54 protein-coding genes and 2 pseudogenes (1 of these 56 running past the window's edge) are annotated in these 57,671 nt (G+C 33.7%); 52 read left to right on the top strand and 4 right to left on the bottom strand.

The genetic code is table 11. The features are described from left to right. The 42 genes and pseudogenes from BP92_RS0115010 to ilvA form a co-directional block, all read left to right on the top strand. Positions 1–151 carry the 3' portion of a hypothetical protein gene (locus BP92_RS0115010; RefSeq protein ID WP_026726777.1) on the top strand. Its footprint begins 659 nt before the window's first position, so 151 of the gene's 810 nt are visible here — the last part of the coding sequence; the start codon falls outside the window, past its left edge; its stop codon occupies positions 149–151. A gap of 7 nt (positions 152–158) precedes the next feature. Beyond that, the gene (locus BP92_RS0115005) at positions 159–812 is read left to right on the top strand and encodes a class I SAM-dependent methyltransferase (protein ID WP_026726776.1); all 654 of its coding nucleotides are present in this window, start codon (positions 159–161) and stop codon (positions 810–812) included. Between the two features lie 19 nt (positions 813–831). After that, positions 832–1,557: a DUF3347 domain-containing protein gene (locus BP92_RS0115000; protein WP_084329804.1), complete on the top strand. Its 726-nt coding sequence runs from the start codon at positions 832–834 to the stop codon at positions 1,555–1,557. Between the two features lies 1 nt (position 1,558). Continuing rightward, positions 1,559–2,032, top strand: a complete 474-nt coding sequence (locus BP92_RS0114995; protein ID WP_026726774.1) for a heme-binding domain-containing protein — start codon at positions 1,559–1,561, stop codon at positions 2,030–2,032. A 92-nt stretch (positions 2,033–2,124) separates the two neighbouring features. Further along, positions 2,125–5,352: pseudogene (locus BP92_RS17510) on the top strand (efflux RND transporter permease subunit). After that, positions 5,339–6,592 carry a TolC family protein gene (locus BP92_RS0114980; RefSeq protein ID WP_026704796.1) on the top strand — a complete coding sequence of 418 codons (1,254 nt, stop codon included), beginning with the start codon at positions 5,339–5,341 and terminating at the stop codon, positions 6,590–6,592. The pseudogene BP92_RS17510 and the gene BP92_RS0114980 overlap by 14 nt, the downstream one beginning before the upstream one ends. Positions 6,593–6,594: 2 nt before the next feature. Continuing rightward, on the top strand, positions 6,595–7,842 hold the full coding sequence (locus BP92_RS0114975; RefSeq protein WP_026704795.1) for an HlyD family efflux transporter periplasmic adaptor subunit: 1,248 nt from the start codon (positions 6,595–6,597) through the stop codon (positions 7,840–7,842). A 2-nt stretch (positions 7,843–7,844) separates the two neighbouring features. Then, positions 7,845–9,092, top strand: coding sequence for an efflux RND transporter periplasmic adaptor subunit (locus BP92_RS0114970; protein WP_026726773.1), 1,248 nt, complete (start codon positions 7,845–7,847; stop codon positions 9,090–9,092). Between the two features lie 14 nt (positions 9,093–9,106). Continuing rightward, positions 9,107–10,351, top strand: a complete 1,245-nt coding sequence (locus BP92_RS0114965; protein ID WP_026726772.1) for a hypothetical protein — start codon at positions 9,107–9,109, stop codon at positions 10,349–10,351. Between the two features lie 10 nt (positions 10,352–10,361). Next, positions 10,362–10,922 (top strand): helix-turn-helix domain-containing protein, encoded by a 561-nt coding sequence (locus BP92_RS0114960; protein WP_026726771.1) that lies wholly within the window; start codon positions 10,362–10,364, stop codon positions 10,920–10,922. A gap of 78 nt (positions 10,923–11,000) precedes the next feature. Beyond that, positions 11,001–13,538: a heavy metal translocating P-type ATPase gene (locus BP92_RS0114955; protein ID WP_026726770.1), complete on the top strand. Its 2,538-nt coding sequence runs from the start codon at positions 11,001–11,003 to the stop codon at positions 13,536–13,538. A gap of 18 nt (positions 13,539–13,556) precedes the next feature. Continuing rightward, a pseudogene (locus tag BP92_RS17405) lies at positions 13,557–13,895 on the top strand (MerC domain-containing protein); the annotation flags it as partial. Between the two features lie 51 nt (positions 13,896–13,946). Next, the gene (locus BP92_RS17400; protein ID WP_026726769.1) at positions 13,947–14,165 is read left to right on the top strand and encodes a GDCCVxC domain-containing (seleno)protein; all 219 of its coding nucleotides are present in this window, start codon (positions 13,947–13,949) and stop codon (positions 14,163–14,165) included. A gap of 17 nt (positions 14,166–14,182) precedes the next feature. Further along, positions 14,183–16,423, top strand: coding sequence for a multicopper oxidase domain-containing protein (locus BP92_RS0114945; protein ID WP_026726768.1), 2,241 nt, complete (start codon positions 14,183–14,185; stop codon positions 16,421–16,423). 223 nt (positions 16,424–16,646) lie between these two features. Then, entirely contained in the window at positions 16,647–17,486 is an 840-nt protein-coding gene (locus BP92_RS0114940) for an RteC domain-containing protein (protein ID WP_026726767.1), read from the top strand. 116 nt (positions 17,487–17,602) lie between these two features. After that, positions 17,603–17,917, top strand: a complete 315-nt coding sequence (locus BP92_RS0114930; RefSeq protein ID WP_051604505.1) for a helix-turn-helix domain-containing protein — start codon at positions 17,603–17,605, stop codon at positions 17,915–17,917. A gap of 172 nt (positions 17,918–18,089) precedes the next feature. Continuing rightward, complete coding sequence (locus BP92_RS0114925) at positions 18,090–19,010, top strand: hypothetical protein (RefSeq protein ID WP_026726765.1); 921 nt, start codon at positions 18,090–18,092, stop codon at positions 19,008–19,010. Continuing rightward, positions 18,994–19,653, top strand: coding sequence for a hypothetical protein (locus BP92_RS0114920; RefSeq protein WP_026726764.1), 660 nt, complete (start codon positions 18,994–18,996; stop codon positions 19,651–19,653). Before BP92_RS0114925 ends, BP92_RS0114920 begins: the two co-directional genes overlap by 17 nt. 200 nt (positions 19,654–19,853) lie before the next feature. After that, a complete protein-coding gene (locus BP92_RS0114915) occupies positions 19,854–20,516 on the top strand; it encodes a hypothetical protein (RefSeq protein ID WP_026726763.1) in 663 nt (220 codons plus the stop codon). 157 nt (positions 20,517–20,673) lie between these two features. After that, positions 20,674–21,270 carry a TetR/AcrR family transcriptional regulator gene (locus BP92_RS0114910; protein WP_026726762.1) on the top strand — a complete coding sequence of 199 codons (597 nt, stop codon included), beginning with the start codon at positions 20,674–20,676 and terminating at the stop codon, positions 21,268–21,270. Continuing rightward, a complete protein-coding gene (locus BP92_RS0114905; RefSeq protein ID WP_245598389.1) occupies positions 21,267–22,523 on the top strand; it encodes a TolC family protein in 1,257 nt (418 codons plus the stop codon). Before BP92_RS0114910 ends, BP92_RS0114905 begins: the two co-directional genes overlap by 4 nt. A 10-nt stretch (positions 22,524–22,533) precedes the next feature. Continuing rightward, a complete protein-coding gene (locus tag BP92_RS0114900) occupies positions 22,534–23,409 on the top strand; it encodes an HlyD family secretion protein (RefSeq protein WP_026726760.1) in 876 nt (291 codons plus the stop codon). 24 nt (positions 23,410–23,433) lie between these two features. Next, complete coding sequence (locus tag BP92_RS16520) at positions 23,434–23,898, top strand: hypothetical protein (RefSeq protein ID WP_051604503.1); 465 nt, start codon at positions 23,434–23,436, stop codon at positions 23,896–23,898. Then, positions 23,895–24,182, top strand: coding sequence for a cupin domain-containing protein (locus tag BP92_RS0114890; RefSeq protein ID WP_026726759.1), 288 nt, complete (start codon positions 23,895–23,897; stop codon positions 24,180–24,182). The genes BP92_RS16520 and BP92_RS0114890 overlap by 4 nt, the downstream gene beginning before the upstream one ends. Before the next feature lie 38 nt (positions 24,183–24,220). Then, entirely contained in the window at positions 24,221–25,117 is an 897-nt protein-coding gene (locus tag BP92_RS0114885; RefSeq protein ID WP_026726758.1) for an ABC transporter ATP-binding protein, read from the top strand. Between the two features lie 12 nt (positions 25,118–25,129). Then, on the top strand, positions 25,130–25,870 hold the full coding sequence (locus BP92_RS0114880; protein ID WP_026726757.1) for an ABC transporter ATP-binding protein: 741 nt from the start codon (positions 25,130–25,132) through the stop codon (positions 25,868–25,870). 31 nt (positions 25,871–25,901) lie between these two features. Then, the gene (locus tag BP92_RS0114875; protein ID WP_026726756.1) at positions 25,902–27,005 is read left to right on the top strand and encodes an ABC transporter permease; all 1,104 of its coding nucleotides are present in this window, start codon (positions 25,902–25,904) and stop codon (positions 27,003–27,005) included. 11 nt (positions 27,006–27,016) lie between these two features. Next, positions 27,017–28,138, top strand: a complete 1,122-nt coding sequence (locus tag BP92_RS0114870) for an ABC transporter permease (RefSeq protein WP_026726755.1) — start codon at positions 27,017–27,019, stop codon at positions 28,136–28,138. Positions 28,139–28,524: 386 nt separating this feature from the next. Continuing rightward, positions 28,525–30,084, top strand: a complete 1,560-nt coding sequence (locus tag BP92_RS0114860) for a type I restriction-modification system subunit M (protein WP_035693610.1) — start codon at positions 28,525–28,527, stop codon at positions 30,082–30,084. Between the two features lie 3 nt (positions 30,085–30,087). After that, positions 30,088–31,131, top strand: a complete 1,044-nt coding sequence (locus tag BP92_RS0114855; protein WP_026726752.1) for a virulence RhuM family protein — start codon at positions 30,088–30,090, stop codon at positions 31,129–31,131. Continuing rightward, the gene (locus BP92_RS0114850; RefSeq protein ID WP_026726751.1) at positions 31,124–32,239 is read left to right on the top strand and encodes a restriction endonuclease subunit S; all 1,116 of its coding nucleotides are present in this window, start codon (positions 31,124–31,126) and stop codon (positions 32,237–32,239) included. Before BP92_RS0114855 ends, BP92_RS0114850 begins: the two co-directional genes overlap by 8 nt. A gap of 107 nt (positions 32,240–32,346) precedes the next feature. Next, a complete protein-coding gene (locus BP92_RS0114845) occupies positions 32,347–33,195 on the top strand; it encodes a BRO-N domain-containing protein (RefSeq protein ID WP_026726750.1) in 849 nt (282 codons plus the stop codon). A 129-nt stretch (positions 33,196–33,324) separates the two neighbouring features. After that, positions 33,325–33,717 (top strand): GIY-YIG nuclease family protein, encoded by a 393-nt coding sequence (locus BP92_RS16515; RefSeq protein WP_084329800.1) that lies wholly within the window; start codon positions 33,325–33,327, stop codon positions 33,715–33,717. Positions 33,718–34,095: 378 nt separating this feature from the next. Then, on the top strand, positions 34,096–37,260 hold the full coding sequence (locus tag BP92_RS0114835; protein ID WP_026726749.1) for a type I restriction endonuclease subunit R: 3,165 nt from the start codon (positions 34,096–34,098) through the stop codon (positions 37,258–37,260). Between the two features lie 196 nt (positions 37,261–37,456). Beyond that, positions 37,457–37,756, top strand: a complete 300-nt coding sequence (locus BP92_RS0114830; RefSeq protein ID WP_026726748.1) for an IS3 family transposase — start codon at positions 37,457–37,459, stop codon at positions 37,754–37,756. Continuing rightward, the gene (locus tag BP92_RS16510) at positions 37,753–38,145 is read left to right on the top strand and encodes an IS3 family transposase (RefSeq protein WP_084329798.1); all 393 of its coding nucleotides are present in this window, start codon (positions 37,753–37,755) and stop codon (positions 38,143–38,145) included. Before BP92_RS0114830 ends, BP92_RS16510 begins: the two co-directional genes overlap by 4 nt. A gap of 640 nt (positions 38,146–38,785) precedes the next feature. After that, a complete protein-coding gene (locus BP92_RS0114815) occupies positions 38,786–39,673 on the top strand; it encodes a branched-chain amino acid transaminase (RefSeq protein WP_026726746.1) in 888 nt (295 codons plus the stop codon). 2 nt (positions 39,674–39,675) lie between these two features. Next, positions 39,676–41,352, top strand: a complete 1,677-nt coding sequence (ilvD, locus tag BP92_RS0114810) for a dihydroxy-acid dehydratase (protein ID WP_026726745.1) — start codon at positions 39,676–39,678, stop codon at positions 41,350–41,352. Positions 41,353–41,359: 7 nt separating this feature from the next. After that, positions 41,360–43,054, top strand: a complete 1,695-nt coding sequence (ilvB, locus tag BP92_RS0114805; RefSeq protein WP_026726744.1) for a biosynthetic-type acetolactate synthase large subunit — start codon at positions 41,360–41,362, stop codon at positions 43,052–43,054. An 11-nt stretch (positions 43,055–43,065) separates the two neighbouring features. Beyond that, a complete protein-coding gene (ilvN, locus tag BP92_RS0114800) occupies positions 43,066–43,590 on the top strand; it encodes an acetolactate synthase small subunit (protein WP_026726743.1) in 525 nt (174 codons plus the stop codon). A 19-nt stretch (positions 43,591–43,609) separates the two neighbouring features. Then, complete coding sequence (gene ilvC / locus BP92_RS0114795) at positions 43,610–44,653, top strand: ketol-acid reductoisomerase (protein ID WP_026726742.1); 1,044 nt, start codon at positions 43,610–43,612, stop codon at positions 44,651–44,653. Next, positions 44,653–45,897 (top strand): threonine ammonia-lyase IlvA, encoded by a 1,245-nt coding sequence (ilvA, locus tag BP92_RS0114790; RefSeq protein WP_026726741.1) that lies wholly within the window; start codon positions 44,653–44,655, stop codon positions 45,895–45,897. Before ilvC ends, ilvA begins: the two co-directional genes overlap by 1 nt. Positions 45,898–45,984: 87 nt before the next feature. On the opposite strand, the gene BP92_RS17240 is transcribed toward ilvA, so the two are convergent. From BP92_RS17240 to BP92_RS0114770, 4 genes are read right to left on the bottom strand one after another with little or no spacing between them, the layout of a single operon-like run. Next, positions 45,985–46,158 (bottom strand): hypothetical protein, encoded by a 174-nt coding sequence (locus BP92_RS17240; protein ID WP_162833742.1) that lies wholly within the window; start codon positions 46,156–46,158, stop codon positions 45,985–45,987. A gap of 1 nt (position 46,159) precedes the next feature. Further along, complete coding sequence (locus BP92_RS0114780; protein WP_026726740.1) at positions 46,160–46,408, bottom strand: hypothetical protein; 249 nt, start codon at positions 46,406–46,408, stop codon at positions 46,160–46,162. Between the two features lie 11 nt (positions 46,409–46,419). Then, complete coding sequence (locus BP92_RS0114775) at positions 46,420–46,815, bottom strand: DUF5675 family protein (protein ID WP_026726739.1); 396 nt, start codon at positions 46,813–46,815, stop codon at positions 46,420–46,422. 32 nt (positions 46,816–46,847) lie between these two features. Continuing rightward, complete coding sequence (locus tag BP92_RS0114770) at positions 46,848–47,606, bottom strand: hypothetical protein (protein WP_026726738.1); 759 nt, start codon at positions 47,604–47,606, stop codon at positions 46,848–46,850. Between the two features lie 287 nt (positions 47,607–47,893). On the opposite strand from BP92_RS0114770, the gene BP92_RS0114765 reads away from it, so the two are divergent. From BP92_RS0114765 to BP92_RS0114725, 10 genes are all read left to right on the top strand, one after another. Continuing rightward, positions 47,894–48,112, top strand: coding sequence for a type II toxin-antitoxin system Y4mF family antitoxin (locus BP92_RS0114765; protein ID WP_026726737.1), 219 nt, complete (start codon positions 47,894–47,896; stop codon positions 48,110–48,112). Positions 48,113–48,211: 99 nt separating this feature from the next. Then, the gene (locus BP92_RS16970) at positions 48,212–48,415 is read left to right on the top strand and encodes a hypothetical protein (RefSeq protein WP_084329796.1); all 204 of its coding nucleotides are present in this window, start codon (positions 48,212–48,214) and stop codon (positions 48,413–48,415) included. Positions 48,416–49,141: 726 nt separating this feature from the next. Beyond that, positions 49,142–49,405 carry a helix-turn-helix domain-containing protein gene (locus tag BP92_RS16505; RefSeq protein WP_035693605.1) on the top strand — a complete coding sequence of 88 codons (264 nt, stop codon included), beginning with the start codon at positions 49,142–49,144 and terminating at the stop codon, positions 49,403–49,405. Positions 49,406–50,023: 618 nt separating this feature from the next. Beyond that, positions 50,024–50,665, top strand: coding sequence for a DUF6266 family protein (locus BP92_RS0114755; protein ID WP_026726736.1), 642 nt, complete (start codon positions 50,024–50,026; stop codon positions 50,663–50,665). A gap of 415 nt (positions 50,666–51,080) precedes the next feature. Further along, complete coding sequence (locus BP92_RS0114750) at positions 51,081–51,467, top strand: (deoxy)nucleoside triphosphate pyrophosphohydrolase (RefSeq protein ID WP_026726735.1); 387 nt, start codon at positions 51,081–51,083, stop codon at positions 51,465–51,467. Beyond that, entirely contained in the window at positions 51,464–54,610 is a 3,147-nt protein-coding gene (locus tag BP92_RS0114745; protein WP_026726734.1) for a DUF3427 domain-containing protein, read from the top strand. Before BP92_RS0114750 ends, BP92_RS0114745 begins: the two co-directional genes overlap by 4 nt. Before the next feature lie 110 nt (positions 54,611–54,720). Beyond that, complete coding sequence (locus BP92_RS16500) at positions 54,721–55,317, top strand: nuclease-related domain-containing protein (RefSeq protein ID WP_160169133.1); 597 nt, start codon at positions 54,721–54,723, stop codon at positions 55,315–55,317. A gap of 226 nt (positions 55,318–55,543) precedes the next feature. Continuing rightward, positions 55,544–56,137 (top strand): hypothetical protein, encoded by a 594-nt coding sequence (locus tag BP92_RS0114735; protein ID WP_026726733.1) that lies wholly within the window; start codon positions 55,544–55,546, stop codon positions 56,135–56,137. Between the two features lie 98 nt (positions 56,138–56,235). Next, positions 56,236–56,655 carry a hypothetical protein gene (locus tag BP92_RS16845; RefSeq protein WP_051604502.1) on the top strand — a complete coding sequence of 140 codons (420 nt, stop codon included), beginning with the start codon at positions 56,236–56,238 and terminating at the stop codon, positions 56,653–56,655. A 169-nt stretch (positions 56,656–56,824) separates the two neighbouring features. After that, positions 56,825–57,556 (top strand): hypothetical protein, encoded by a 732-nt coding sequence (locus BP92_RS0114725; RefSeq protein ID WP_026726732.1) that lies wholly within the window; start codon positions 56,825–56,827, stop codon positions 57,554–57,556. The last annotated feature ends 115 nt before the right edge of the window (positions 57,557–57,671 follow it).

Raw genomic sequence — 57,671 nt, 5'->3', positions numbered from 1 at the left:
GGATGTGATGCCTGCTGTGCAATTTATTTTTAATAGTCAAGCACGTTTGGACTTTGCATATCGTCAAGAATTGGTAAGTTCAATGGTACGCTCAGCTCCAAATGGATTTTATTTCAATCTGTACTATACTTTTTTCGATTTAACAAAATAAAACCAAGATGAGTACAACAAAATTTATTCCGGCATTAGGTTATGATTTTTTAAGCGATTACTACGATTTAGCAATCAAATTAACTATGCCTGAGAAGAAATTCAGAAACAAGCTAGTAGATTTGGTCAATCCACAAAAGAATGAAAAAATACTTGAGTTTGGTTTTGGAACCGCGCAAAATATCATTATTCTAAAACAGCGCTTTCCTGATTGTAACATACAAGGAATTGACATCGACCCCAAGATTAAAACCATTGCTGAATACAAATTAAATAAGGCAGGAATTGAAGCGTCACTTTTTTTATATGATGGAGATAAGTTACCCTTTGAAGACAACTCATTTGACAAGATTTATAGTTCTCTTGTTTTTCATCAGTTAGATAGGATTACAAAATTAAAATGCTTGCTTGAGATCAATAGGATACTAAAATCAAATGGAGAATTAATCATTGGAGATTGGGGTAAAGCAAAAACAAAATGGATGCGGTTTTCTTTTTACTTAGTTCAATTATTAGACGGTTTCAAAACTACTACTGATAATGTAAATGGATTAATGATAAAATACATTACTGATGCAGGATTCAAAAACGTTCAAGAAGTAGACTATATCAATACATCAATAGGCACTTATTCTTACTATAAAGCAGAAAAAATTAATTAATAACTAAAAATAATATATTATGAAAACACTTTTTTTAACAGCTTTTTTAGCGATAACAATAGTATCATGTAACAACAAGGCTAAAGAAACAGAAACCAACTCAACAGAGAACAAAGAAAGTTCTAATGAATTATTCGCCTGTCCAATGCATCCGGAAGTAACAGGAAAAAAAGGAGAAAAATGCTCCAAGTGTGGTATGGAATTAACAGAACCTGTCGCTCAATCTAAACCTGATAAAAATACCCAAGAACCAAGTCAGAATAATCCATCGGAAAAAGTCGGAGTCCTTGACACTGATTCTCCGGTGGCTACATCAGATTATGTTAATGATATTATTATTAGTTATATAAACCTAAAAAACAAACTGGTAAGCGATGATTCTAAAGGTGCTGCAGATAAAGGAAAAGCATTATTGGTATCATTCAACCAATTCGACACCAATACGCTTACTGCAAATCAGAAAAAAGAGTACTTAGACATTGCTGATGATGCTAAAGAACACGCAGAGCATATTGGCGACAATGCAGGTAAAATTGACCATCAAAGAGAACATTTTGCCATACTAAGTAAGGACATCAATGATTTAATAAAACTTTTGGGTTCAAATAAAAAATTATATCAGGACCATTGTCCAATGTATGACGACGGTAAAGGCGCTATTTGGATCAGCGAATCCAAAGAAATCAAAAATCCATATTATGGCTCTAAGATGCTTACTTGTGGTAGTTTGAAAAAAACGTTATAAAATGAAAAGAAGATTAAAGAAAGTAGGTATAGTACTTTTTTTGGTATTGATAGCAATACAATTCTATCAGCCTGCCCTGAATCAAAATCCAGGGCAGGATTATACAAATGATTTTCTGGTCACGACCGATGCACCAACAAATATTTCAAAACTAATAAAGACATCTTGTTACGATTGCCATAGTAATAACACCCAGTATCTCTGGTATGATTACATTCAACCAGCTAGAATGTTTGTAGAAACACATATTACTGATGGGAAAAAAGAGTTAAATTTTAATGAGTTTGGCAGTTATTCAAATCGAAAGCAGCAAAGTGAGTTAGAAGCAATAAGCAAACAAATTAAATCGGGTGATATGCCTTTAAGTTCCTACACGCTATTACATCATGATGCAATACTTAATGAGGCGCAAAAACAGGAAATAATTACCTGGATTAATTCAATAAATGAAAACAACAGTTTGTCGGAAAATTAAGTGCTCTCCTATATTTTGAATATGTGATATATATCATAATGTAAAAGGACTCAATTGATTAATTTTATTTAAAAGGAAGAAAAAAGACAAAAATGGTAGAAAAACTAATTACATTCTCACTTAGAAACAGAGCAATTGTGCTACTGGTTTCGGCTTGTTTATTTGTGTGGGGAATCTATAGCGTGAAACAAAATCCTATAGATGCTATCCCTGATTTATCAGAAAATCAGGTTATTGTATTTACCGAGTGGATGGGTAGAAGCCCACAGGTAATCGAAGCGCAAGTAACTTATCCTTTGGTTTCTAATCTTCAAGGGATACCAAAAGTTAAAAATATACGGGGAGCCTCCATGTTTGGGATGAGCTTTGTCTATATCATTTTTGAAGACAATGTAGATACCTACTGGGCAAGAACCCGTGTGTTGGAACGATTAAATTATGCCCAACGTTTACTTCCACAAAATGTTGTTCCAACCTTAGGTCCTGATGGTACAGGAGTAGGCCACATTTTTTGGTATCATTTAGAAGCCAATGGAATGGACTTGGGAGAGCAAAGAGCCTTACAGGACTGGTATGTGAAATTTGCACTGCAAACAGTTCCCGGTGTAGCCGAAGTAGCTTCTTTTGGAGGTTTTGAAAAACAATACCAGCTAGTGTTAGATCCACTAAAAATGCAGTATTATAATGTCAGTATGATGGAAGTAATGAATGCTGTTAAGGCTAATAACAATGATGTAGGCGGCCGAAAGTTTGAAATGAGTAATATGTCTTATATCATTAGAGGTTTAGGCTACATAAAGAACAGTAAAGATGTCGAGGATATTTCGATTAAAAATTACAATTCTATCCCTGTGAAGGTAAAAGACATAGGTTCAGTACAAATGGGTGGAGATTTACGCCTTGGAATTTTTGACCAAAACGGAACTGGGGAAGTCGTAGGCGGTATAGTGGTAATGCGTTACGGCGAAAATGCTGATAAAGTCATCAAAGCGGTTAAAGCAAAGATGAAAGAAGTTGAAAAAGGATTGCCCGAAGGAGTGAAATTTAAAACTTCCTATGACAGAAGCGAGTTAATCGAAAAAGCTATTGAATCTGTCAAGGGAACACTTATAGAAGAAATGATAGCAGTTTCACTCGTTATCTTAATTTTTCTGTTCCATTGGAGAAGCGCCCTTATAATCTTAATTCAACTTCCTATATCCGTAGCAATTGGCTTCATATTGCTTGAAGCATTTGGTATTTCATCTAATATTATGTCATTAACCGGTATTGCACTCGCTATTGGAGTTGTTGTGGATGATGGAATTGTAATGGTTGAAAACGCCTACAGGACAATCTCAGAGAAACAAGAAGAAATGATTGATAACAAGTAAATTGGTATGATGATAGAAAAAATTAAAAATTTATTTAAAAAGGAACACGACCCTTTATCCTCTGATGAAAAACTTCAACTAATTGAAAAATCATCAAAGTTAGTAGGACCGGGTGTTTTTTACTCAACACTGATCGTAATTGCGTCTTTTCTACCGGTTTTTTTACTCACAGGTATGGAAGGAAAATTATTTAGTCCCTTGGCTTGGACAAAATCATTCATTCTAATCGTTGATGCTTTTTTAGCCATTACACTCACACCGGTGCTTATAAGCTTTTTATTAAAAGGTAAACTTCGTCCTGAGAATAAAAACCCAATCAATAAAAAACTGGAAAGTGTATACACTCCTATTTTGGTTTTTTGTTTGAAATGGAGGAAAACGGTTTTAGGAATTAATGTAGTAGCTTTACTAATCGGTTTAGTCATGTTTACTCGTTTAGGTTCCGAGTTTATGCCACCATTGGATGAAGGTTCAGTACTTTTCATGCCGGTTACCTTGCCCGATGTTTCAAACTCGGAAGTAAAAAGAATATTGCAGGTTCAAGACAAATTGATAAAATCAATTCCCGAAGTAGACCATGTATTGGGAAAAGCTGGTAGAGCCAATACTGCTACAGATAATAGCCCTATTAGCATGATTGAAACCATCATTTTATTAAAACCTCAAAGTGAATGGAGAGAAGGAAAAACAAAGAATGATATTATAACCGAAATAAATAATAAACTCCAAATTCCGGGAGTAACCAACGGCTTTACACAGCCTATCATTAATAGAATAAACATGCTATCTACTGGTATTCGAACAGATGTTGGAATTAAAGTTTATGGAGAAAGTTTAGATACCATTAATGCACTATCTCAAAAAATCAAAAAAGCACTCGAAGGTACTTCGGGTGTAAAAGATTTGTATGCGGAGCCAATAACTGGTGGAAGGTACATTGACATTGAGCCAAAGAGGGAGCTTTTGGGCAGATACGGCCTTTCAATTGACGATATTAATGCAGTTGTTGAAGCAGCTATCGGAGGAATGAAACTGACAACTACAATTGAAGGACGACAACGCTTCTCTGTAAATGCAAGATATGCACAAGAATATAGAAACAGTATTGATGCACTGAAAAAATTGCAAGTCCAAACGATGCAATATGGCCCAATTCCTTTAGAAACCATTGCAGAGGTAAAAATAAGCGATGGGCCGCCTATGATAAATAGCGAAAATGCCATGCTTCGAGGAAGTGTGCTGTTTAATGTACGTGATCGAGATTTAGGTAGTACTGTGAAAGAAGCTCAGAAAAAATTAAATTCAATGATGTCTAAAATGCCAAAAGGATATTACATTGAATGGAGTGGCCAGTGGGAAAATCAGTTGAGAGCCAATAAAACGCTAAGCATGATACTACCAATTGTGGTGATAATTATCTTCCTTATTTTATATTTTACTTACCACTCCATGAAAGAATCCCTCATTACAATGATAACAGTGCCTTTTGCTTTAATCGGTGGTGTTTTTATGGTCTATTTCTACGGAATAAATTTATCTGTTGCGGTTGCGGTTGGTTTTATTGCCCTCTTCGGAATGGCCATTGAAACAGCTATGTTAATGACGATCTATTTAAATGAATCGATGAACAAAATGGTTGAGAAATACGGAAATAGCAAAGAGGTTATCACCGAAGAAATATTGAGACAATATATTATTGATGGATCAGCCAAAAGGTTGCGACCAAAACTAATGACGGTTTCTGTTTCTTTATTTGGTCTTATTCCGATACTTTGGGCAACAGGTACAGGTGCCGATGTAATGTTACCTATCACAGTTCCTCTTATTGGTGGGACAATTACTTCTACAATTTATGTATTATTAGTAACTCCTATTGTTTTTGAAATGGTGAAACTTCACGAATTAAAAACTAAAGGCAAAATAGAACTTATAGATGTTAAAGAATAAATATTATATCGTTATAAGCTTTTTGATTTTAAGCTTTACAATTGCTAATGCACAGATTGTTTCACTGGATAATATCTTGAGCACAATCAAAACCGATAATCCGCAGCTAAAAATGTATGATGCCGATATCCAAAGTATGGATGCTGCTGCAAAAGGGGCTAAAAGCTGGATGGCACCTCAAGTAGAAACCGGTTTTTTTATGACGCCCTACAATACCAAAATGTGGAAAGCAGATGATATGAGTCCTGGCATGGGCAGTTATATGATTGGAGTCTCACAAATGATTCCCAATTCAAAAAAACAAAATGCCGAATACAAGTATATGAACGCAATGTCATCTGTTGAAAAAGAAAACAAAAATTACACTTTAAATCAGCTTTATGCTATAGCCAAGACAAATTATTATCAATGGCTTGTACTAAACAAAAAAGTCAAAGTGGCCAATGATAACTTACTACTCTTAAAATACATGATAAAAAGCATGGAAATAAGATACCAGTACAATATGGATAAACTCCCCACTTATTATAAAGCAAAATCTCAATATAATGAGTTAGAAAGTATGATTATAATGCTTCAGAATGATATTTCACAAAAAAGAATTATGCTCAACACTCTAATGTCAAGAGATAAAAATATGGTGTTTGAAATTGAAGAAGCATTCGAACTAAAGGAATACAATTCACAACTATTGGACACCTCATCAATTTCCAAAAACAGAAGTGATATAAATGCCATCAAAAGAACCATGGAAGTAAACCAACTGAAAATTGATGCAGAAAAATCAAAATTTCTACCCGAATTTGGAGTTAAATATGACCACATGTTTGCTTTTGGACAACAGCCACAGCAATTCTCACTAATGGGCATGATGACTATCCCCATGCCTTGGTCAACAAAAATGAACAAAGCCAATATCAGTAGCTTTCAAATTAAAAATGAAAGTCTCAATTGGCAAAAACAAATGATTTTAAATGAAACAGTTGGAATGATTTCGGGCATGAATACAGAGCTTTCTAACCTCAATAAACAATACAATATCTCCGAAAAAAGCATCATCCCTTCATTGCGCAAAAATTATGATACCGCCGTTTTGGCTTGGCAAAATAACACTGGTGATTTGTTCATTGTCTTAGACGCATGGGAAGCTTTGAACATGGCCCAAATGGACGCTCTCGACAAATTGCAGTCCATACTAAACACTCAGGTCGAAATCGAAAAACAACTCGAAATTAAGTAACTATGAATAAGTATATAAAATATGGTTTGATTCTAGGTATAATAGCAATAATCGGTTCTGCTATTTATTTCTATGTCATAAAACCTGAAGTACATGACGCAAGCTCTCATCAAAACGTTGTCTATACCTGTTCAATGCATCCGCAAATTATTAGAGATAAACCTGGAAACTGCCCTATTTGCGGAATGACTTTAGTAAAAAAAGTAATTGACAATCATGCTATTGAAGATTATAATATTGAAAATGTCATCAAGCCAACAGATAACTTTGTAGTGGGTAAATTTCAAACTATAACAGCAATAGATTCAACTTTAAGTGGTGAAATCAATCTTCCTGGCACTGTCGCTTATGACCCAAATTCAGCGGTAAATATTGCAGCAAAAATAAGTGGCCGAATTGAAAAAATATATGTGAATTTTAAATACCAACGAATTAATAAAGGACAAAAATTATTTGATTTATATAGCCCTGAACTTTTAACTGAGCAAGAAAACTTTATTTATTTACTTTCAAATGATATTGATAACAGCTCAATTATTGAGGCATCAAAACAAAAGTTGTTGCTTTACGGTATGACTCAAAATCAAATAAGTGCTTTAGCTAATTCAAAAAAAGCCAATCCTAAAATAGCCATTTACAGTCCTTCTAATGGAATTGTCATAGGGTCAGAAACAATGGTTACTCCATCAAATTCTGCAATGCAAAGTATGAATAACAGTACTGAAAAACTTGAGTTAAAAGAAGGAAACTATGTCAAAAAAGGAGAAGTTGTGTTTAAATTAGTAAATACTGATAAAGTTTGGGGAGTATTCAACATTACTCAGGAAAGCAGCAGTTTTATTGAAGTCAATCAAGCCATTAAAATAACTTCTGAACTCAATGCTGAAGAATCAATAGAAGCGAAAATAAATTTTATTGAAACACAATTTAATGCTACCGACAAAACCAATAGAATTAGGGTTTATTTAAACAACAATACACTCAAATTGCCGATAGGTTTGAGATTGCAAGGTATTATAAAAACACGGTCAATTAGCGGTCTTTGGATACAAAAAAACGCATTGGTAAGTACAGGTAATAAAAAAATTGTTTTTGTTAAATCTCACAATGGTTTTAAAGCAACACCGGTAAAAACAGGGTTTGAACTGAACGGTTATATTCAAATCATTAAAGGTATTTCTGTTAGTGATACTATTGCAAAAAATGCACAATATTTAATCGATAGCGAAAGCTTTATTAAAACGGAGTAAGTATGAAAAATTTAAATCAAATAGGCATCTTTTTATTGCTTTCCCTAATATTTACAGCTTGTAATTCTTCTAAAAAAGAAGACCATTCTCAGCATGAGAATAAAAAAGAAGACCACTCTCAACATGATAAAAATAAAGAAACTACTTTTTATACATGTTCTATGGATCCTCAAGTAAAAGAAGATAAACCCGGCAAGTGTCCTATTTGCCACATGGAGTTAACACCCATAAAACAGGATGATAGTGAGGTTAACCAAATAAGTTTAAGTAAACAACAAATTCAACTTGGTAATATCACAACTCAAGTTATAGGACAAACACAAAACAATTTAGAACAAAACTACACAGGTGTTTTAACATTCAATCAAGAAAAATCTAAAACCTTTTCTTCAAAAGCAATGGGTAGAATTGAAAAATTATATTTCAAATCCACTGGTGATTACCTATCCAAAAACCAGCCTGTCTTTCAATTATACAGTGAGGATATTGCAATAGCAAAACAAGACTATTATACAGCATTTAAACAACTGGAAATGCCCGGTAATTTTGGAAAAAACGCAAAAAATATAATGAATGCCGCCAAACAAAAACTCTTATTCTATGGTTTGTCCAATACTCAAATTGAGAATATTAAAAGTAATAAAGATGTTTCCCCATATACCACATTTTATAGCACTGTCAGCGGCACAGTTTCAGAAATAAGTACTGCTGAAGGAAGCTATATCATGGAAGGCGAACCAATCATCAAAGTAACTGATTTGAATAAACTCTGGCTTGAAACACAAGTTAATATCAACTACTTCAAAAGCCTCAAAATAGGCCAAATTGCTACAATAACATTTGTCGATTTCCCTGATAAATCAATAAGCGCTAAAATCTCATTTATCAATCCTGAAATAAACCCGGAAACCCGTTTACTTTTGATTCGATTTGAAATACCAAATCAAAATCTAATTTTAAAACCGGGAATGCAGGCCATTGCAAAATTGATGATTTCCGGCGGTAAAGGAATATACATTCCCACCGATGCAGTAATTAGAGAAGAAAACGCATCCTACATCTGGGTAGAAAAAAAACCGGGTGTTTATGAAAATCTAATGGTAGAAACAGGAATTGAAACTAATGGACTGATAGAAATCAAAACAAAAATTGCCAATGGTCAAAAAGTAGTGATAACGGGTGCCTATGCCATCAATAGCGAATATAAATTCCGCAAAGGCAGTAACCCGATGGAAGGAATGAAAATGTAATTTAAATAGTAAGAATGAACAATTTTAATCAAATAATACAGCAATACAAAAACGATACAGAGAGTGTTTATAATACTTGGTTTGTTGACAATGACCAACGGTTAAAGGCATTCAGAACTATCCGCCGCGGAATTATTCAGGTTGTTGAAGATATCAAAAACAAATCATTCCCAAACGATTTTAAAAATAGCAGCTTAGAATTTGTACTGAATTGCATTGCCGAGCAAAAACAGGTATTTGTTGGGGTTTCACATCCTTTTTATTGGAAACCAAAACTCCGAATTCCTGATATCTATGAAAATCAAACCAATAAAATTGCTTTTGGCCAATTCTTAGAAAATTGTATTAACGCAAAAAATGAAGAACAGGTACTTAAAGAAATTGTTAAACTGGACGAATTACGCATCAAAGGATTGGGGCCGGCCGTTGCCAGTATTTTGTATTTTTTGCACCCAACGTGGTTTCCTCCTTTCAACACGGCAATTGTAAATGGTTTTAATTTTTTATTCAAGGATAAAAAAAAATTGGGGAGCTGGAGTGAATACTTAAAAATTAGAGAGACACTACTGGAAACAAATTCAAAATTCAAATCGGAACTATCCAATGATTTAGGTGCAATCGCAGGATTGTGTTTTGAAATTGGGACTCAAAAAATGCTAATAGGAAATGATGATTATCTGAGTGAAGAAGAGCGTCATAAATTCGAAAAAAACATAGTAAAACGCCAAAAAGAAATTATCGAAGAAAAAAAAGAAGATAATCTGCATAGTGAAATGCAATACCATCTATTGAAAATTGGGGCATCATTAGGATTCGATGTTACACCGGCAAGTAATGATAAAAGCAAAGCTTTCAACGGACAAAATTTTTCTTTTATCTCTATAAATAAATTCCCTGAATTACCTTGTGACAAAGACACTCAGAACACCATCAAACTCATAGATGTTTTATGGTTTGAAAAAGGAACTGACAACATTATCGGAGCATTTGAAGTAGAAAAAAGCACTAGTATTTACTCTGGGATTTTGCGTCTTTCAGATCTTTATTTCAGTATTTCTGATGGTGATGAAGTATTTTATATCATAATCCCTGACAGTCGCGAAAAAGATGTCATTCAGCAACTCAATAGACCTGTTATAAAAAATTCAAAAATGAATATTAAATACATTCTCTTTTCAGAACTAAGAACCAATTGTGATGCAATTTGCAAATTCGGTACAGACCATTCGATCATGGATAAAATAGCAAAAACAATTTAATAACTCAATGATGAAGCTACACATTAAAAATATGGTATGCAGCCGCTGCAAGATAGTAGTAAAATCTGTATTTGAAAATATGGGCATCAATCCTGTTTCAGTTGATTTAGGTGAAGTTGAATTGAAAAATGACATTCAGGAAATCCAAAAAAACGAATTATTAAAAAAGCTTCATGCTGTAGGCTTTGATTTGATTGATGATAGGAAAAGCAAAACTATCGATAAGATTAAAACATTGATTATTGATTTGGTTCAAAATAAAAACAATCATTTAAAAACAAATCTATCCGAGTTTCTATTCCAAGAGCTACACCAAGACTATAATACCTTGAGCAACCTCTTTTCCGAAGTAGAAAACACAACAATTGAAAAATACTTCATTAATCTGAAAATTGAGAAAGTAAAAGAGTTGATCATCTATGATGAATTATCCCTAAGCCAAATAGCTTACTCTTTAAACTATAGTAGCGTTTCACATTTAAGTAATCAATTCAAAAAAGTAACCGGCTTTTCACCAACACACTTTAAGAATATAAAAACCATTAAACGAAAGCAAATCGAAGACTTATAAATCTTGCAAATCAAACCCAAAATTTTGCAAATACAAAAAGCAGTTATGATAGAAATTTGTATTAAAATAATATAAAAAATGATACATACTTACAGCATTACCGGAATGACTTGCGATGGTTGTCGCTCTAAAGTCGAGAAAGCATTGAATACTATTGATGGTATTGAAGCAAAAGTTTCATTAAGCCCACCAGTGGCCATAATTACTATGGACAAACACATTCCAACATCAAAGTTGCAGGAAGCACTGACGACTGTTGGAAAATACACCATAGAAATGAGCAATGATAAAACTACAGAAGATACTACAACTAATGAATCCGCTGCAAAGTCATGTTGTTCTACTCATGAGCATAATTATAAAAAAGAGGCTGTTATACCAACCAACGCCGCTGGTAAATATTATTGCCCAATGCATTGCGAAGGCGAAAAAGTCTATGACAAAGCGGGCGATTGTCCTGTGTGTGGAATGGATCTAGTCAAAGCACCTGAACTAACCGTAAACAAGACACTATATACTTGTCCAATGCATCCCGAAGTAATTAGTGAAACTCCGGGTTCCTGTCCTATATGCGGTATGGATTTAGTACCAATGGAACCAAGCGAAAGCGAAGACCAAAGGACTTATAAAGATTTGGTTAAGAAAATGAAAATAGCAGTTGTGTTTACAGTTCCCATTTTCGCCATTGCCATGATTGAAATGGCACACAATAATCCTTTATTGCAACTAATGGATGCGGACAAATGGAACTGGGTACAGCTTATTTTATCTCTTCCTGTTGTTTTTTATGCCTGTTGGGTATTTTTTGTCCGCGCCTGGAAATCAATTATTACTTGGAATCTGAATATGTTCACACTCATCGGAATTGGAACGGGAGTGGCATTTTTATTTAGTTTAGTCGGAATGTTTTTTCCGGATATTTTTCCAAGTGAATTCAAAACAGAACACGGAACTGTATTATTATACTTTGAAGCAACAACAGTTATTCTGACTTTAGTTTTGTTAGGACAATTACTCGAAGCAAGGGCACACAGCCAAACCAGCGGAGCTATCAAAGAATTATTAAAACTTGCGCCAACTGAAGCTACTTTGGTTATTGATGGCGGTGATAAAGTAATATCAATCCACGACATCAAAAAAGGCGATTTATTGAGAGTAAAACCCGGAGATAAAATTCCTGTTGACGGTAAAATAACCGATGGGGAAAGCAGTATAGATGAAGCCATGATTACTGGTGAGCCAATACCGGTTGATAAAAAGAAAGGCGATAACGTAATTTCCGGAACAATAAACGGAAACAAATCATTTGTGATGATAGCCGAAAAAGTAGGTTCCGAAACCTTGCTATCTCAAATCGTGCAAATGGTAAATGATGCCAGTCGTTCACGAGCTCCAATTCAGAAATTAGCAGATAGTATCTCCAAGTACTTTGTGCCAATTGTGGTCATTATATCGGCAATAACCTTTTTTGTTTGGGCAAAATTTGGTCCCGAACCAGCATTGGTGTATGGCTTTATAAATGCTATTGCTGTATTAATTATAGCCTGTCCTTGTGCTCTGGGTCTGGCAACTCCCATGTCAGTAATGGTTGGTGTTGGCAAAGGAGCACAATCAGGCGTTTTGATAAAGAATGCTGAGGCTTTAGAGAACATGAATAAGGTTAATGTTTTAATTACCGATAAAACAGGAACCATCACCGAAGGAAAACCATCTGTCGAAAAAATTTATGCATCCAATAACAACGATAGTGACTTATTGCAAAGCATTGCTTCCTTAAACCAATATAGTGAACATCCATTGGCACAAGCTGTGGTAATTTATGCCAAAACAAAATCCATTTCTTTAATCGAAGTAAAAGATTTTGAAGCCGTTGCCGGAAAGGGTGTTATAGGAACAGTGACTAATAAAAAAGTGGCATTAGGCAATAAAAAACTAATGGAGCAAGTCAAGGCAACAGTTTCTGACGATTTAGAAAACAAAATAATTACCGAACAAAAATTAGGTAAAACGGTTTCATACATAGCCATTGATGGAGTTGCTGTTGGTTTTGTATCAATTACAGATGCTATTAAAACTTCTAGCAGAGACGCAATAAAAGAATTAATGCAACAGGGTGTCGAGGTAATCATGATGACTGGTGACAATGTTAATACAGCCAAAGCAGTTGCTGATGAATTGGGATTAACAACTTATAAAGCAGGATGTTTACCCGAAGACAAACTCAAAGAAATTAAAAAAATACAAGCCGAAGGCAAAATTGTGGCCATGGCAGGCGATGGTATAAACGACGCACCGGCATTAGCCCAAGCTAATATTGGAATTGCAATGGGAACTGGAACAGATGTCGCTATAGAAAGTGCCAAAATAACTTTAGTCAAAGGAGATTTACAAGGCATTGTAAAAGCTAAGAATTTAAGCCATGCTGTTATGAGAAATATTAAGCAAAATCTATTTTTTGCCTTTTTCTATAATGTATTGGGAGTACCAATCGCAGCTGGAGTTTTATATCCTGTTTTCGGTATTTTACTATCTCCTATGATTGCAGCTTTAGCAATGTCTTTCAGCTCTGTATCCGTAATTGTAAATGCATTAAGATTAAGAAGTTTAAAACTCTAATAAAAAATAATAAAAAGAATGAAAATAGCAAATAATATAGATAAATTCGGAACAATTGGTATGTTCTTCACAGCAATATTTTCACCTTGTTGCTTTCCACTTTTTGCATTTGCAGCATCTGCTTTAGGTTTAGGTAGTTTTGAACTTTTTGGCGGATGGACGATGTGGATTTTTCAAGGTATGGTTCTAGTTTCTGTTATTGGTTTTTTTCTTTCCTATCATAGGCATAAAAGTCTATATCCTTTATTAATAGCAATTCCAAGTACATTGGTCATTTTTTACAGCTATTATTTTTGCAATAATGATTATCAAGTATATTTTTTATATGCTGGTATGTTTGGGCTTCTTATTGCTACAATAGTTAATTATTACAGAAATAAACTTCATAATGGTTGCGACACATGTACCATCTACAATGGTAAATTAGTAGAACTAAAATCAAAAATTACATGCCCAAATTGCGGTCATAAAAAAGAGGAAATAATGCCTACAAATGCCTGCGAGTTTTTTTATGAATGTGAAAATTGTAAAAAAAGATTACGTCCATTAGAAGGGGATTGTTGTGTATACTGTAGTTACGGAAGTGTAAAATGCCCGCCAATTCAAGTTGGAACTGGTTGTTGTTAAAATATAAAATATTACTTATGAAAATTAAATTATCAATTCTTATAGCATTTACTACATTAAGTATAACTGCTCAAAATATAGTACGTTACGATTTATATGTTCGCGATACAATTGTCAACTATTCTGGAAAAGAAAAAAGAGCTATTGCGGTGAACGGTCAAATTCCAATGCCAACCTTAACTTTTACAGAAGGCGATATTGCCGAAATTTACGTACATAACGAATTAAATGAAACTACTTCGTTGCATTGGCACGGATTATTTTTACCTAACAAAGAAGATGGAGTACCGAATTTAACCCAAATGCCCATTCAACCTGGCACAACGCATAAATATACATTTCCCATCATCCAAAACGGAACGCATTGGTATCATTCACACTCAGGATTACAAGAACAAATCGGAATGTATGGTATGTTCATTATGAATAAAAAAGAAAACGATCCTACTTTTAGAAAAGGTATCGATGATTTACCAACTGTTCCAGTAATTTTAAGTGAATGGACCGATTTAAAACCCGAAAACATTCATCGAATGTTACACAACGCAACCGATTGGTTTGCCATCAAAAAAGGCACAACACAAAGTTATGCGGAAGCTATTAGGCAAGGTCATTTCAAAACAAAAATTGCCAACGAATGGAAACGAATGAACGCAATGGATGTAAGCGATGTATATTATGACAAGTTTCTAATTAATGGTAAAAATGAAAACCAATTATCGCAATTTAAAGGTGGTGATAAAGTTCGATTGCGAATAGCAAATGGCGGTGCTTCATCTTATTTTTGGTTGACTTATGCTGGTGGAAAAATTACTGTAGTTGCCAGTGATGGTAACGATGTTGAACCAGTTGAAGTTGATCGATTATTGATTGCAGTATCAGAAACCTATGATGTTATTGTTACAATTCCTGCCGATAATACTTCCTACGAATTTTTAGCAACTCCAGAAGATAGAACTAAATCAACTTCATTATACATTGGCAATGGCATCAAACAATTGATTTCACCCTTGCCAAAATTAAAATATTTTGAAGGGATGAAGATGATGAACGACATGATGAAAATGAACGGTGAGTTAGACGATATGGGAATGAGCATGTCTTTAAATCAAATGGATATGAACGTAGTTATGTATCCCGAAATTACTGGAGAAGCTGATAATAAAAAGAAAGAACAAACACCAAAGGCAGCAAGCCATCAAGAACATTCAAAACATAATAAGTATGATGCTAATGCATTGGCGAACATCACCACATTGAATTACGCCATGCTTAAAGCTACCGAAAAAACAACATTACCAAAAGATGCACCAGTAAAAGAACTTCGTTTTGAACTTACGGGAAACATGAACCGTTATGTGTGGAGTATGGACAATAAAGTGATTTCAGAAACCGATAAAATTTTAATTAAGAAAGGCGAAAATGTTAGAATTACGCTCTACAACGGTTCCATGATGCGCCATCCCATGCATTTGCACGGACATGATTTTAGAATCATTAACGGACAGGGCGATTATGCTCCTTTAAAAAATGTTATGGATATTATGCCAATGGAAACCAACGTAATTGAATTCAATGCCAATGTAGAAGGCGATTGGTTTTTTCATTGTCACATTTTGTACCACATGATGGCGGGAATGGGCAGAATTTTCACCTATGAAAATCAAGAACGCAATCCATTAATTCCTAATCCAAAATTAGCCCAACGCAAATTATTTGCTGATGACAGAGCTTTTCACATCATGGCTGAAAATGATTTTGCTACTAATGGAAACGATGGTATGGCAATGGTACAAAATACTCGTTGGAGTTTAGGAGCAGAATGGCGTTTAGGCTATCATGATATGCACGGTTATGAAGCAGAATTCCATTTAGGAAGATATATTGGAAAAATGCAATGGTTAATGCCCTTTATCGGTTTTGATTGGCGTTACCGAGATATGGAAGGAGAAGTAGAAAAAAATATATTCGGACAAAAAAACACTAAAGACCACAGAGCCGTTTTAAGTGCTGGTTTTGCCTATACCTTACCTATGTTAGTACAATTCCAAGCTGAGGTGTTTCAAGATGGAAATCTAAGATTGCAATTAATGCGAGAAGATATTCCTGTTTCCAAACGATTACGAATGGGGTTCATGGTCAATACTGATACCGAATACATGTTAGAAGCACGATATATTCTAAAACGAAATCTCAGCCTAAGAACTCATTATGATAGCGATATGGGATTCGGATTCGGGTTGAATTTAAATTATTGATTTTAAAATTAGTATATGAAATACAGCATTACGCTAAGATTTTAGACAAGAAAATTAGTGAGGATATGCAAATATTGAAAGCAAAATTCAATGCTAATACGCAAACTCAAAGTAAATCAGTGAATTACTAAAATTTTGAGAATCTTGTAATATTTTTAGTATTTTATTAGCAATAATTTTAATAGATTTTAGTTTAATTTGACAAACTAAAATCTATTTTTTTATGATAACAACTATAAAAAACAATTCTTTGGTAGATTTTGAACACGAACTTTCTTTAATCCTTAACACTTATTCAGATGAAGTAGAAAAAGCAAAAAAGATTATTATTTTCATTGAAGACGTTTTAAAGCAGTTAACCGACTGGCTTAAACATCATGTCTTCGAAACCATCCAAGAAGAAATCAAATTCTTCAAAGAAATCAAACCCAACATTGTTGCTAAACTTATTTTCTATAAAGAAATACTTTTACTAGTTGCGACACTTCCCTTGGATAAGAACAAGAGAGTAAAACATTATGAAAAAAAGGTAGATGCAATCAATCATTTCCACAGAAGGAATAGAGAATTCATCAAATACATTAAAAGCCAATCCACCCATTTTGATGAATTGTATTTTTCCAGGAAACAGTATAAAGACATATTTTTAAATGATTGCTCCGTGATTATTCATGATGCTAAAATATGTACGTCTCATGATTATTTACTTGCTGAAGTAATTGCTTATGAATTATTAGCATTACACATCGAAAACCGAATTGATAATTTAAACCAATCGTGTGCAATCACCAACAATCAATTCCATTCCAATCTACACTGGACAGCCAAAAAAATCGATTTAATCGAACTAATTTATGCGTTACACGAATTTAACGTTTTTGATAATGGTCAAGCTGATATCAAAGAAATCACCCACGTTTTTGAAAAAGCATTTCAAATCGATTTAGGAGATAACATTACCAGAAGCTTTATCGATATCAAAAACCGCAAAACAGATCAAACCCGATTTTTAAATCAGTTGCAAGCTGCATTGGAATCCAAAATCGAAAATGATTTAAATTAAAAACAACGAATTCCACTCAAAAAGTATAAAAATCGTTCCCAAGTTGGTACCAACTTGGGAACTTTTCTTTTTCAAATGCAATTGTTTTGTACCAAATAACTTCAAAACATAGCATTATGAACTTCAATCACAAAGCCCTGTTCCCAGAAACAGACAACATCGAATTACTTAACCACCAAATGGTAACGAAACGAGATTTGCTAAACTTTGGAAATCTATTACTACGAGAAATCAAAAATTCCACAACAAAATCAAAAACATCTGAAGCTTTACCAAAACCTTGGCTCAAATCAGCCGAAGTCCGTGAAATCCTAAAAATCTCCCCAGGCACTTTACAAAACCTCCGCATCAATGGGACACTTAAATACAAACGCATAGGCGGAATCAATTACTACAACTACGAGGACATCGTAAAAATGTTAGAAAAGTAATATGCAAGAAAACACAAACACCTGTAACGGCACTTGTGAAGTTTGCACCTGCAAATCGAAAATTGATTTTGTCATTTAAAGCTTGCCGAGAAATCTCCTGCATAGCAGGATTAATCTTGAACAAGATTCAAGCTGAACTAGTCACTAATTACTATTCACTAATCACTCAATTATGAACTACATCAAACACCTAACCGGCTTCTTCGAAAAAGTAAGCGTCGATTACGACCTCAACCCAACCCACATAAGCCTCTACATGGCCATATTCCAATTATGGAATCAAAACCGCTTTCAAAATCCAATCAGCATTTCGCGAGACGAACTTATGCGTATTAGCAAAATTGCATCTACAGCAACCTATCACAAATGCATGAAGGATTTAACGGATAGAGAATACGTGATTTACAAACCATCATTCAACCCGTTCAAAGGGTCAATTTTGGAAGTCTGCAACTTGGATTTTTACACCAAACCAGTTCCGAAAAAAGAACTAAAAAAGCGTGCAACCAAGTCAAAAAATGACCAAGTCATTGAACAGGTTAATGAACAGGTTACTAAACAAGCTCTAAACAAGCATCAAACAAGCTCTAAACATGTACCTTATATAAACAATATAAACAATACAAACATTATAAACATAGCTAAGCAAGAAAATTTAAAAAATGAAAAAAAATTAATTTTTACAAATTCAATTTTTGATGAGGTTCAAGAATCGGATTTAAAAGTTGAAAAAGAAAAAGAAAAAAAGTTGCGCGAAAAAAAGAAAAATATTGGTGAAGCTGCTTTGTCATGTCGAGCGCAGTCGAGACCTCCAAAACCCACTTTGGAAGAAGCTCAAATCTACTTCCTTGAAAAAAACTTTCCTGAAGTTGAAGCACAACGGTTTTTCAATTATTTCGAGAGTAACGGCTGGCTAGTTGGTGGCAGAACCAAAATGAAAGATTGGAAAGCAGCGGCAAGAAATTGGATGCTTAACACAAAGAAGTTTGGAAACAAACCGAATAATTCTGTTAGAACAGAAACCAAAACAATAAATCTTAATCCAAACCACCTTCACGTAACAAATCAAAAAAACTATGGAGAAGCACTTTAACACTATCAAAGACACTTTCGTTATTCAAAACGGAATCAAAGTCTACAACTTCAACTGGTGCTTAAACTACATCGAGTACCAGGGCAAACTCATCTACGGTCGTTATTTCAAAATTGAAACCATTGACCACCAAACCATTCTCAAATTGGTAATTTATGCCATTCGAGACGAAAAAAAGGCTTTAGAGCTCGATTTAGACCTCAATAAAGGTATTTTGTTATCGGGACCAATTGGATGCGGGAAAACGTCAATTATGGCGTTAATTCGACCATTTTTTTACCACAAACACGACTACAAAATCAAAACCTGCAGAGAAATATCTTTCGAATTCGCAAAAAATGGCTTCGAATCACTCCATCATTACACCCAAAAAGAGCACACGCAATCACGTTTAACCGGCTACTGTTTCGACGACTTAGGAGCCGAACAAAACATCAAACACTACGGCAACGACCTCAACGTCATGGCAGAAATCATCATTTCACGCTACGAAGATTTCGTTCAAAATCAATCCATCACCCACATCACCACAAACCTCTCCGCCAGCGAAATAGAAGCCCTCTACGGCAACCGCCTTCGATCAAGGATGAGGTCAATGTTCAACCTAATCACCTTCAACAATGAATCCAGGGATAAAAGATAAAATTTTCAATGATAATGAAAATGATTGTGTCATTCCGAGTGAAACTAGGAATCTCCTGCAAAGCAGGCATTCTCTTTTAAGCGCAGCTTAAATGCACCCAGACAACCGACAACCGACAACCAAAAAAAATCCGTCAAACCCGCGCTTAAAAATCCGCTTCATCCGCGTGCCAACTAAGTGCAACGTAAAATCCGATAAAAATGAACAAACAACTAAACCCTCGCCAAATAAAAACCATCCAAAACTTCTGGAACTGGTTCCAAGACAACGAACAAGCCATCTACAACGCTTGCAAACTAGAAATCAACAAAGACGAAGTACTCTTTCACCTTCAAAGAAACCTCAACTACGTTTCCAAAAGAATTGAATATTTCATTACAAAACACCCACAAGATGAAAACAAATTAAAAGTCTTTTTAACAGCTCATGGCTACAGAAAACTATTCCCAAAAATGAAAGCTTTGGAAGAAAATATTCCCATTTTAGAATTCTTTTCAATACAGGTATATATAATACCATTTAACACGCAAGAGCCAACAATTCCTTACAATATGGTAGAAACAATCAAAAACACATTTATTAAATTAGAAGATTATAATACAGTAACCAAAAAAATAATTTTAACGTTGTATTGCCATGAAAAAATCATGCAGCTGAATATTAAAAAAGTAGAGCGACATGCATATCTTTTATTACTATTCACACTCGGCGAAGTCAAATACAAAAAACACATCTATGACTTCAATTGCGAAGTAATGCCTCAAAACACAAACGGCTTATTATCACTCTCCGAACTCCCAGAATTCATAGACTATCTCGCAAAAATCAATTACAGCAGAAAAATAAAAATCTTCTTTGAATGAGTTTAGTGTTGTAAGTGATTAAAACTTTTATTGTCAGTTTTTATATGTTTAATTTGATTTCAATATTTAATCATTTTGTTAAATATTTACTAATACATTTTGTATTAGATAATTATAACTATCTTTGTTAACCAAATGGTTAAACTTAATAGTTAGTATGATGTCCACAGAAGAAAAAATATTTGAAGCAGCTTTCAAAGTGTTTCAAAGTAAAGGGTTTACAGGTGCAAGAATGCAAGAAATAGCCGATGAAGCTGGAATAAACAAAGCGATGTTGCATTACTTTTTCAGAAGTAAAGAGAAATTATTCGAAGCTGTTTTCTTGAACGCCTTTGGGAAATTAGCCCCACAAGTCAACGAGATTTTTAATTCGGAAGACCCCTTATTTGAAAAAATAGAAAAGTTTGTTCATAGTTATATCTCTTTTGTGATGGATTATCCTTTTCTACCACAATTTATTATACAGGAAATGAACAACAATCCCGAGTTTGTAGCTAAATTTCTAAAAGATGAAAAACGTCCCAATCCTTCTAAATTATTGAAACAAATTGAAACGGAAATCGGCTTAGGCATTATTAAGCCAATTTCACCTAAACAATTGCTCTTGGATATTTTCGCCATGACTGCTTTTCCTTTTGCCGCACAAAATCTTGTGAAAGGAATTATTAACATTTCTAATGACGAATTCTTTCAATTAATGGAAGAACGAAAAATCCACATCTCGGAACAAATTATCAACGCAATTAAAAAATGATGAAAAAGTTCGTTTACATACTCTTATCCCTTTTTTCAATCCCTTTTTGGGCTCAGGAAAAAATAACGCTTGAAAAATGTTATGAATTAGTTGAAAAGAACTATCCATTGGCAAAACAAAACCAATTGTTACAAAGTCAATCTGAATTGCAAACCAATATTCTGGAAAAAGAAAAACTGCCAAAAATTGCCTTAAACGCACAAGCTACGTACCAATCGGAAGTAACGCAAGTTCCTTTTTCTATGCCAAATGCAACGATTGAACCTCTAAACAAAGACCAATACAGAGCCACTTTAGATGTAAATCAACTCCTTTACAACGGCGGTGCTATTAAAGCGCAAACCCAACTCAAAGCATCACAAATAAAAACGCAACAAAAACTTGTTGATATCAATTTGTACCAATTAAAAAACTTAGTCAATCAGTATTATTTTGGACTCTTATTGGGTCAAGAAAAAGAAGAATTATTATTGACGAAACGAAAGTTACTTCAAGAAAAAAGTAAAGAAATACAAGTTGCCGTAAAATTTGGAGCGGTTTTACCTGCATCAGAACAAGTGATAGAGGCCGAAATCATCAAAATCAACCAGCAAGTAAATGATGTGAAATACGACCAACTCAAACTTTGGCAGCACTTAGAAGAACTTTCAGGAACCGCATTCAATACGAATGCAAAGTTGGCAATTCCTGAAAATTTCTCTTCAATTAACGATGTTAACCGCCCAGAATTAGAGCTATTTGAATTACAAAAACAACAAATCGAGGCATCTCAAAAAGTAATCGCTACGTCCAATGCGCCAAAACTAAACGCTTTTTTACAAGGTGGTTACGGAAATCCTGCCTTGAACATGTTAAACAATTCATTTGAAACTTTTTACATGACGGGAATAAAATTAAATTGGACCTTATTTGATTGGAACAAAACAAAAAAAGAAAAAGAAGTACTGGAAATTTCAAAACAAATCGTTGCTTCTGAAAAGGAAACATTCGAAGTAAATCAAAAAAGACAATTACAAGAAATCAATTTTGAAATCGAAAAAATGGAAACCCAACTAAAATCGGATAAAGAAATTATTCAATTACGAGAAAAAATTGTTCGTTCAGCTGAAGCACAAATGAAAAACGGAGTAATCACTTCTTCCGATTATTTAAATGAAGTTACCCAACTTTTCGAATCAAAAATCACCGAAAAAACACATCAGATTCAATTGCAATTAGCCAAAGCGAATCATCAAATAATAAAAGGAATTTAAAGCATACATCATGAAAAAAATAGGAATTCTTCTTACAGCAATTATATTTATAAGTTGTAATAAAAACAACGAAAAGGCAGATGCTTACGGCAATTTTGAAGCCACAGAAATTACAGTTTCTTCTGAATCTAATGGAAAAATAGAGTTTTTAAATGTGGAAGAAGGCGCGCAACTTAAAAAAGGATCGTTAGTAGGTTTGATTGATACACTGCAATTGCATTATAACCGAGAACAACTCAAAGCTTCTATTGAAACGGTTCAATCCAAATCGACTTCCGTGTTGTCGCAAATAAATGTTTTAAATGAACAACTAAAAACGGCTAAAATCGAGCAAACCCGAATCCAAAACATGTACGCCGAAAATGCCGCTACCAAAAGACAAATTGACGAAATTGACGGAAAAGTAAAAGTCATCGAAAAACAAATCAGCAGTGTACAAACACAAAATGCACCAATTTTAAACGAAATAAAATCAATTAAAGTCCAAATTGAAAAATTAGACGACCAAATAAAGAAATCAAAAATCACCAATCCAGTCCATGGAACCGTTTTAACGAAATACGCAGAACCTTCTGAAATCACAGCTTTTGGGAAACCTTTATACAAAATCGCCAATTTAAACGAAATGGAATTACGCGTCTATGTAACCGAAACCCAATTGGCACAAATCAAAATCGGACAAAAAGTTACAGTTGCCATTGATGCGGATAACGATACTAAAAAATACGAAGGCAATATCACTTGGATAAGCGCGCAAGCCGAATTTACTCCAAAAGTTATCCAAACCAAAGAAGAAAGAGCTAATTTGGTGTACGCCGTAAAAGTAGCGGTGAAAAACGACGGAAGTTTAAAAATAGGAATGCCAGCAGAAGTTTGGCTAAAATAATAATAAATCAATACCTCTAAAACCATGAAAAATTCAAATGTAAAAATGCTGCTTTTTAGTACCATTGCAGTGTTAGCCCTTTCTTGTAACTCAGGTTCGAAAGAAACAGAAAAAAACAACGAAACACCAACTGAAACAACAGTTAAAGCGGAACACCATCACGACGAACACGAAGCAATAGTCTTAAACAACGGCGAAAAATGGAAAGTCGATGATAACATGATGGAACACATTCGCAACATGGAAAAAGATGTAACCGCGTTTGCTGGTAATTCAGATAAAAATTATGCGCAATTGGTAACAAATTTAAAAACCAATCTTGATTTACTAACCTCAAACTGTACCATGAAAGGACAAGCGCATGATGAATTACACAAATGGTTAGTACCATACATTGAGTTAGTGGATAATTTAGAAAAAGAAGCTTCAGAAGCTCAATTCAAAGCAATACAAGATTCTTTTACAACCTTTAATCAGTATTTCCAATGAATTTAATCAACTTACATTCAAGTGATAAACCCGTTCAAACACAAGTGTTGTTTGAGCCTACGGAAAATAAAGTTATTGCTTTACAAATTGCTAAAAATGAACAATTGAAAGAGCATGTTACTAAAGTTCCAGCACTATTGGTTTGTATAAATGGAGACGCTACATTCAGTAATGAAAATAGGGAGAAAGTCCATTTAAAATCAGGTGATTTTATTAAAATTCCAGTTGATGTAAAACACTGGGTTGACGCTCACGAACTAAGCAATTTTCTATTAATTAAATAGACGAATCACTTTTTACTTTTCACTTCTAACCATACCCCATGAGTATTTCCGTTAAAAATATTTCTAAAAAATATAAGACCGTTCTTGCACTACAAAACATCACGTTTGAAGTGCAAGAAGGCGAACTTTTTGGTTTGATTGGACCTGATGGTGCAGGTAAAACAACGCTTTTTCGTTTGTTGACTACATTATTGATTCCAAATGAAGGTAGTGCAACGGTAGCGAATTATGACATAGTAAAGCAAGTGAAAGAAATACGAAATTCGGTGGGTTATATGCCAGGAAAATTCTCGTTGTATCAAGATTTAACCATTGCGGAAAACTTAGTTTTTTTTGCCACAATATTCGGAACAACCATTGAAGAAAATTACGATTTGATAGAAGATATTTATGTACAAATCGAGCCATTTAAAAACCGAAGAGCGGGGGCATTATCAGGTGGAATGAAACAGAAGTTAGCCTTGTGTTGCGCACTTATCCATAAACCAAAAGTGCTATTTTTAGACGAACCCACAACCGGTGTTGACCCTGTTTCTAGAAAAGAATTTTGGGAAATGCTAAAACGCTTGAAACAAAAAGGCATTACCATTTTAGTTTCCACACCCTACATGGATGAAGCCAGTTTGTGCGATAGAATTGCACTTATTCAAAAAGGAAAAATCCTTAAAATCGATTCTCCCGATGCCATTGTGAAAGCGTATGAAAGAACAATCTACGAAGTTGCAACCAATCAAATGCACCAATTGATTTTGGATTTAAAAGAGTTTCCTTCGCAGTACAGTGTGTATGCTTTTGGCGAATTCATGCATTACATCGACAAGAACGATACTTTTGAAACCGAAACCTTACGAGCCTATTTGCACAAAAAAGGACATCAAAACATAAGCATTCGAAAAGCAACCGCAACTATTGAGGATGTTTTCATGGATTTATAAAATGAAAAGCAAATGGAAAGTGTACAAGAGAAAATCATTATCGTAGAAAATCTAACCAAACAATTTGGCGACTTCACTGCCGTAAAAGGCATTAGTTTTCATGTGAATAAAGGCGAAATATTTGGCTTTTTAGGAGCCAACGGTGCCGGAAAAACGACAGCAATGAAAATGTTGATTGGGATTTCCAATCCAACGGATGGCACAGCTAATGTCGCAGGTTTTGATGTGCATACGCAAAGCGAAGAGGTCAAACGAAATATCGGTTACATGAGTCAAAAATTCTCCATGTATGACGATTTAACGGTGAAGGAAAACATTACTTTTTTTGGTGGCATTTACGGTTTATCGCGAAAGCAAATTAAAACAAAAACAGAAGAGCTGATTGCGGAATTGCAATTGGGCAACATAACTAAAACTAAAGTAGGTGATTTACCTTTAGGCTGGAAACAAAAATTAGCCTTTTCAGTAGCCCTATTGCACGAACCTAAAATTGTTTTTCTAGATGAACCCACTGGCGGCGTCGATCCAATAACGCGAAGACAATTCTGGGAATTAATTTATGCTGAATCCAATAAAGGCACAACAATTTTTGTCACCACGCACTACATGGATGAAGCCGAATATTGCAATCGGGTATCAATAATGGTGGACGGTGTCATTGAAGCATTGGACACCCCAAAAAAATTAAAAGAGCAATTTCAGGTCAATTCTATGAACGAAGTCTTCTTGAAACTAGCCCGAAATATCGAGTAACAATAACCTGAAACTTGAAACAAAAAAATAAATGAAACGATTCATAGGTTTTATTAAAAAGGAATTTTATCATATTTTTCGTGATAAACGCTCGTTGTTTATCCTTTTTGGCATGCCTGTTGCCCAAATTCTGTTGTTTGGATTCGCTATTACTAATGAAATCAACAATGTGGACATCGCGGTTTTGGATTATGCCAGAGACACCGAATCGCAAAAAATAATCCAAAAGATAAAAGCCTCAACTTACTTTCATGTAGAAAATGAAATTTTAAACGAAAAAGCCATTGAAGGAGAGTTTAAAAAAGGAAAAATAAAAGCGGTTCTGTTATTTGAAAAAGATTTTGCCAAAAAATTACAAACCGAAAAAAAAGCTACGGTTCAAGTCATTACCGATGCCACCGAACCCAATGTAGCCAGCACCTTTGCCAATTATACACAATCGATTATCCAAAATTATCAAAACCAAAAAAGTACGGTTCAAAAAAGTAATGGAGTTATCATACAAAGTCGCATGTTGTATAATCCAGAATTAAAAAGTGTCTTCAACTTTGTTCCTGGTGTCATGACTGTAATTTTAATGTTGGTTTCCGCAATGATGACGTCAATCTCCATTACAAGAGAAAAAGAATTGGGTACCATGGAAATCTTATTGGTTTCACCTTTAAAACCGTTTCAGGTAATTTTAGGTAAGGTGTTTCCTTATGTTTTTCTCTCGATTATCAATGCAATAGTGATTGTTTCCATGGGATATTTCATCTTTGGAATGCCCATTAACGGTAGTGTTTTCTTATTGGCTTTCGAAAGTATTTTGTTCATTATCACGGCACTTTCATTGGGTATTTTAATCTCAACAATTTCTAATACGCAACAAACCGCCATGATGATTTCGTTGATGGGATTGATGCTTCCGGTGATTATTCTTTCAGGGTTTATCTTTCCAATCGCTTCTATGCCGTTGCCTATGCAAGTTATCAGTAACATCATCCCTGCCAAATGGTTTATCATCATTGTAAAATCCATTATGCTGAAAGGCGTAGGCTTAGAATATATTTTCAAAGAAACCTTAATTCTAGTGGGAATGACTTTGCTTTTCATCGGATTGAGCATCAAAAATTACAAAACCCGTTTGGAATAAATACATCAACCATGAAAACAATTCTATTCATCATACAAAAAGAATTCAAGCAAATTTTCAGAGATAAAAGCATGCTGCGTCTGATTTTTATACTGCCTATTCTCCAACTTTTAATTCTTTCTAATGCCGCAACTTTTGATGTAAAAAATATTCGGGTAACACTAGCTGATTATAGTAATTCTTCATCATCTCGTGCTTTGATAGAAAAATTTAAGGCAAATGCATATTTTTCGCAAGTAGAAAAGGTATCAAATACTAATGAAGGTATCGAACGATTAAACAAAGGAACAACCGATGTCGTCATCGAAATTCCAAATCAGTTTGAAAAACAATTGCAAAACGACAACACTACACAAATTCAAGTCTTAATCAATGCCATCGACGGAGCTACCGCAGGCGTTCAAAATGTATACATTACCCAAATTGTGCAATTGTTCAATCAAAACATTCAGGTAGAAAACAAACAAGTAATTAATGAGCAAATAATTCCAAACCGTATCGAAACCATTCCTTCGTTTTGGTACAATAGTACACTCAATTACAAAACGTTTATGGTGCCAGGGATTTTAGTGTTACTGGTTACGATGTTAACTTTATTTCTTTCGGCCATGAATATCGTAAGAGAAAAAGAATTGGGAACACTAGAGCAAATCAATGTTACTCCAATTAAAAAACACCAATTCATCATTGGAAAATTATTCCCTTTTTGGATATTAGGATTAATAATCTTAACAGTAGGATTACTTATTTCAAAAATCGTTTTTAATGTACCAATGTTGGGTAACATCCTGTTAGTGTATTTTTTCACCGCGATTTATCTCTTACTAATTTTAGGCTTCGGCTTATTCATTTCCAATCATACCGAAACCCAGCAACAAGCGATGTTTATCGCGTGGTTTTTCATGGTGATTTTTATTTTAATGAGTGGCTTATTCACCCCTATCGAAAGCATGCCAAAATGGGCTCAAAACGTCACATTACTAAATCCGATTCGTTATTTTGTAGAATTCATTCGCATGGTCTTGCTAAAAGGAGCAGGTCTTCAGGAAGTGTTACCAAATTTAGCCATCATAACTTTTTTCGCCTTTGCCATTAACGGATTTGCCGTTTGGAGTTACAAAAAATCAAATTAAAATTGAGTTAAATCCTCAAAGATTATTTTTTCAACTACAGCAGAAAACTAAAAATCTTCTTCGAATGAGGAAAACCGTACAGAATTTCATAAAACCGTACGGTTTTCCGTATGACCATTCAAAAGATTTATGTTACTTTTCGAAAAAAAATAATATTCAGTTTTTAAAATTGGTAGCTTTTCAAGTTGTGGAGGTGTGAAAAATTTCCTATGTTTGAGTTCTTGAAATTTTGTAGTAAAAAGTAGCAATTAGATTTATTTGACCTCAAAAATAAATGCTAATACAGAGCTAGTTAAACAAAAAATCATAGCATTTCAATACAGTGAAAAATACCAAACAAGCAGTTAAATTGCCTCAAATTAAAAACAAACAAATATCAAATTAGAATGACCAGAGAACAAGAACGCGATGAATTGCACAGAACCATATGGCAAATAGCGAATGATTTAAGAGGAAGTGTAGACGGATGGGATTTTAAATCATATGTACTAGGCATATTATTTTATCGCTTTATTTCTGAAAATTTAACAAGTCACATCAACAAAGCGGAATGGGAAACCGGAAACAAAACCTTCGATTACGCTAAAATTTCCGACGATGAAGCCGAGCTAGGTAGAGAAGACACCGTAAAAGAAAAAGGGTTTTACATCTTACCTTCGGCATTGTTTCAAAATGTGCAAAAAAACGCAGATGGAAACCCGGATTTAAACGTAGAATTACGAAATATTTTCAAAGAAATCGAAGCTTCTGCTAAAGGAACAGATAGCGAACCTGATTTAGCAGGTCTTTTTGATGACGTTGATGTAAACAGTAACAAACTAGGCGGAACCGTTGAACAACGCAACAAGCAATTAGTGAAAATTCTAAATGCAATTGCGGGGCTTAAACTAGGTAATTACCAAGACAACAATATAGATGCTTTTGGTGATGCTTATGAATATCTAATGACTATGTATGCCAGTAACGCAGGAAAATCAGGAGGTGAGTTTTTCACACCGCAAGAAGTTTCTGAATTATTAGCAGAAATTACGGTTGTAGGAAAAAAGCAAGTAAATAAAGTATATGATCCAGCTTGTGGTTCGGGTTCGTTGTTGTTAAAGTTTGCTAAAGTGTTAGGAAAAGAAAACGTAAGACAAGGGTTTTACGGACAAGAAGTAAACATCACTACGTACAACTTGTGCCGTATCAATATGTTTTTGCACGACATTAATTTCGAAAAATTCAACATTACACACGGCGATACGTTAACCGACCCAATGCATTGGGACGATGAACCATTCGATGCCATTGTATCTAATCCACCCTATTCTATCAAATGGGAAGGCGATGCCAATCCGTTATTAATTAACGACCCACGTTTTGCACCTGCTGGTGTTTTAGCACCAAAATCGAAAGCCGATTTAGCGTTTACCATGCACATGTTATCTTGGTTAGCAACATCAGGAACAGCTGCCATTGTAGAATTCCCAGGAGTTTTATACCGTGGCGGTGCGGAACAAAAAATTCGTAAGTATTTAATTGATAACAACTATGTGGATGCGGTTATCCAATTACCACCCGATTTATTCTTCGGAACCACCATTGCTACATGTATCATTGTGTTGAAGAAAAGTAAAGCCGATAATGCTACGTTGTTTATTGATGCCTCTGCCGAGTTTGTACGTGGTGGAAACAAAAATAAAATAACCGACGACCAACGCAAAAAAATCTTAAACGCCTTTATTGAGCGTAAAGACATCGACCATTTTGCAATGTTAGTGCCTAATCAGTTAATTGCAGAAAACGATTATAACATTGCCGTAAGCAGTTACATAGAGCAAGAAAACACAGAAGAGGAAACCAACATCAAAGAACTCAATACGCGTATTGCTCAAATTGTAAAACGCCAAAGCGAACTCCGCACAGCTATCGATGCTATTGTGAATGATTTAGAAAGTATTAGTTAAGCCATGAGTAAAAAGATATCAGACAACAAACTACAGTTGCGCTCTTCGGCTGCTGAATATTTAACATTTATTGCTGCTACGGGCGAAAGCAATGTAAATGTTATTTATGCCGATGAAAACATTTGGCTGTCGCAAAAAATGATGGGTACACTGTATCAGGTAGAAACGCATACCATTAATTACCATCTAAAAAAAGTTTTTGGAGATAATGAGTTAGATGAAAATTCAGTTGTTCGAAATTTTCGAATAACTGCCGCAGACGGTAAAACCTATAACACACAACATTACAACCTTTCGGCTATTATTGCTGTGGGGTATAAAGTCAATTCAGAGCGTGCCGTGTTGTTTCGTAAGTGGGCTACACAAATTGTACAGGAGTTCACCATTAAAGGTTTTGCCATGGACGATGAGCGTCTGAAAAACGATGGTACTATTCTGGGCAAACAATATTTTGAAGAACAATTGCAACGCATACGCGAAATACGTGTAAGCGAACGCAAATTCTATCAAAAAATTACCGATATCTACAGTACTGCCATTGATTATGATGTAAAAGCCACCAGCACCCAGCGTTTTTTTGCCACGGTACAAAACAAACTGCACTGGGCCATACACGGTAGCACGGCTGCCGAAGTAATTGTAAACCGTGCCAATCATCAAAAAGAAAATATGGGATTAACTACGTGGAAGGATGCACCAAACGGAAAAATTCAAAAATTTGATGTAAACGTTGCTAAAAACTATCTTTCTGAAAAAGAAATGCAACAATTACAGCGTTTGGTTTCGGCGTATTTAGATCTTGCCGAAGATATGGCACTACGCCAAATACCCATGACTATGGAAGATTGGGAAACCCGTTTAAACCGATTTATTGAAGCTACCGACAGAGCCGTGTTACAAGATGCCGGCAAAGTAACTGCCGAAATTGCAAAAGCCCATGCCGAAACCGAATTTGAAAAATACCGTGTGGTACAAGACCAATTATTTGAAAGCGACTTTGACAAAGAACTCAAAAAACTAAGCCAAAAGGAAGACAATAATGAATAAAATAGAACAATTAATACAAAAGTACTGTCCTAGAGGTGTTGAATTTATTGAAGTAGGTCAGATTTGTGATATAAAGACAGGAAAAGGTATAACAAAAAATGATGCTGTTGATGGTGGATTGTATCCTATCATAAGCGGTGGTAAACAGCCAATGGGGTATTATAAAACCCATAATCGAAAAGCAAATTGTGTAACAATATCAAGAGTTGGAGCTAATGCGGGTTTTGTAAATTTTATTGATATTGATTTTTATCTAAATGATAAATGTTTTTCAGTTTTATTCAAAGAAGAAAATAATGTTCCAAAATATCTATTTTATTATTTAAAATCAATTGAAGATAAAATAAAAGAGTTACAAAGTGAAGGTGGTGTACCAACAATAAATACAAGTAAAGTTACAAATATAAAAATCCCCATCCCCCCACTACCTATCCAACAAGAAATAGTAACCATACTAGACAAATTTACCGCGCTGGAGGCGGAGCTGGAGGCGGAGCTGGAGGCGCGTTCGCGCCAATATGAGTATTACCGTAATCAACTATTAGCTTTTGAAGATAGAGATGTAGAGTGGAAAGCTTTAAATGAAATTTCTGTAAACTTAGATTCGAAAAGAAAACCAGTAAAAGGTGGAAGCCGTGAAAAAGGAAGTATTCCCTATTACGGAGCTTCTGGAATTGTAGATTATGTAAAAGATTATATTTTTGATGGAGATTATCTTTTAATTTCGGAAGATGGTGCAAACTTATTAGCAAGAAAAACTCCAATTGCATTTTCTATTAGTGGTAAAACTTGGGTTAATAATCATGCTCATATTTTGGAATTTGATAATTATGCGACTAGGAGATTAGTTGAGTATTATCTAAACTCAATTGATTTAACTCCATTTATTTCAGGTGCTGCACAACCTAAATTAAATCAGCAAAATTTAAACAAAATAAAAATCCCAATTCCCTCTTTAGAAGAACAAGAACGCATAGTAAACATCTTAGACCAGTTTGATGCTTTGGTCAATGATATTAAAACCGGTTTACCAGCAGAAATAAAAGCCAGAAGAGCACAATATGAGTATTATAGAAAAAAATTGCTTACTTTTAATAGAGTAAATTAACAATTAAAAAAAATAATTGATTCAAGTGGTTAGTAATAGTACCCAGTTGAACTTTAAAATGCAATTAGCGTAATTAAAGTGCAGTGACAAAATAGTAACTAAAAGTTATGGAAAAAGAAAATGCAATAAAACTTTTTGAAGACAAAAAAATTCGTTCTGTTTGGGACGAAGAGCAAGAAGAATGGTATTTTTCGATAGTAGACATAATTGAAATACTAACGGATAGTACTAACGCTACTGATTATTTAAAAAAATTGCGTAAACGAGATGCACTGCTTGGCGATTACATAGGGACAAATTGTCCCCAGATAGCAATGACAACCACAACAGGAAAACAGCGAAAAACATTAGCGGCTAATACAGAACAATTATTTAGAATTATTCAGTCGGTACCTTCCAAAAAAGCAGAACCTTTCAAATTGTGGTTAGCACAAATAGCAAAACAACGATTAGATCAGTTACAAGACCCTGAATTATCAATAGAACAAGCCATGACCGATTATAAGCGTTTGGGCTATTCTGATAATTGGATAAATCAACGTCTCAAAAGCATTGAAATACGCAAAAATCTTACAGACGAATGGAAACGACTTGGACTACAGGAAGGAATAGCTTTTGCAACACTAACAGACATTATTTACAAAACTTGGGCTGGAAAAACGGCAAAAGAGTACAAGAAATTCAAAAATTTAAAAAAAGAGAATCTTCGAGATAATATGACCAATAAAGAGTTGATTCTTAATATGCTTGCTGAACTCTCAACAAAAGAAATTTCAGAAACAGTTAATCCTTCAACATTTCCAGAACACGAAAATGTTGCCAAACGCGGAGGTGCTATTGCTAAAGAAGCGCGTTTAAAACTGGAAGAAGAAACAGGTAAAAAGGTAGTGAGTCCTTTAAATGCAAAAAATATCATAGCACTCCAAAATAAAAATGATGATAACAAAAACAAATAATTCTAAATAAGAAACTATTGGAAATACCTAAAAGCCAAATTAAAGAAAGAAAACAATCAGTTGGTTAGTAATACTACCCAACTGAAACTTAAAATAAGATAAAAAGTAAAGAGAGCATATTCAAATAACATGAACAGAATAGGTTATGTTTACATAATGACAAATAAGAATAGAACCACACTGTACATTGGGGTTACAAACAATTTATGTCGTAGAATTTATGAACACAAAAACCATCTAATTAAGAACGCATTTACAGCCAAATACAATCTGGAATATTGTATCTACTTTGAAGAATTTCAATATTTTGATTTAGCCATTCAACGTGAAAAAGAACTCAAAAAATGGAACCGTCAAAAAAAAGAAGCACTCATCAACAAGAAAAATCCAGAATGGAAAGAAATAGCAACGGAAAAAGGAATAGTACAAAACAACACACCATACACACAACAAGTAAAAGAATTAATGAACGAATTATTAAATCAAACAAAACAGATTCCTCCCGATGATCGGAAGGACTAAAAAGTAAATTCACAACCGCTTGAGCAATGGCTCCGCCATTACTCAAGCCCACGTTCTTATTATATAAAGTGTCATTTCGAGCGAAGCGAGAAACCTCCAAGTGATTCTCCAACGATTGTCATTTCGAGCGAAGCGAGAAACCTCAAAGATTGTCATTTCGAGCGAAGCGAGAAACCTCAAAGTGATTCTCCAACGATTGTCATTCCGAGCGAAGCGAGAAACCTCAAAGATTGTCATTTCGAGCGAAGCGAGAAACCTCAAAGTGATTTCTCTAAAACAGTCATTCCGAACGAAGTGAGGAACCTCAAAAGATTATCATTTCGAGCGAAGCGAAGAACCCTATAAGTTAAAACAAAAGTAAATTAGTACCATTAAAAAATGAACCAATATCAAATTGTATCCGAAAACCCTGAAAGCACAGTTGTAGCTGAATATACTTCAGAATACAAAAGGGAAGTAACCTACCAGTCAGAAGCGGAGTTGGAAAAAGCTTTCATTCAGTTATTGGAAAAACAAGCGTATCAGTTTTTAAATTTTACTTCTGAGAAAGACTTGGTCAACAATTTGCGTTTACAACTTGAAAAGTTGAATAATTTTCAATTCACAGATAACGAATGGAATGATTTTTTTGTTCAAAAAATAGCAAATCCAAATAGTGGAATCGAAGAAAAAACAACCATAATTCAAGAAGACTACATTCAATTATTAGAATGCGAAGACGGTACAATTAGAAACATTCGATTACTGGATAAACACAACATTCACAATAACAATTTACAAGTAATCAATCAATACGAAACCGATGAAGGAAAACGTGCTAATAGATATGATGTTACGGTTTTAGTCAACGGATTGCCATTAGTGCATATCGAGTTAAAAAAGCGTGGTGTAAGTTTACAAGAAGCCTTTAATCAAATCAATCGCTACAATCGAGAATCGTTTTGGGCAGGTAGTGGTTTGTTTGAATACGTGCAACTATTTGTAATTTCAAACGGAACCTTAACCAAATATTACAGCAATACAACTCGTTTTTCACACCTTAAAGAAAAAGAGAAAGAAGGCAGCAAAAAGAAAAAAACCAGCCATAGTTACGAATTTACTTCGTGGTGGTCAGATGCAAATAACAAAGCAATTCTTGACCTAATGGATTTTGGAAAAACGTTTTTTGCCAAACATACTTTACTGAACATTTTAACCAAATACAGCGTTTTTACTTCAGACAAATCACTTTTGGTAATGCGACCTTACCAAATTGTAGCTACCGAAAGAGTATTAACAAAAATCAATGCTTCTTACAACTATAAAAAATATGGCAGTATAGATGCTGGAGGTTACATTTGGCACACCACAGGAAGTGGAAAAACCTTAACCTCATTTAAAACAGCACAATTAGCAAGTAAATTAGATTTTATAGAAAAAGTAATCTTCGTGGTAGACCGAAAGGATTTGGATTACCAAACCATGAAGGAATACGACAAATTTGAAAAAGGAGCAGCAAACAGCAATACCAATACAGCGGTATTAAAAAAACAGTTAGATGATCCTAATGCTAAAATTATTATTACAACCATTCAAAAGTTGTCCATTTTAATTAAAAAGCAAAAGAATCATGCTATTTATAGCAAACCAGTTGTCTTTATATTTGATGAGTGTCACCGTTCCCAATTTGGAGATATGCACGAATCGATTACAAAAGCCTTTAAAAAATACTTTTTATTCGGTTTTACTGGAACGCCAATTTTTGCAATTAATTCCAATAGTGGTGGTAAAGCACATTTAAAAACTACAGTGCAAGCTTTTGGTTGTTTCAAACACGGTGAGGTAGCCAATTGTCCAGACGAAAAGCATCAAACCGCAATTCATACCTACACCATTGTAGACGCTATTTCAGATAAAAACGTATTGCCTTTCCGTGTAGACTATATCCGTACCATGCGAGAAAAAGACAATATCAATGATGAAAAAGTACGGGATATTGACCGCGAAAAAGCATTAATGGCACCTCAGCGTATTCATAATAATGTAGAGTATATAATAAAACATTTCAGTCAAAAAACATTTAGAAACAGTAAGCCATACATGATGACAGCTTTGTCTAATGTATTTGAAGTAGCATCTGCAAAAGACCGTAATAAAATTGAAGAAGTAAAAGAAAAAATCAGGCTAAGTGGCTTCAATTCCATTTTTGCAGTGGCCTCAATTGAGGCAGCTAAATTGTATTATTTAGAATTTAAAAAGCAACAAAAAGAAATTCCAGAATTAGCCCGATTAAAAGTAGCAACTATTTTTAGTTTTGGACAAAATGGAGACGAAGACGAAGATGGTGTAGAAGATGAAAACTCAGAATCAACAGAAGGTTTAACTGCAAGCGATAGAGATTTCCTAGATCAAGCGATTTTAGATTATAACGTAACATTTAAAACCAACTACGATACATCACCAGAAAAATTTCAGAACTACTACAAAGATGTTTCCTTGAGAATGAAAAACAGGGAAATCGATTTGTTAATTGTAGTCAATATGTTTTTAACTGGTTTTGATGCTACTACTTTAAATACACTTTGGGTAGATAAAAATTTAAGAATGCACGGATTATTACAAGCGTATTCAAGAACAAATCGTATCTTAAATTCCATAAAGACTTTCGGAAATATTGTTTGTTTCAGAAATTTAGAAAAAGCAACCAATGATTGTTTGGCTTTATTTGGTAACAAAGAAGCAGGAGGTATTGTATTATTAAAAACGTTCCAAGAATATTACAAAGGTTATCACGATGGCAAAAAAGAGGTGCCAGGTTATTACGATTTGGTACATGAATTATTGGAAAAATTCCCAATAGGACAACTTATAATTGGTGAAGAAAATAAAAAAGCATTCATTCGTTTATATGGTGCTATACTGAAATTGCTTAACATTCTTCGTTCATTTGATGAATTTGAAGGAAATGAAATTTTATCAGAAAGAGAGTTTCAAGATTACCACAGCATGTATATTGAATTGTATAATGAGTTCCGAAACAATAACAATGCCGACAGCGAAAATGTAAACGATGATATTGTTTTCGAAATGGAATTAATCAAATCAGTTGAAATCAACATCGATTATATTCTAATGCTAATTCGCAAATACAAAGACAGTAATTTATCTGATAAAGAAGTAATCGTAAGTATTAATAAAGCCATAGATTCGAGTGTAGATTTGCGTAATAAGAAAGAATTAATTGAAAAGTTCGTAGCATCATTAACACCATCTTCAGATATAGAAGACGAATGGAATGAATACGTAAAGCAACAAAAGAAAGCAGAATTAGAAAAAATCATTTCAGATGAAAATCTAAAACCAGAAGAAACCATCACGTTTATCAATAACTCATTCAAGAATGGTGAAATTCAAGCAGCAGGAACAGCCTTTGCTTCAATTTTACCACCAGTTTCAAGGTTTTCACCTACAAGAGAAAGAACTATTAAAAAAGAAACCGTTTTGGAAAAATTGAAAAAGTATTTCGATAGATTCTTTGACATTAGTAGCGGAGAGATTAATTAAGTGGAACATAAAGGAGTTGTAAACAATTGTATTTAATACCTGTGAGTTTCAAAAATGCAATAATTAAAATAAAAAAACTTGAATAAAATCACTTATACATCACAATTCAAAGAAGCACTTAATCTATGCAAGCAAAATGTGGATATACTAATTTAGCTTCCAGTTAAAGTTAAGAATAAAATCTTATTTTTAACATATGAAACGAGAGAGAAAAATTTATGATCCAGCTTTTAAGACAAAAGCAGTCCAATTAAGCAATGAAAGAGACAATATCTCAGAACTAGCTAGAGAACTTGGAATAAAAGTCACCTTGCTTTACAAATGGCGAAAAGAATATGAAGAATTCGGAGAAGGCAGTTTTCCAGGAAAAGGAAATCTCAAGCTAACACCAGAGCAAGAAAAGATTCATGAGCTTGAGAAAAAGCTCAAGGATGCAGAACTAGAACGCGACATATTAAAAAAAGCAATCGGCATTTTTTCCAAGAGCGGTCGATGAAATATACGTTCATTAAAAATCATGAGTACTTATTTCCGATTGAAAAAATGTGTAAGGTTTTAGAAATTGGCTCTAGTGGTTATTATAAATGGAAAAATAAATCTATTTCCAATAGAACACTTAGAAAAAACGAAATAAAACAACAAATAACAGATATTTATTTTGCCTCAAAACAGCGTTACGGAAGCCCAAGAATCACAACTGAATTAAATGAGTTGGGTTGTAAAATTTCAAGAGTAACTGTTGCAAAATACATGAGAGAACTTGGTTTAAGAAGTAAATTGAGTAAGAAATTCAAAGTTACAACCGATTCAAAACACAATTATTTAGTAGTAGAAAATGTATTGAATAGAAACACGAGCTACACAAAAAAAACGTGCAAGTACTAAAGCTGCTGCAGGAACAAGAAAACCACCACTAAAAAAACCACCACTTCATCAACGAATTAAAAAACGTTATTATGATGAGGTATAGAATGAAATAAATATTTAAATTTTAAAACCTGTAGTTTTCAAACCAAAGTGTAATTTTATAACTTTTTTTAATTTAAATGTTATAAATTCATTTTTTTGTTTTAATATTGCACCTCATAAAGAAAAAAGTTTTGAAAAATTTAGCCATTATTCCTTCAATTAGTATTGTAAATGTGATTATCACATCTGCAGAGGGAAAGCTATAAATATATATTAAAAATATTTTGAAGCCTCCCGAGAAATCAGGAGGCTTTTTTAATTTGTACATTTTCTATGAAAACTAATATGAACATCATTATTATCAGTATTATTATTCGCTCTTTCGAGTGAGTCAGGCTGGTAGTGTCCAATTTTAAGCCTTTCTCATTCAGTTGAGAAAGGCTTTTTTTATTTATAAAATCATCAAAATGAAAACCAATATGAACATCATTATTATCAGCATTATTATTCGCTCTTTCGGGTGAGTCAGGCTGGTAGTGTCCAATTTTTAAGCCTTTCTCATTCGTTTGGGAAAGGCTTTTTTTATTCTATTTCGTAACAATTAAATCAAATTAATATGTATTACAACAACAACACCTTACTTTATTTAGACGGAAAATTTGTAAAAGCAAATGAATCCAAAATCGATTTATACAGTCAAACGCTACACTATGGTTATGGTGTTTTCGAAGGTATTCGCGCTTATGCAACCGAGGAAGGAACTAAGGTTTTTAAAGTAAAAGAGCATTATGAACGTCTTAAAAAATCATGTGAGTTAGTGAACATTCCTTTCAATTCCTCAGTAGAAGAACTAGTGGATGCTACTTACGAATTACTTCAAAAAAACAACTTAACAGATGCTTATGTTCGACCATTAGTTTTTTGTGATCCTAATATGAGTCTTCATAGACCGAATAATGTTTCCATCATGATTTGTGCATGGGAATGGGGAGCCTATTTAGGAGACAAACAATTACGTTTGACGGTTTCTTCTTACTGTCGCCCACATCCACGTTCTATAAAAATTGAAGCCAAAGTTTGTGGTCATTATGTAAACTCCATCCTTGCTACAACAGAAGCTAAAGACAATGGTTTTGATGAGGCTTTGCTTTTAGATAGTGATGGCTATTTAGCGGAAGGTCCAGGAGCTAATTTATTTTTTGAAAAAGAAGGGGTTTTATATACTCCGCAATTAGGAAATATTCTTCCAGGAATTACTCGTGCTACTGTTTTAGAATTAGCAGAAAAATTAGGAATTGAAGTAAAACAAGGACTTTTTCAACCCGAAACTTTATGGAACGCCGATAGTGCATTTTATTGTGGTACAGCAGCCGAAGTCATCGGAATTGAGTCAGTAGATGATAAAAAATTTCCTAAAGATTGGAACGATTCATTAGGTAAAAAAATCCAAGAGAAATATTCGCAATTAGTTAGAGAAACAGCAACAACATTTAGCACAAAATAAAAATGAAAACATTAAATAAATATAGTAAAACCATCACACAAGATGAAACGCAACCTGCAGCTCAAGCCATGCTTTACGGAATCGGATTATCGGAAGAAGACATGCAAAAAGCACAAGTAGGAATCGTTAGCACAGGATATGAAGGCAATACTTGTAACATGCATTTGAATGATTTAGCAAAAGAGTTAAAAGCTGGTGTTCAAAATGAAAATTTAGTCGGTTTAATATTCAATACAATTGGAGTAAGTGATGGTATTTCTAACGGAACAGACGGAATGAGATTTTCTTTAGTATCAAGAGATGTGATAGCTGATTCTATAGAGACAGTAGTAAGTGCTCAATGGTACGATGCCGTTTTAGCTGTGGTTGGATGTGATAAAAATATGCCAGGTTCAGTTATGGCAATGGGAAGACTAAATCGTCCTTCAATCATGATTTATGGTGGAACTATTCATTCCGGAAAATGGAAAGGTGAATCATTAAATATCGTTTCAGCTTTCGAAGCCTTAGGAAAAAAAATTAATAATACCATTTCAGAAGAAGATTTCAAAGGGGTAATTAAAAATGCTTGTCCAGGTGCTGGCGCTTGTGGCGGAATGTATACCGCAAATACAATGGCATCGGCAATTGAAGCTTTAGGTATGAGTTTGCCTTATAGTTCCTCGAATCCAGCATTGAGTAAAGAAAAAAGTCAAGAATGTTTGGAAGCTGGAAAAGCAATAAAAGTCCTATTAGAAAAAGATATCAAGCCGAAAGACATTATGACCAAAAAAGCGTTCGAAAATGCCATGACTATGGTAACAGTTTTAGGTGGTTCTACTAATGCAGTTATGCATTTGATTGCAATGGCTCATGCTGTTGATATTGAATTGACATTAGAGGATTTTCAGAGAATAAGTGATAAAACGCCTTTGTTAGCCGATTTAAAACCAAGCGGAAAATATTTAATGGAAGATTTACATGCAGTTGGTGGAATTCCTGCTGTAATGAAATATTTATTAAAGAACAACCTGTTGCATGGTGAGTGTTTAACAGTAACTGGAAAAACAGTTGCTGAAAACTTAGCAAATGTTCCTGATTTGAATAAAGGTCAAAAGGTATTTCATGATTTAAAATCTCCACTAAAACCTACAGGTCATCTACAAGTTCTTTATGGAAACTTAGCGTCTGAAGGAAGTGTAGCCAAAATAAGCGGTAATGAAGGGGATTATTTTGAAGGAACAGCAAAAGTTTTTGATGATGAGTTTGCAACAATTGAAGGAATAAAAAAAGGAGAAGTGAAATTAGGTGATGTTGTCGTAATTCGTTATTGCGGACCAAAAGGTGGTCCCGGAATGCCTGAAATGCTAAAACCAACTTCCGCCATAATAGGAGCTGGATTAGGAAATAGCGTAGCATTAATTACGGATGGTAGATTTTCAGGTGGAACTCACGGTTTTGTAGTGGGTCACATAACACCTGAAGCTTATGTTGGTGGAACAATTGCATTAGTAAAAGATGGAGATACCATTATAATTGATGCAAAAAACAATACAATCAACGTAAAAGTAAGTGATGAAGAATTATTGAAACGAAAATCAGAATGGAAACAACCACAACCTAAAGTAACAAAAGGTGTTTTATATAAATACTTACAATGTGTTTCAAGTGCCTCAACAGGGTGTGTAACCGATAAATAAAAACAAAATGAATACAACAAAAATAACAGGTGCCCACGCCGTTTTAAAATCTCTAGTTGCAGAAAATGTAGAAACGATATTTGGATATCCAGGAGGAGCTATCATGCCCATTTATGATGCTTTGTTTGATTATTCTAATGAGGTGAATCACATTTTAGTCCGTCATGAACAAGGCGCAATTCATGCAGCGCAGGGCTATGCAAGAACTTCAGGAAAAACGGGGGTAGTATTCGCTACTTCTGGTCCTGGGGCAACAAATTTAATAACTGGTTTAGCCGATGCTCAAATAGATTCTACTCCTTTGGTATGTATCACAGGACAAGTGGCTTCTCATCTATTAGGTACGGATGCATTTCAAGAAACGGATGTAATTGGAATATCCATGCCAGTGACCAAATGGAATTGCCAAGTTACTAAAGCAGAAGATATTCCAGTAGCTATTGCAAAGGCGTTTTATATTGCATCAACAGGTCGTCCAGGACCGGTTTTAATTGATGTTACTAAAGATGCCCAATTTGAACTAATGGATTTTAATTACCAAAAATGTACAAAAATTAGAAGTTATCAGCCAAAACCAGATGTAAATAAAACAACTCTTGAAGCAGCAGCCCAACTTATTAATCAAGCAAAAAAGCCATTTTTAGTCATTGGTCAAGGAATTATGTTGTCTGATGCGGAAGATGAACTGTTACAATTTGTAGAAAAATCAGGAATTCCCGTTGCTTCAACTCTTTTAGGGTTAGGTGCTTTTCCCAATAATAATCCATTATATGTTGGGTATTTAGGAATGCACGGCGATTATGCACCCAATATTAAAACCAATGAATGTGATGTGCTTATTGGAATAGGAATGCGTTTCGATGACCGAGTTACAGGTGATGTTTCGAGATACGCCAAACAAGCTAAAGTAATTCACATTGATATTGATGCGGCTGAACTCAATAAAATAATTAAAGCCGATGTTCCTGTTCATGCCGATGCAAAAGAAGCATTAAAGTTGTTAACAGAATTGGTGCAAGAAAAGCAACATCCTGTTTGGTTAAATGAGTTTACCGAAGCCAAAAAAACAGAAGTGGAAACGTTGCAAAAAAGCTCAGAATTATCAAGTAGTAGTGAGTTGAAAATGGATGAAGTCATAAAAATACTTTCAGAAATTACGAATGGAGCAGCAGTTGTAGTAACGGATGTAGGGCAACATCAAATGATGACCGCAAGGTATTACAATTACAATAAATCAAAAAGTAATATTACTTCTGGAGGATTAGGAACTATGGGTTTTGCCTTGCCGGCTGCTATTGGAGCCAAATTTGGCACGCCCGATAAAACAGTAATTGCCGTAATTGGGGATGGTGGTTTTCAAATGACTTTGCAAGAATTAGGAACAATTTTACAAAGTAAAGTAGCCGTGAAAATCATCATTTTAAACAATCGATTTCTTGGAATGGTTAGGCAATGGCAAGATTTGTTTTTTGAAAAACGCTATTCTTTCACGGAAATTATGAGTCCCGATTTTGTTGCTTTAGCGAAAGCGTATAGCATCGAATCATCAAGAATTGAAGAAAGAACGCATTTAAAAGAAGCGCTATTAGAAATGTTAAACCATCAAGGTTCTTATCTGTTGGAAGTAATGGTAGCAAAAGAAGAAAATGTATTTCCAATGGTACCAACAGGTGCTTCAGTTTCAGAAATACGATTAAATTAAAATTAAAAGAAATGGAAAAAACATATACAGTATCTGTATTTACAGAAAATAGTATTGGAATACTTAATCGTATCACCATCATTTTTACACGTCGGCATTTGAATATTGATAGTATAACAGCTTCTGAGTCGGAAGTAAAGGGTGTATTTCGATATACGATTGTTTTAAGAACTACAGAAGAACAAGTAAATAAGGTAGTGGGTCAAATTGAAAAGTTAGTAGACGTTTTAAAAGCGTTTGTTCACCAAGAGGAAGAAATTGTGCATCAAGAAATTGCCTTGTATAAAATTAAAACCGACAAGTTAACAAATGGCGAAGTAGAAAAAGTAATACGTGAAAATCATGCTAGAATCCTAACCGTTGATCCGTTATTTATGGTCATCGAAAAAACAGGACACGTTGCAGAAACACAATTACTTTTCGAAAATTTAAAACCTTTCGGAATTTTAGAATTTGCTCGTTCAGGTAGAGTGGCTGTGACCAAACCAATGAAAGAATTAAGTACGTATTTAAAAGAATTAGAAACAAAAAAATAATAATAAAACAAAAAATAAAATGGCAACAATAAATTTTGGAGGCGTCCTAGAAAACGTAGTAACTAGAGAAGAATTTTCATTAAATAAAGCACAAGAAATCCTAAAAAATGAAACTGTAGCTGTTATCGGTTACGGAGTGCAAGGTCCTGGTCAAGCACTAAATTTGAAAGATAATGGTATCAATGTAATTGTCGGACAGCGAAAAGGAACTGCAAGTTGGAACAAAGCAGTAGCTGATGGTTGGAAAGAAGGTAAAACGCTTTTTGAGGTGGAAGAAGCTTGCAAACAAGGAACAATTATCATGAATTTACTTTCAGATGCGGGTCAAATACAAGCTTGGGATGGAATGAAGAAACATTTAACTAATGGGAAAGGACTCTATTTCTCACACGGTTTTGGAGTTACGTTTCATGAAAAAACAGGAATTGTTCCACCAAAATATGTCGATGTGTTTTTAGTAGCGCCAAAAGGTTCTGGTGCGTCACTAAGAAGTTTGTTTTTGAAAGGACAAGGATTAAATTCTAGCTATGCCGTATTTCAAGATGCCACTGGAAAAGCTCAAGAACGTGCATTAGCATTAGGAATTGCAATTGGTTCAGGCTATTTGTTTGAAACCACTTTTCAAAAAGAAGTATATAGCGATTTAACTGGAGAGCGAGGTGTTTTAATGGGAGCTTTGGCAGGAATTTTTGAAGCACAATACAATGTGTTACGTCAGCGCGGACATTCGCCAAGTGAAGCTTTTAACGAAACGGTTGAGGAGTTAACTCAAAGTTTAATGCCTTTGGTTGCTGAAAATGGAATGGACTGGATGTATGCCAATTGTTCTACGACGGCACAAAGAGGTGCTTTAGATTGGAAAGGAAAATTTAGAGAGGCAACAGAACCTGTTTTAAACGAATTGTATGATAGTGTACTATCTGGTAAAGAAGCAGAAATAGTAATTGAAGCAAATAGTAAACCCGATTATCGTGAAAAATTACAAGAAGAATTAGCTGTTTTACAACAAAGTGAATTCTGGCAAACGGGAGCGCAAGTTCGAAAACTAAGACCAACAAAATAATGAGATTATTAGATACTATTTATCAAGCCCAAGAAAATATTAAAGATGTAGCTATCCATACTCCTTTGATGAAAAATGAAAACCTGAGTGAAGAATTCTCTGCTCAGGTTTGGCTTAAACGTGAGGATTTGCAACCAGTTCGTTCTTATAAATTGAGAGGAGCTTATAATAAAATAGTTTCGCTTGAAACATCAGAAAAACAAAAAGGTGTGGTTTGTGCCAGTGCAGGAAATCATGCGCAAGGTGTGGCTTATGCTTGTTATAAACTTCATATAAAAGCTACTATTTTTATGCCTGTTACAACTCCTCTACAAAAAATAAAACAAGTGAAATTATTTGGCAAAGATAAAGTTGAGGTGGTTTTAAAAGGCGATACTTTTGACGAAGCGTTTCATTATGCAAGTCTTTTTTGTAACGAACAAAATTCAATTTTTATACATCCTTTCGATGATGAAAAAGTAATTGCTGGTCAAGGAACAGTAGCATTGGAATTGTTAGAAGATGCAAAATCACCTATCGATTATTTATTTGTTCCTATTGGTGGAGGTGGTTTGGCAGCTGGAGTATCTTTGGTGTTCAGTCAATTAAGTTCAAATACAAAAATTATTGGAGTGGAACCTTTAGGCGCAGCTTCTATGAAAATATCCATTGAAAATGGTAGCAATACAACTTTAGATGATATCGATAAATTTATTGATGGTGCTGCGGTAAAACGTGTTGGTGAAAAGACTTTTGAAATTTGTAAAAAAAGTTTATATGATGTGGTTTTGGTTCCAGAAGGGAAAGTGTGTACGACTATTTTACGAATGTACAATGAAGAAGCAATAGTAGTAGAGCCTGCAGGCGCTTTGACTATTGCAGCATTAGATTTTTACAAAGAACAAATAAAAGGTAAAAATGTAGTTTGTATTGTAAGTGGCAGTAATAATGATATTACCAGAACAGAAGAAATTAAAGAACGTTCGTTACTCTATGAAGGCTTGAAACACTATTTTATTATCAATTTTCCACAACGACCAGGAGCGTTAAAAGAATTTGTTAGCGAGGTTTTAGGTAAGCATGATGATATTACTTATTTTCAGTTTTCAAAAAAAAATAATAGAGAAAGTGGACCTGCAGTTGTAGGCATTGAATTAAAACATAAAAAAGATTTCATAAAAATTGAAGAGCAATTAAAACGAAGGAAATTTAATTATCAATATTTGAATGAAAATGTAGATTTATTTACGCACCTAATTCTATAGATTTTAAAATATAATATTACAAAAAAAAGCCTAGTCTTACGACTAGGCTTTCTCATACTCAGTAAAGGTTACCAATCAAAACTGAGCTTATTTCTTTTTCGAGGTTAGGCGTTTTAAAAACACCGTAACACCAAAACTAACTACTGCTCCAATACAGGCTAAAACTATTGTTTTAAAGACATCGGCTGAGGTTAAATTAGGTATAACACTCAATGCAAATCCTCCAAAAGTTCCTGCCTTCAAAGTTAAGGAATTATCCATTTCATCCAACGTCAGTTTCGGGCTTAACCTCAACTTTTTTGTCGGTTTTGTCATCAACCGTAATTTGGCTTACCGCTGATATAACACCGCCTGCAACGGCAGCATAACCCGCAACGGTTACAACAACAGCAGGTAAAGCTACTGGAGCAGCTACAATGCTTCCACTTACTGCTAATAAGGCTAATCCAATGGTGCGCAACACCTTAAAAAATTTCGGAGTGGGTGCCTTAGCACGTTCTACTACATTCATCTTTTCAAAAATTAAGATTGTACAATCAATTCTACACTTTCTTTGTTATCCAAAGCTTTATAAACCAAGTCTTTCAACTTCGTAAAAGCTTTTCTAGATAGCAACCCTAAACCAGGTCCAGAAAGTTTAGTAACAGGAGCAATACAGCCACGCAATTCCTTTTGTGCATCATTGGCAGGATGTATCAAAATATAAGTTCTGTTCGGTACATCCACCAATTCCAAATGCCATTTGTATTTCGCACTATATCGCTTTCTAATAAAATATTTCCCTTCCGGAATACAGGAAATTCCACGTTCATTTCGCTTCCACGGCAATTCAATAGTATAACTAATCAACTTGCCCTCACATTCCAATTTTCCATTTGTTCCTTCAGGGAAATAAGTTCTTGTTAAAAACAGTATCATAAACTTCCAGCTTCTAACTTCCAGCTCCCAGCTTACACGCCTCCGTCAACCGCCACAATCGATAACGGGTTAAAAGCCCCATTTTTCAACGGATACATTTGCCCATTAATTTGTTGGTAAAACTCCACACCAAGAGCCAAAACAAGTGGGTGAGTAGAGTTCGCAGTCACCGCATTACTCAAGTTGATGACAGTCGTTGCAGTAGCATCCCAAGGTAAAATCGCAGTTTCAGAAGTAGCCACTTCATACGATTCTCCAGTAAAGTCAATTGCAGCTCCTCCAGAAATCACTTTAAAGTGAGTAGTTCCACTAGGCGCAGCAATCATATTCGCAGGAATAAAAGCAGGAATACTAACATCCAAAGTTCCAGCTACTCGGTCAATATCCGTAGTAAAAGGAGCAAACAAAGAAGTTCCTAATTTTCCACGAATATTAAATTCAAAACCAAGAACCAATTCAATTTCCCCATCAATTACATTACGTAATCCTCTCTCACTCACAGCATCCATTTGGATAACCTTAACCATTTGTTGCGTCAAACGACTCACCATTCTACCATCAGCAGAATTTAACAACAATGGGCGTAAAGCCGTTCTCAAAAGCTTACCTGCTTTTCCAGCTCTACCAAATTCAGAACCGTTCTCACGCGTTCTTTGAAACGCAGGGTCACTAGCAATTCTACTTGCCTCAATTCCACCTTTCTCACGAGCTAAATGCCCATCCTGCGTTTTGTAAAAAGTAATATCCCCGATAGTACCTTTTAACTTAATTATGCCTTTCTGTCTAGCCATAACATCAAAATTTTAATTCAACATTTTTTCACTTTCATAAATCATTCAAAATTCGGTTGCAACACTTTCTGAAATAATTACAGGGCAAATTTCTAAACAAGAAGAACTATTTTTACGTTGAGGTATACCAAATGGCATTTATAGACACATTTGACCTATTTTGTCTCAATTCATAAACAAAACATATTATATGTATTTGCATATAAATATTAAGATTTAGCACATTTTATATGTTTTTACATATAATTTATTATATTGGTCTAATAATAATGTAAACGCATATAATCATGATGACATTAGCGAATTTTGTTAAAACGAAAAGAAAAGAAGTAAATCTCACGCAAGAGGAGTTTGCCGAACGAGCAGGTGTTGCCTTAACCGTTATCCGAAAAATAGAGCAAGGCAAAGAAAACCTGAATATGGACAAGGTAAATCATGTCTTAAAAATGTTTGGTCACACTCTGGCTCCAGTTAATGCCCGAGAACTGGCAAAAAATAACGAGTAAACATCTTTAGGAAAGCCACAGATCAATCGACGTTAAATAAAAAGATTAATTAAGTACCTTTAACCTATCTCAAAGCCAACTCAAAAGCAAGGTTAAAGTATGAATCAAGTACCAAAACGAGTTTGTATCTATCCAAAGGACATACAACGCATTACAGGTAAAAGCTATCGTCAAAGCACAAGAATATTAAATGAGATAAGAAAGTCGCTCAGAAAGCCTAAAAATAGTCTTGTAAGCATAGCAGAATTCTGTGAGCATACTGGATTAAAAATTGAAGAGGTGAGAGGCTCTTTATTGGATTAAAAACAAAAAATTAGCTTATTTAATTTTTAAACTTGTTAGGTTTGGAAATGCGAATGAAAAGGTTTAAATTTGTTACTATCAATATAGGTACTAAATTGAGCTAAATTTAAAGGTGCACTTTTCGGTGCACTCGTTTTGAAATTAAATCGTGAAGTCAATAAATATAAGGCTTGGGAGAGGTTACAAAATCCCTCTTCCTCCGCAGGGTAAAACCGGTTCAGAAATGAATCGGTTTTTTTTATGGCTTTTTCTTTAAAACACATAGGTACATAGTTTTTTCACTGAGCTTCACGGATACGTTTCACTTTTCATAATTAACAATTGATGAAATACTTGGTTTGCAGTGTTTTTTGCTTAAGATTTAGTTTTCTTTCATTTTTCCTGATTTAAAAACTTTCAATTCCCAGCGAACTTATTAACAATTTTAATTAATACTCACTATATCAGTACTATACGTTTAATATACGTTTGATTATACGCTTTATTAAAATAGAATTTTTATTATAGTTGTAATATTCTGTTTTACTTGTATTTACATTCACTTTTCAATTTATTAAAAAAATAGTTTTTTGCAAAAGAAAATAAAGCCGCTACTTGTTGAAAACTTATTTCTACAATTTCCAGAGTTATCTTTGTTTAGATAACTATTTTTCTGAAATTTGTAAAAGAACAAAGCCTGATTCTTAACACAATAAGAAAGTATAATTATTAAAATGGTATAAGCCTTTGAAAACAGAAGTTGAAATTTTAGAAACCAAATTAGAAGAGCTAGCTAAAGTAATTTTAGATTTACAACAACAAGCAAAAAATGATATCTGGTATGATAGTGCCGATATCAAACTGTTGTACAATATCAGCGAATCTACTTTAATTCGTTATCGTAAAGAGAAGAAAATTCCCTTCACTAAATTGGGAGGACGTTTTCTGTATCCAAAAGCTTTCTTTACGAAATCCCTTATGGAGAAAATGGAAAACAAGCACTTGCTTTAAGTTTTTCTTAATTTTATTCTCCAGTTTCATTTCTAATAGCATTTAGAAATACTTTCTACAATTTATTCGTGTAAAATATTTTACATCTTTTCTTTTACTCCAGTTCGATAGTTGAGCGATCTAGTTTCTACAGTTCTCGATACAATTTTCAAAAGCAAAAATTAGCATTTTTCCTTTTAAAAATCACTCGAAGTGACGGTTGAGTTATCTCGTTCCTAATGAAAACATATCGTTTTAAGGTAGAGTATCGCTCTTGTTTTCCATTTTCCTTCTTATCTTATTTCTAATTTGTTCGTATGAACTGCTGTTTTTACGGAGCTCGTTCGAAGCTCGTTCGAACAAAATACGAACAAAACCCCCATAAATTTAGACCAAACCTGTCATTAACTATCATAATAGGTCAAAACATGTCAAAAGCTATCAAAATGGGGTAAATCACTTCAACATATGACATAGTCTATCATTATATTTTAAACCCTATTAAAAAATAGTAAAACACTGTATTTCAATAAGTTGTATTGTTTTGTTTAAATGATGCATTTATCTTTGTACTCGTTCTTTGATAGCGCGCATCAAAAACAAAAGGTTAATTTTTAATTTATAATTTTTTTAAAAAGTATGGGAACGTACAACAAGGGCATTTTAGGTGCATTTTCAGGAAAAGTAGGTCCGGTGGTGGGCGCTACATGGCGAGGTAAAGAGGTAATGCGTAGTTTACCTAAAAAGAGTAATCGTTTGGCAACGACTTTTCAGCAACAACAGAGAAGTAAGTTTACCATGACTACCGAATTTCTAGGTGGGGTTCAACCTGTGATTAAGCGCTATTTTGGTAGTGATTCTGGTTTGAAAACGCGACGCAATCAAGCGATGTCGTATTTAATGAAAGAGGCGATTGTGTTTAATGACCCGAACTATGAATGGGATTACACGAAAATCTTAATTAGTAAAGGCGACTTGCTAGGGATTAACAACGGAGCAGTTGCGGCTGGTACAGGACAAAACTTAGATTTTAGTTGGACTGACAACAGCGGACAAGGGGAGGCATTAGCTACTGATAAATTAGTGGTGGTAGTGTATGAACCGACTTCAAAGGCGATGGTGTACAGTTTGAATGCTGGAGGTAGAAGTAGCGGAAATGCAACATTGGCATTGCCTAACTTCTTAAGTGGACTTGAAGTACTGGTGTGGGCCACTTTTGTTTCTTCTGACGACAAGTTGTTTGCCACCAGTTTGTATTTAGGTGCCGTAACCGTGGGTTAATCTTAGTTTTGATTAGTGTTCGCACAAGCGATTAATAAACGCTCTACCAGAAATGGTGGGGCGTTTTTGTTTTTGTTACCATTGTCTTCGAGAGCCTCAGGCAACGGTTTTGTAGACCATTATTTTCGAGAGCCTCAGGTAACGGTTTATTGAGAAATTTCATTGGTGGCTGAGGTTCTCGAAGCCACTTTTTATTAAGGTTCAAGTTATAAGTTTTATGCATTTGTATTTTTTAACACTTCTCGTACGGATTTCCACATTTTTATCTCAAACCCTTTGTTTACTTTAGCTTCCGAAGGTACCCCTGTATTTTTACCTGGTTTGAAAAACAGGTAGTTTTACGGGTTGTTTGGGGCCTTTTTTTTTGGTATGTTTGGGAATTGAATTTCTAAAAAATCCAAACTAGACTACTAAAATGATAAATGTTACATGTGCTATCATATATTTTGACAATAAAATCTTAGTCACTCAAAGAAGTGAAAAAATGAAGTTACCATTAAAATGGGAATTCCCTGGTGGAAAATTAGAAAAAGATGAAAGCGAAATTGAATGCATTAAGAGAGAAATAAAAGAAGAAATAAATATTGATATTGACATTGTAGAACGATTATCAAATAGCGTATATGATTACGGAACTTTTAAAATCAATTTGATTCCATTTCTTGCAAATTACGTTTCGGGTGAAATAATTTTATCCGAACATAAAGGTTACAAATTAATTGATAGATCTGAGTTAAAAAAATTAGATTGGGCAGAAGCAGATCTACCTATCGTAAGCGAATTACTAAAACTTGAAATATGAATCAAGGATTATACGAAGAATTAGTTACAAAACTAATAAGAATAAAACTCAACGAATTAGATAGAGAATATTTTCATGTAGATGATATGCATAAAATTGATAAAGCTGAAGCTGCACAAATATTATCTGACCATGTTGGAAAAACAATAAAGCATGCTTTATCTCTTATTAAAGGAGAAAATGTTATAGAAAATCAAATTAATGTTGCAAATAAAATCATACTATTTCTAAAAGAGGAATTAAAAAGAGAGGAGTTTGAAGATGATTTAATTGAAACTGAAGGAAAGATTTTAAAAGCAGTTTTTACAAAAGTTGATAATCATTTCACCGATTTAGATTTACATTTAAAAGAAATTACTCCTTATACAAGATTGATTCACAGTGAACTTTTCACTGGAGGGAATTCAGGTACAACTTTGGAAAGTGAATTACGAAAGGAAATTTTATCATCGGATGAAATTGATTTATTAGTTTCATTTATCAAATGGAAAGGAATTAGAATACTTGAAAGAGAATTAAAAGAATTTACAGAAAGAGGTGGTAAATTACGAGTAATCACAACTACATATATTGGTGCTACAGATGCAAAAGCTGTAGAATTTTTATCTTCTTTGAAGAATTCTAAAGTTAAAGTCTCTTATAACACGGGTAACGAAAGATTACATGCAAAAGCTTATTTATTCAGAAGAAATACAGGATTTCATACTGGATACATTGGCTCGTCAAATTTTTCTCGTTCTGCTTTAACAGATGGTTTGGAATGGAATTTAAAAATAACAACTCGTGAAGTTGGTCATATCATAGATAAATTCAAAAAAACTTTTGAAGCTTATTGGCAAAATTCTGAGTTTGAATTATATGACAAAAACATTCATTCAACAAAATTAGTTGAAGCATTAAAACAAGGAAAATTTTCAAAAGAAAACACCTACATAACATCCTACTTTGACCTAAAACCATTTCACTATCAAAGTGAAATTCTAGAGAAATTAGAAGTAGAGAGAACAATTCATAATAGATATAAAAATCTATTAGTTGCTGCAACAGGAACAGGCAAAACGGTTATATCGGCTTTCGACTATAAGAATTTTAGAAATAACAACAAATCTTCGAAATTATTATTCATTGCTCACAGAAAAGAAATTTTACAACAGGCTCAAGCTACCTTTCAGGGAATTTTAAAAGATAATAATTTTGGAAGTTTATGGGTAGATGGTATAGAGCCCACTTCAAATGAATATGTTTTTGCGTCTGTTCAAACCTTAAATAATAGATTAAATGAAAATAGACTTTCACCAGAATATTACGATTTCATAATTGTAGATGAAGTGCATCATATATCCGCATCAAGCTATAGGCCAATAATTAATTATTTTAAACCAAAAGTTCTTTTAGGCCTAACTGCAACTCCAGAAAGAATGGATGGAGAAAATGTTTTAGAGGATTTCTGCAATCGAATTGCAGCAGAAATAAGACTTCCTGAAGCATTAAATAAAAAATTATTAAGTCCTTTTCAATATTTTGGGATTACTGATAATATTGATTTATCAAATGTTAAATGGGAAAAAGGAAAATATGTAGCAAGTGAGCTAACTAGTTTATATACCAAGAATGATGCTAGAGTTGGTCAAATAATATCAAATCTTGAAAAGTATACTAATAATTTAAATGATGTTCGAGCAATTGGATTTTGTGTTACTCAGGAACATGCGGTTTATATGACGGAAAAATTCAATCTAGCAGGATTGAAAGCAGAATATTTGACTAGTAAAAATTCAAATGAAAGAGATAGAATAAGAAATCAGTTTAAGAATAAAGAGTTTAATTATTTATTTGTTGTAGATATTTTTAATGAAGGTGTTGATATTCCTGAGATTGATACGGTTTTGTTTTTAAGACCAACAGAAAGTTTGACTGTATTTCTTCAACAATTGGGACGTGGTTTACGTTTAGCTGAAGGTAAAGATTGTTTGACCGTTTTAGATTTTGTTGGAAATGCTAGACCAGAATATGATTTTGAAAGTAAATTCAGAGCATTAATTGGCAAAACAACTGCATCTGTTCATAAAGAAATTGAAGATGATTTTCCTCATTTACCATTAGGTTGCTCAATTATTTTAGAAAAGAAGGCAAAAGATACTATTTTAGAAAACATAAAAAGAGCTACTTCTTTAAACATAAATCAACTTATTAATAAAATAACTAATTTTCAACATCAGACTACTTTATCATTAACCTTGAAAAATTTTATTTCATTGAATAATATTCCAATAGAATTGATTTATTCTAAAAAGGAAACTTGGTCAAGATTACTTCAAAAAGCTAAAATAATAAATGACTTTGATGATTTAAACGAAAAACAAATACATTCAGCTATTTGCAAGAAATGGTTATCCACAAATTCAACTAGTTATTTCAATTTTATTTTAAAAATAGCCAAGCAAAATTTTAACATAAATATTGAAAATTTTGATGATAATGAAAAAACTATGTTATTAATGTTGCATTATGATGTTTGGCAAAGTGCAGGTGGTTTCAATTCTTTAGAAGATAGTATTAGACAAATAGGAAAAAATAAAATATTAGTAAACGAAATTATTGAAATTTTAGAAATACTCATTGATAGAATCAGTTTTAAAGAAATTGATATTAAACTACCATATAATCAACCACTAAAATTACATGCTCGCTATACAAGAGATCAAATATTAGTAGCTTTTGGTGATAGTACTTTTGCAAAAAAATCTTCTAATAGGGAGGGTGTATCATTTATAGAAAAAATAAATACTGAATTACTTTTTATTGATTTAATCAAATCAGAAGAGGATTACTCGCCTACAACTCTCTATGATGATTATGCAATCAGTGAAACATTATTTCATTGGCAATCTCAAAATCAAACTAGAGATGATAGTGGTAAAGGATTAACTTATATCAACCATCAAAAATTAGGAAAAAAAATACTTTTATTTGTTAGAGAAAAATCAATTAATGAGTTCAAAAACACAAACGGTTATGTATTTGTTGGAGAAGGAAATTTTCAAGAATATGAAGGTTCAAAACCAATGAGTATTAAATGGGAATTAAATGAACCTATGCCTAATTATTTATGGAAAGAATCTGCTAAAATGTCTGTTGGTTAATTTCAATTTATCATTTATTAATGAATTTAAAAGCTTTATTTATATTGATTTTATTTGTCTTGATACTTTTTCTTGTTATATATCGTAAAGTTCAAGACAAAAAATTACTAATGACGGTTACTAAATCATATCGTGGCACTCGTACAGAACGTCTGATGGTGTTAAAACTCCTGAAATCTGGATTTCATCACCAAACTATTTTTCATGATTTATATATAAAAAAAGCTGGTAATCAATATTGTCAAATTGATTTAGTTGTGGCTACTAAAGTTGGTATAATTGTTTTAGAAATTAAAAAATACAACGGATGGATCTTCGGATATGCAAATCAAAATCACTGGACACAAGTTTTAGCCTATGGTAGAGAGAAATATAGATTTTACAATCCAATACTTCAAAATAAAAAGCATATTGAAGATTTAAGAAAACAATTACCTCAATTTCAAAACGTTCCTTTCTATTCTGTAATTGTTTTTTTTGGTAACTGTAGTTTTAGAAATCTTGATTATGTTCCAAATAATACCTTTTTGGTAAAATCTTCTAGAGCAATTAAAATAATAAAGGAAATTTTAGAACAAAATGAGCAAGTAAAATATGCTAATAAAAGAGAAATTGTTGATCTTTTAATCTCTGCTTCATTAAATGGAGATAATGATAAAATTAAAGAAACACATGTTGAAAATATAAAAAGGTATTTCGGTCGTTAAAAACTTCTATACACAAGTGTTAAAATAAATACACCTATTTGATGATAAATTTTAGTAATTAGAAACTAAAACAATTTCATCATGACAATATGTAGAAAAAGGTTTTGATTTTTATAAGACATTACAAAATGTAGGAGTTAAGATTGCTAAAATAAATAGCATGAAATCGATTTTATAGTAATACTATTTTTTAAGTTTTGTAGTTATAATTGAAAATACGTTTCCTATGCACAAAGCTTCCTTTACCATTCGTAAGTCTAAATTAAAAACGGAGTTAACTAAGATGCAGAAGGCGCTTGCTAATATGTATAAAAAGAAGAGTTATACGGTCTTAGAGCTTACGATTACAGATAATTTACTTACATTGGTTATACCAGGCATCAAATTAGAACTGCCTTGTAAAACGGTACATACAGCAAAAGCCACTTTTGATTTTCATTATTTTTATGATATGGTGAAAACGTGGGATGGTATTTTTTTTGAATGTATTGTTACGGATAATCAATTGCAAATGGGTGTAACTAAAGTAACGGCTCAAACTACTTTTTTTGAAGATGATAGTATTTTACGCAGCATCAAATTACCCATCAATTACACTGATTGTCATTTGCTGCAATTGGAACAAAAAGGCTTTACCCTTGAAGAATTGCGTTTTAATAATTTAGAGTTTGCTGTTCATCATGCCAAAAAAAGATTGAAACGTAATTTGAATCTAGCAAAGGACATTTTGGGAGTTTATGGTATAACGAAAAAAGAAATTGCCGATTTAATTGCTTCTAAGGTGACTATTAGCTTAGTTTTTAAATGGTTTTGTATTTAGTTTTAATCTCTTGAAAATTGTTTTTATGAATTGGTTTAACAGATAGTATTTTATGTTTTTTTCTGTTATATTTGAAATTCAATTCTTACATTTTAATCATGAAAAAAATTATTTTATTAGTATTAGTTACTTTAAGTTTAGCCTCATTTACAACACCTGATGGAGTGGCATTTAATATCGTAGGACGATGGAAAGGGAGTGATAAAAAATCGGTTGGTTACCTGATTTTTCAAGAGGATGGCTATGCTTTTTTAGAGGAAAATGGTAAGAAGATTGGTGGTAAAAACTTTGTTGAGAACGGAAAAAAAGCTACTATGACTTACAAGTTTCAGGATATGGGGAAACTGATGCATATTGATATTGTTGTTACAATTGTTGGAGAAAAACAAACCCAATCTTTATTAGGAATTGCTCAAAAAATCAATAATGATAGTTTCAAATTGCAATTTGGATTTAATAATGTAAGACCTAAAACATTTGATAAAAATGAAACAGTAGTCTTTACTCGAGTTAAGTAATTACTTTTTAGATTATAAATTAAAAAATCTATCGAGAATAAAGCATTAATCACGATACATTTTTTGTTTCGCTTTACTCTACAAAAAACACTCGAAATGACGTTTTTCTGAGACTCTCTCAATGGGTTCTTTAGATTGTTTTAAAAAGAAATAAAACTTACCACTTCCTATGAAAGTTATCAAAACGAATAAAAAAGCTAAAAATCAACCCATTAAAGTATATAAGTTGCACCAACTCGATTGGTTGGAATATATTTCTATTGGTCTCTGTTTGTGGTTTGTTTTTTATCCTAGACCTTATGACTATTTGTTGATAGCGTTGTTGTTGCTTCCTTTTGTGGGCATGTTTTTGAATGGGTTAAACAAGCCCAGTATTGCTTCGTTAGTAGAAATTGATCGCGATGCGAAAGATGAGTATGATGTAGCGGATTTTATTGATTTACCTGCTTGGGCTATTGTAGTTCGTACTTTGCTAGATTATGAAACGGATTCTTATGTAGCGGTTATTACCGCAGGTACGATTGCTTTTGTGGGGATTTGTTTGTTTTTGTTGGTGACGCATCGGCAAATTTCGGATTCGAATAAAGACAAGTGGTGGATTTATGGTTCGATAGTTTTTAGTTTTTTTATTTATAGTTATAGTGCTGTTGTGGCTGTGAATTGTACGTTTGATTATTCGGAGCCTAAAGAATATAAAACGGAGGTGATTGATAAGCGTATTAGTAGAAGTAGTAAAGGTAGAAGAACGTACTATGTTAAAGTAAAGCCTTGGGGACACCACTATGACGCAGAGAGTATCACGGTTTCTTCCGAAGAATATGAGCAGTATCAGATTAATGATAAGGTGGAAGTGGAGTATAAGGAGGGGTTGTTGGGGATTCCTTGGTATTATTTGGATTAGGGGGGTACCTTTTGCCTTTACCTTTTGCCTTCGAGTGCCTCAGGCAACGGTATTTAGTAGTTCTGTAGAAAATGTGATATATGGGGGCTGAGGTTCTCGAAGCCACCGTTTTCAT

It is taken from the genome of Flavobacterium sasangense DSM 21067, assembly GCF_000686885.1.
Classification (GTDB): Bacteria; Bacteroidota; Bacteroidia; order Flavobacteriales; family Flavobacteriaceae; genus Flavobacterium; species Flavobacterium sasangense.
Note: the sequence above shows the minus strand (reverse complement) of the source record. Positions and strands in the feature narration are given on the sequence as shown.

Coding starts and splice junctions, on each gene's coding strand:
- BP92_RS0115005 (WP_026726776.1), top strand. CDS start 159: ATGAGTACAACAAAATTTATTCCGGCATTAGGTTATGATTTTTTAAGC.
- BP92_RS0115000 (WP_084329804.1), top strand. CDS start 832: ATGAAAACACTTTTTTTAACAGCTTTTTTAGCGATAACAATAGTATCA.
- BP92_RS0114995 (WP_026726774.1), top strand. CDS start 1,559: ATGAAAAGAAGATTAAAGAAAGTAGGTATAGTACTTTTTTTGGTATTG.
- BP92_RS0114980 (WP_026704796.1), top strand. CDS start 5,339: ATGTTAAAGAATAAATATTATATCGTTATAAGCTTTTTGATTTTAAGC.
- BP92_RS0114975 (WP_026704795.1), top strand. CDS start 6,595: ATGAATAAGTATATAAAATATGGTTTGATTCTAGGTATAATAGCAATA.
- BP92_RS0114970 (WP_026726773.1), top strand. CDS start 7,845: ATGAAAAATTTAAATCAAATAGGCATCTTTTTATTGCTTTCCCTAATA.
- BP92_RS0114965 (WP_026726772.1), top strand. CDS start 9,107: ATGAACAATTTTAATCAAATAATACAGCAATACAAAAACGATACAGAG.
- BP92_RS0114960 (WP_026726771.1), top strand. CDS start 10,362: ATGAAGCTACACATTAAAAATATGGTATGCAGCCGCTGCAAGATAGTA.
- BP92_RS0114955 (WP_026726770.1), top strand. CDS start 11,001: ATGATACATACTTACAGCATTACCGGAATGACTTGCGATGGTTGTCGC.
- BP92_RS0114945 (WP_026726768.1), top strand. CDS start 14,183: ATGAAAATTAAATTATCAATTCTTATAGCATTTACTACATTAAGTATA.
- BP92_RS0114940 (WP_026726767.1), top strand. CDS start 16,647: ATGATAACAACTATAAAAAACAATTCTTTGGTAGATTTTGAACACGAA.
- BP92_RS0114930 (WP_051604505.1), top strand. CDS start 17,603: ATGAACTTCAATCACAAAGCCCTGTTCCCAGAAACAGACAACATCGAA.
- BP92_RS0114925 (WP_026726765.1), top strand. CDS start 18,090: ATGAACTACATCAAACACCTAACCGGCTTCTTCGAAAAAGTAAGCGTC.
- BP92_RS0114920 (WP_026726764.1), top strand. CDS start 18,994: ATGGAGAAGCACTTTAACACTATCAAAGACACTTTCGTTATTCAAAAC.
- BP92_RS0114915 (WP_026726763.1), top strand. CDS start 19,854: ATGAACAAACAACTAAACCCTCGCCAAATAAAAACCATCCAAAACTTC.
- BP92_RS0114910 (WP_026726762.1), top strand. CDS start 20,674: ATGATGTCCACAGAAGAAAAAATATTTGAAGCAGCTTTCAAAGTGTTT.
- BP92_RS0114905 (WP_245598389.1), top strand. CDS start 21,267: ATGATGAAAAAGTTCGTTTACATACTCTTATCCCTTTTTTCAATCCCT.
- BP92_RS0114900 (WP_026726760.1), top strand. CDS start 22,534: ATGAAAAAAATAGGAATTCTTCTTACAGCAATTATATTTATAAGTTGT.
- BP92_RS16520 (WP_051604503.1), top strand. CDS start 23,434: ATGAAAAATTCAAATGTAAAAATGCTGCTTTTTAGTACCATTGCAGTG.
- BP92_RS0114890 (WP_026726759.1), top strand. CDS start 23,895: ATGAATTTAATCAACTTACATTCAAGTGATAAACCCGTTCAAACACAA.
- BP92_RS0114885 (WP_026726758.1), top strand. CDS start 24,221: ATGAGTATTTCCGTTAAAAATATTTCTAAAAAATATAAGACCGTTCTT.
- BP92_RS0114880 (WP_026726757.1), top strand. CDS start 25,130: ATGGAAAGTGTACAAGAGAAAATCATTATCGTAGAAAATCTAACCAAA.
- BP92_RS0114875 (WP_026726756.1), top strand. CDS start 25,902: ATGAAACGATTCATAGGTTTTATTAAAAAGGAATTTTATCATATTTTT.
- BP92_RS0114870 (WP_026726755.1), top strand. CDS start 27,017: ATGAAAACAATTCTATTCATCATACAAAAAGAATTCAAGCAAATTTTC.
- BP92_RS0114860 (WP_035693610.1), top strand. CDS start 28,525: ATGACCAGAGAACAAGAACGCGATGAATTGCACAGAACCATATGGCAA.
- BP92_RS0114855 (WP_026726752.1), top strand. CDS start 30,088: ATGAGTAAAAAGATATCAGACAACAAACTACAGTTGCGCTCTTCGGCT.
- BP92_RS0114850 (WP_026726751.1), top strand. CDS start 31,124: ATGAATAAAATAGAACAATTAATACAAAAGTACTGTCCTAGAGGTGTT.
- BP92_RS0114845 (WP_026726750.1), top strand. CDS start 32,347: ATGGAAAAAGAAAATGCAATAAAACTTTTTGAAGACAAAAAAATTCGT.
- BP92_RS16515 (WP_084329800.1), top strand. CDS start 33,325: ATGAACAGAATAGGTTATGTTTACATAATGACAAATAAGAATAGAACC.
- BP92_RS0114835 (WP_026726749.1), top strand. CDS start 34,096: ATGAACCAATATCAAATTGTATCCGAAAACCCTGAAAGCACAGTTGTA.
- BP92_RS0114830 (WP_026726748.1), top strand. CDS start 37,457: ATGAAACGAGAGAGAAAAATTTATGATCCAGCTTTTAAGACAAAAGCA.
- BP92_RS16510 (WP_084329798.1), top strand. CDS start 37,753: ATGAAATATACGTTCATTAAAAATCATGAGTACTTATTTCCGATTGAA.
- BP92_RS0114815 (WP_026726746.1), top strand. CDS start 38,786: ATGTATTACAACAACAACACCTTACTTTATTTAGACGGAAAATTTGTA.
- ilvD (WP_026726745.1), top strand. CDS start 39,676: ATGAAAACATTAAATAAATATAGTAAAACCATCACACAAGATGAAACG.
- ilvB (WP_026726744.1), top strand. CDS start 41,360: ATGAATACAACAAAAATAACAGGTGCCCACGCCGTTTTAAAATCTCTA.
- ilvN (WP_026726743.1), top strand. CDS start 43,066: ATGGAAAAAACATATACAGTATCTGTATTTACAGAAAATAGTATTGGA.
- ilvC (WP_026726742.1), top strand. CDS start 43,610: ATGGCAACAATAAATTTTGGAGGCGTCCTAGAAAACGTAGTAACTAGA.
- ilvA (WP_026726741.1), top strand. CDS start 44,653: ATGAGATTATTAGATACTATTTATCAAGCCCAAGAAAATATTAAAGAT.
- BP92_RS17240 (WP_162833742.1), bottom strand. CDS start 46,158: ATGGATAATTCCTTAACTTTGAAGGCAGGAACTTTTGGAGGATTTGCA.
- BP92_RS0114780 (WP_026726740.1), bottom strand. CDS start 46,408: ATGAATGTAGTAGAACGTGCTAAGGCACCCACTCCGAAATTTTTTAAG.
- BP92_RS0114775 (WP_026726739.1), bottom strand. CDS start 46,815: ATGATACTGTTTTTAACAAGAACTTATTTCCCTGAAGGAACAAATGGA.
- BP92_RS0114770 (WP_026726738.1), bottom strand. CDS start 47,606: ATGGCTAGACAGAAAGGCATAATTAAGTTAAAAGGTACTATCGGGGAT.
- BP92_RS0114765 (WP_026726737.1), top strand. CDS start 47,894: ATGATGACATTAGCGAATTTTGTTAAAACGAAAAGAAAAGAAGTAAAT.
- BP92_RS16970 (WP_084329796.1), top strand. CDS start 48,212: ATGAATCAAGTACCAAAACGAGTTTGTATCTATCCAAAGGACATACAA.
- BP92_RS0114755 (WP_026726736.1), top strand. CDS start 50,024: ATGGGAACGTACAACAAGGGCATTTTAGGTGCATTTTCAGGAAAAGTA.
- BP92_RS0114750 (WP_026726735.1), top strand. CDS start 51,081: ATGATAAATGTTACATGTGCTATCATATATTTTGACAATAAAATCTTA.
- BP92_RS0114745 (WP_026726734.1), top strand. CDS start 51,464: ATGAATCAAGGATTATACGAAGAATTAGTTACAAAACTAATAAGAATA.
- BP92_RS16500 (WP_160169133.1), top strand. CDS start 54,721: ATGACGGTTACTAAATCATATCGTGGCACTCGTACAGAACGTCTGATG.
- BP92_RS0114735 (WP_026726733.1), top strand. CDS start 55,544: ATGCACAAAGCTTCCTTTACCATTCGTAAGTCTAAATTAAAAACGGAG.
- BP92_RS16845 (WP_051604502.1), top strand. CDS start 56,236: ATGAAAAAAATTATTTTATTAGTATTAGTTACTTTAAGTTTAGCCTCA.
- BP92_RS0114725 (WP_026726732.1), top strand. CDS start 56,825: ATGAAAGTTATCAAAACGAATAAAAAAGCTAAAAATCAACCCATTAAA.